The organism is Enterococcus alishanensis (genome assembly GCF_019218635.1).
Classification (GTDB): domain Bacteria; phylum Bacillota; class Bacilli; order Lactobacillales; family Enterococcaceae; genus Enterococcus_A; species Enterococcus_A alishanensis.
In genome coordinates this window covers 346,029-403,699 of the sequence record NZ_JAHUZB010000004.1, presented here as the reverse complement: position 1 = coordinate 403,699, position 57,671 = coordinate 346,029, and the positions used below count along the sequence as shown (strand labels likewise).

Genomic DNA, 57,671 nt, shown 5'->3' with positions numbered 1-57,671 from the left:
TATCGGTGAAGTCTTGAGTTATGATGAATCTAGTGGGATTGCCACCATCCGCCAAAGAAATCATTTTTCTGTGGGAGATGAAATTGAATTTTATGGTCCTAATTTCGAACATTTCCACCAAAATGTAATGGAAATGAAAAATGAAGACGATGAATCAATTGATCGCGCACCAAATCCAATGATGATTGTGACGATGCCGGTTGCTCAAGTAGTAAAACCAGGAGATATGATTCGCCGTAAAAAGCCTGAAGTGACGAAATAATCTTAAGTCGAGACAATTTGTCTCGGCTTTTGTTATGATGAGGGTGAAGCTTTGAATGAGGAGGAGAATAAATGCAAGAATATGATTATATCGTTGTTGGCGGTGGCAGTGGCGGCATTGCTTCAGCCAATCGCGCGGGTGAACATGGGGCAAAAGTTCTATTAATAGAAGGAAATAAAATCGGTGGTACCTGTGTCAATGTAGGCTGTGTACCAAAAAAAGTTATGTGGCAAGCCAGTACCATGATGGAAATGCTGCAACGGGATGTTTCCGGCTACGGTTTTGATGTAACGATTAACCAATTTGATTTTACCGCTTTAGTAGAAGCGCGGGAAAAATATATTGATTTCTTGCACGGCGCTTACAATCGAGGATTGGATCACAATAAAGTAGAACGAATTTCTGGTTATGCTACTTTCCAATCAGATCATGTGATTGAAGTGAACGGAGAAACTTACACCGCACCCAATATATTGATTGCAACTGGTGGTTATGCGGGACCAATGAATGTTCCTGGTGGAGAATATGCTCTAGATTCTGACGATTTCTTCGCTTTAAAAACCCAGCCAAAATCAGCAATCATGTTAGGTGCTGGTTATATTGCTGCAGAATTAAGTGGAGTGATGCAAGGCTTGGGAACAAAAGTTGACTGGGCTTTTCGTCATGAATTGCCATTAAGAACTTTTGATAAAATGTTAGCGGAAAACTTGCTAGAAATCTATCAAGATAATCACATGGGCATCCATCCTAATTGCGTTGTAGAAAAAATTGAGAAAAATGGTGAGGCCTTCACTGTTTATTTTGAAAATGGCCAAACTTTAACGGCAGAAAAAGTTTTCTTTGCTGGTGGACGTAAAGCCAATACTGAAAAAATCGGATTGGAAAATACCCAAGTGGAATTAGATGATAAAGGTTTTGTCAAAGTTGATAAATACCAAAATACAACCGCTGACGACGTATATGCTGTGGGAGATGTTATCGGAAAATTTGGCTTAACTCCTGTGGCAATCAAGGCGGGACGCCAGCTTTCTGAACGACTATTCAATGGTCAAACGGAAGCTCATTTAGACTATGAAAATATTCCAACCGTGGTGTTTACTCACCCAACAATGGCAACAGTTGGTTTATCAGAAGCCGAAGCAATTGAAAAATATGGCGAAGGTAAAATTAAAGTGTATCGTTCCCGTTTTACTCCGATGTATTTTGCTTTAGGGGAATACCGTCAAAAATGTGAAATGAAATTAGTTTGTCAAGGTGAGAACGAAAAAATTATTGGTTTACATGCTATTGGTGTCGGTGTTGATGAAATGCTACAAGGGTTTGCAGTAGCAATTAAAATGGGCGCAACCAAAGCTGACTTTGATAATACAGTGGCAATCCATCCAACTGGCAGTGAAGAATTTGTAACTATGCGCTAATCAAAATAACTGTGATAGAAAGAAATTTCTATTGCAGTTTTTTTGTGTAAATCAGTCGGAATACCTATTATTTACAATTGAATTCTTGCTATAATAAGCTATTACATCAAAAAAAGGGGAAGTGTCATGTTTTTAAATTTGTTAGGGATTACATTTATCTTTACAGCCTTAGGTTTATTACCAATTATTTATGATATTGTGCGGCGGAAAGGGCAAGGCGTAAAAAAAGGAATGATCATTTATCTTTTCTTCTTTATATGTTCCTTCATTTTTGTCTATTGGATGACGCCTCCGCAAAATTTAAGCTCAATTATTTCTAGTAATTTGACGGTCGCTTTTTTAATTAGTTTGGTGCTATTTTTTTCTTCACCGATAGAAAAAATAGCTGGACCAATCAGTGGTAAAGGAGTTAGAAATTTTCAATTTAAAGGCTTTGGCTTTCCTGCCAAAATTCCGGTACTTATTTTAGTCATCGGTATATTATTTGCGGCAGCCAGTGCTGTTTTACGAATCACTAGTATTAATAATGTTTACGATACCATCCAAGTAAAAAAAGTTAGCAAAACTGAAGAGCTTCGTTCGACTGAAGAAACGCCAATTGCTATCTCAACAGCCAGTGCACGCAATAAAATGCGTAAAATGATGAGTGTTGTGCCTAATAGCAATGTCTATGATCTAGGGACAATTACCGCGCAAAACGTTGATGGAGATTATGTTTATGTTGCCTCATTAGAATTTAAAGGATTAACAAAGTGGTTTAAATTCCGAGAATCACCCGGGTATTTGATTATCTCAGCAACCGATATTAATGCCCAACCGAAATTTGTTAAAAGTAAAATGAAATATATTCCAACGGCTTATTTAAATTATGATGCTGGTCGAAAGATATACTCTGAGGCGACACAATATGCCAATGTGGGTGCGGTGAACTTAGAAATCGCTAATGATGGCACACCTTATTATGTGCAAACTTTGACGAAAGAATACGGGATTAGCGGAATTACTTATTTTAATCGTTACAAAGTTGCTTTATTAAATGCCGTTACTGGTGATGTGAAAGTCTATGATTTAAAAGATGTGCCAAAATTCGTGGATGCGCCATTAACTAGTAAAGTTGCTCAAGAAATGAATCAATTTTATGGAAAATATGGCGATGGCTGGTGGAATTCTTTCTTTGGCCAGAAAAATGTCAAAGAACCAACTGATAATGGTATTTATTCCAATGGTGCGGTGACGCCTTTGTTAGATAAAAAAGATAATTTGTTGTATTTCACTGATTTCACTAGCCCAGATTCTTCTCAAGATTCGGCGTTAGGTTATAGTTTGATTAATGCTCGGACCGGTGTTTTACAATATTATCGTGATAAAAAAGGAATGATGGATAGTGATGGGGCGATTAGTGTCGCTTCGAAGATTTATCCAGAGAAAAAATGGAAGGCTCGTATGCCGATTTTATATAATGTTTCGGGAACGCCAACTTGGGTGATTTCTTTACTAGATTCCAATGGGATCTTCAAAAAATATGTTTATCTCAGTGCGATTGATAGTGATATTTTAGTAGATGGTGATACAGCCCAAGGAACATTGGACGCTTATCGAACACAGCTAGCGACAACTGATTCCAGTAATAACAATGTTGCAGCTAGTGATTTAACCGAATTTTCTGGTGTAGTTCGCAGAGTGAATCTCAATACGAATGGTACGACTACGACTGTTTCTTTCCTATTAGAAAATGACGAAACAATCTTTATTATGAATACCAGTAATAATTTATACTCGATCTTTTTAGAAGTTGGCGATACAGTAAGCTTTAAAGCCAATGTAATTAAAGGACAAACTACCGCAACAGTGGAGGATTTAACGATTCAAAATGTGACACCAGAATAAAAAAAGGGCAATGGTCAGCTGACCATTGCCTGTTTTTGTTATTGAACGCGAGGTTCTTTTGCTTCATTAATAGAATTTTTTGCTTTGTTACCAGTACGATTCATTGCTGATTTTGCTTTATCTGTTTGACGAGAAGCAAATTCACCAGTTGATTCAGCAGCGTCACCAACACGATCTTGGACTGTGACTGAATCTTCTTCATATTGTTCACGTGTTTTTACGTCAACCACATTTACATTGACTTCAATCACATCAAGACTAGTCATTTTGTTCATTTCTTCAGAAATAACTTTTTTGATTTGTTCATAGATATCAGTAATATCTTTACCGTATTCAGCCACAATATCTAAGTCAACAGCTACTTGTTTTTTTCCAACTTCTACATCAATTCCAGAAGTTACGTTATCAGTATTGACTAATTTTTCAGCTAAGTTAGAGAAAAATCCGCCATCAACAGTTAATAAACCATCAATTTTTTCTAAAGCAATCCCAACAATCTTTTGAATCACTTTGTCGTCAAAAGTTAGGTCACCTTTGATATTATGATTCTTTTCTGACATATCTGGTGTTGCCGGTGTTACTGGTTTGTTCATTTCTTTCGTATCCATAGTTCTCGTCCTCCTATTTTAATATCTTTTAAACTGATCAAAAAAACCAATTGACTGTAAATAATAGCCAAGATAACTTCCTATTAAGGTAAAGATGACCAGTAAAATTGTTTTTAAAAATCCAACTGTAATGAATAGAATCGCTAAAATTAAGCCAATCCCGCCAAAAATCAGTGGATACTTATAGCGCTTTAAAAAATTTTCCATAAGCTCCTCCTTATATCACTCGAGGTTGCTCTTGAGTTTGCGTTTTATTTGTCTTGAAGTTCTTAAAAGTGACCTCAGTAAAAACCTTCTCATTTGGACCAATTAAAGTAGTAATTTTATCTTTGATTTCGGCTGCCAACTGTTCCTGTTTAGTAGTGGCATGAAACATATTGCGCATTTTACCCTGTACTTTAATTTTAATTTTCTTCTTTTTAATCTTTACCTTTACATTTGGTTCAGATATATAAGGTTCTTGTTGAACGGTGGTCAATACAAAATTCTCCAGGGCTTTAGCTTGTACGATTAAAGCACCATCACTTTTTTCAAAGTGGAGCTCTTTACTCACATTGGGGAAGAAGATAATAACTAAAAGACCTATCAATAAAAGAATCATGAAGCCAAGACTAACCCAAAATAAAAATTCTGGGATATATTCACCAATTAAGGGATATTCTTTCATCGGTAAAAAGTTTAATTTTACCGGAGCAACATTTTGGTTTTCAATTATATTAAAAAAAAGTGGGAAGAAAAGTAAAATTAGCGCTAGAATTCCGATTATTTTCGTTAGTTTTCGCATCTAATTCATTCCTTCCTTTTATCTTTTACCTAGGAAGAATGAAACCACTGCAACTAGGATAATTGCACCAATGATTGAAGGAACAATTGCCATGCCGGCAAGTGATGGTCCCCAACTTCCTAAAATAGCTTGTCCAAGAGCTGAACCAACTAAACCAGCAATTATATTTGCAATGATTCCCATTGAAGAACCTTTCTTAGTGATTGCACCTGCAATAGCGCCAATCACACCACCAACGATTAATGACCATATAAGACCCATCGTAATCTCTCCTTTTTTATTTTAGATAGTAAATACCTAATTTTTTTGAGATGCTTATTCAATTCTTTTTCTGATTCTGATGTTTTTCGCATCATTCGGCGGGCCCTGCCTGTAAATGAAGCATACGACAATTACGGCTGGAAACGGTAATAATAAGACTTAAAAATACTATCAATTATTTATATATACAAAAATTTCTGATTGATTTTTGATTACTTCCTATTATATATACGGAAAAATATTTATTTTTTGTTCCAGAGTAATCATTTGATTTTTGACAAAAAATGTTTTTTTATTTATTTATTTAATTACATGGATAAAAAACAAGCAATAGTGGCCTTTAATTTGTGGAAGATTGAAAACTAAAAAACAGAAGATTCTTTAGTCTGAAAAATTATTTTACTAAAATCGAAAAAAATGCTTACGAAGAATTTTTTTCTGTGCTACCTTAATCAATGTGCTGAAAAATATTTCGTAACTTTTCAGAAAATATAATTCAGTCAAACAAAAAAGGAGTGGATGTAATGCCCAAAACAAAAACAGAAGGATTGCTTTTTACAACGATGATGTGTTTCATGATGGTCTTAGGAATGAGTACTTATAATTTAATTGTACATGGTGCTTTTTCAATAATGGCATTATTGACTGGCTTGATTCCCGGATTTGTTGTTGCATTTATTTTAGATGTATTTATCGTCGGAAAAGTGGCAAAATCGGTTGCTTTTAAATTACCAATCAACCAAGAAAAAATGTTGCATAAAATTTTAGCAATTTCCGGTTGTATGGTGACGGGGATGGTTTTATGTATGTCATTTTACGGTGTGATTTATGAACAAGGATTTAGTAGTCAATTTTTAGCTATGTATGGTCGGGCAATTTTAACCAACATCGTGATGGCTTTACCTTTACAACTATTAATAGTGGGTCCTATTTCAAGAAAAGCTTTAGCAACATTTCAAAAAATCTCAGAAAAAAATCGTTCAGTAGATGTAACACTAGATTAATTTTTCGGCACTTTCTAACACGGAGGTGTCTTTTTTTTGGACTATCATCAGAAAACCTTCTAGAATGTGTGAGAAGGGACTGATTCGAAAAATGAAGGGTGTCAAACAGACCTATTTGAAAAATATTAAAAGCGGTAGTTTTATTTTATTGTTGTTACTGCCTTTTTTATTAGTAGCTATTTTTTTCGCGGCAGAAAAAATTTATGAAGACAATTATGATATTGAAACGATTGGTGTTGTCAGCAATCTACCTGCTACCTTTAAACAATTAAAAGAAATCCCTCAAGAAGAATTTCATTTCGAAAAAATTACCACTAAAAAACAAGCCAAAAAACGTTTAATGAATAATAAAATCGACGCGTATATTGTTTTAAATACTTCTAGCACCAGTGTTGTGCGGGCCAAGCTGTACAGCAAAATTCCAGTAGGAATTAATGTGGAGGATGAGGTTTCGAGTATTGCTAGTGAGCTGCAGAGAAATTTGCGGGCTGAAGCGATTGATTTAGATGGTAGTTTGGTAGATCAAATTATTGTTCCTGCCCGATTTTCATTTCATCGAGTCGGTTTTCAAGGGCGTCGCATGGAAGTGATTCGTTCAGGCTCAGCAGGCTTTAAGTATTTGGTTTATTCTTTTACTACTTTGACGTTATTCATCTTTTTAATTCTATTTATCCCAATAACTACCGGAGAGTTTAGCCAAAAAGATCATCGTAGTTATCTAAGTAAGTTAATGGGAATTGCATTAGTAGGTTTGACCCAATTCATTGTTTGGAGTGGCGTGGGTATTGGCTTTTATCAACTGTTTAAGGAATCAGAATTATTAAGCTATTTTGTTTATTATGAACCAGTTAAAATTATTCTTGATGGTGATTTTCTAGCGCTGATCCTATTGATGTTGTTAGGCTTTTTACTATTTATTACTCTCGCGTCATTAAATGGTTTGATTGGTAAAAAAATAAATGAACAACCTAGCGGACAAACGGTAGTAATTTTAATTATTGCGGCTTTTGCAGTAAATCGTATTTTAGGCGAAGTTGATGCGGGAAATCAAATTACTGCGATTAGTTCCTATATTCCTTTTCTTTCGCAATTTAGTATGCCGTTAAGAATCGCTTCAGATGCGGTTACGACAAATGGCGCGCTTAGTGCCGTAGTGATTCTATTGGGTAGTTGGTTGTTGTTAACTGGCTTTGGTAGTTGGTGGGGAAAAAATAAACTTTGAGTTTTGTTAAGTAAAAAAGAAAATTTTTGCTAGAATTTCTTCACAATTGATTCATAATTTGTCGGTATTATCTATGTATACCAACAAACAACCCTAACACTTTTTCATTTTTAACTCCTAGCCCGCTAGTTCCCCGACTAGCGGGCATCCTTTTTTTAAAAATAAAATAAAATTCTTAAATTCCCGTGGTACACTTACTTTATAATAAAGGAGGCGCTATCATGGGGATTTTTTTATTACATTTTAGTCCTACAGGTTCTAGTAAAAGGGTCGGAAAGCTCTTAGCCAAAGTTTGGAAAGAGCCAGTGAAAAGAATTGATCTAACGAAACAAAATTTTGAATATGCTCATACTTTTAATCAGGAAGATGTGTGCTACTTCGCGGTTCCGGCATTTGGCGGTCGGGTACCGGCACTAGCCTTGGCACATTTGACAGAAATCCGTGGAAAGGAAACACCTGCTATTTTAATTGCTACGTATGGCAATCGAGCCTTTGACGATTTATTTTTAGAATTACAAGATTTCTTATCACCAAAAGGGTTTGTAGTAAATGCTGCTGTTGCCAGTGTGACGGAACATTCAATTGTCGGTGAGTTTGGAACAGGACGACCCAACGAAGCTGATATAGCTGAGTTGAATGATTTTGCCAAAAAAATCCAGATCAAAATCCAAGCCCAACCGAGTGAAATATCTGCTCTTGGAAACAAACCTTATCGTTCTTATCAAACAGCCGACTATCGTCCGTTGACCAGTGATGCCTGCACCGATTGTAAATTATGTGCTGAAAAATGTCCGACTTGTGCGATTCCTTATGAAAATCCGCGAGAAACTATTTTTGAAAAATGTATTTTATGTATGCGTTGTATTCATATCTGCCCAGAAAAAGCTCGTTATGTAGATCCCACAGCCATCGCATCACTAAAAAATCATTTACAAGAAGTGGCGACGGGACATAAAGCCAATCAACTTTTCTTGAAATAAAAGAATGACCACGAAAAAATAATTTTTCGTGGTCATTTTGAATTTCATGAGAGAGCTATATTTTTAATAAATAAATGAAGGCAAGAGCCGCTATAGTTTGAACAATTCCGACGGATAAGCCGTAGATTAAAAAGCGCGGTCCTTCTTTAATAAACTTGCGAAAATCGAGCCGTAAACCGATGGCAGCTAAAGCAGTTGTTTCAAACCAAGTACTGATGAAATGTGCACCATCAGAAAAAAGTGTTGGTAGATTAAAAAAGCTATTCAGGATGCAAACTCCTAAAAAAGCTAACACATACCAAGGCACCGGAAATTTTTTAGTCGTTTGTAATGTTGTTGGTGAAAGTTTTTTGGTTCTTTGTTGGAAGATAAAAACTACCACGACTAAAAATAAAATACGGGTAATTTTAAACAGCATGGCATAACTAACAGTTTCTTGATTGATTAGGCTAGCACCTGCTACTACTTGTCCGACTGATTGTAACGTACCACCTAATAAAGCACTACTGGTTAATAAATTCTTTCCTAATAGGGTGACGGCTAATAAAGGCAAGGCCAGCATCATGACAGTTCCTAATAAATTCACTAAAGTAATCACTTGGCCTTTTTCTTCATCATCGGCTCCGATGCTTGGCGCAATCGCACCAATCGCGGAAGATCCACAGACGGCATTTCCGCCGGCCATCATCATTGCCATCTTATCAGAAAAACCTAATTTTTTTCCTAGAAAAATTGCCGCAATAATTACAGTAGCCATCATGCAAATAATATAAAGCAAACCGTTAACACCTAAATGGCTAATGGTTTGAAAAGTTACAGTAAAACCTAATAGAACAACAGAATATTCTAGTAGACGACTTTCGGCAAATTTTGTTCCCATGGCCAAAGTGTCTTGTTTAAAAAATGTATTTCCTAAAATAATACCTGAAAATATCGCTATTGTTGCTCCGCCTAAGCTTGGAAAGAAAATCGCTAATAGTTTAGCAATGATTGCTACCCCAATCGATAAACTCAATCCTGGTAAAATCTTTTTCATAATGTCCCCTCTTTCTTTCCATATTATAAAGGATAACTACCATTATTATTATTAATTGATATAATAGCTTTAATTAAAATATTTGATGGAAGGGTTCACATGTTTAAATATCTAGAAACATTCAAAGTTGTATACGAAACCAAAAATTTCTCCAAAGCAGCAGAACTTTTATTTGTTGCCCAACCAACCGTCTCAGCTCAAATTAAACAATTGGAAAATGAGTTAGGCGTTACGCTATTTATCAGAAATGGTCGCAAAGAAATTTTGACTACGCCACAAGCAGAGCTTCTATATGAAAAAGGGTTGATGTTGTTAGAAGATTGGGAGATTTTGACGGAAACCTTGAAGCAACAAGAAAACCATCAGCTGCGAGCAATTATCGGCGCTTCGCATACCTTTGCCGTCTATCTGTTGCCTGATTTATTGATGCAATTAAAAAAATTGTTTCCTAAAATAAGCTTTACTATTAAAATGATGAACTCATTGGAAGTTATTCAAGCCTTGGAGCATCATGAAATTGATTTTGGCTTCATCGAAAAACCTTTGTCAGCAAAAAATCTGTTGCGCTTTCCTTTAATTGAAGATCAATTAGTTGTGGCTGGGGATCTAGAGCAGGGTCCTTGGTTAGTACGAGAAAAAACTTCAGGGGTGGCCTATTACACACACCGTTTTTTAGCAGAAAATGATATCCAACAGGAACAAATAGTTATCGAAAGCAATGAGGTTATCGTGTCTTTATTGAAAAAAGGCTTTGGTTGTTCGTTGATCTCTAAGCGAGCTGCAGCTGATCTGAATTATGAAAGCTTGTCTGAAAAATACATTCGCCATTTTTATTTAGTAAAAAGAGAACCACCATTACCGATAGACTTAAATAAAGTGTTTGACTGGATTAGGTTGAGAGGATTCGCTGAAAATAAATTGACAGAAAATTAAGGACTCTCTACAATGAACAAGAGTCATAGTAAGTAAAGAAAAGGAGAATAACATGAAACAAATTAAAATCGGCAGCACGAATTGGGAAGCTTCTAGCGTCATTTTAGGCATCATGCGGATGAGTAAAGTTTCTGCAAAAGAGGCGGCGACAGCTGTAGCAACTGCTTTTGAAAATGGGATTAATTATATTGATTCTGCAGACATGTATTCAGATGGTCAAGCAGAGATAGTTTTCGGTCAAGCGTTAAAAGATTCTGGTGTGAAGCGAGAAGATTTGTGGCTGCAATCTAAGGGCGGTATTATTCCAAGCAAAGAACAAGATAGTTTATATGGTGGACGCTATGATTTTTCTAAAGAACATCTATTGTCATCGGTGGATGGAATTTTAAAACGAATGGATGTTGATTACTTAGATGCTTACTTACTGCATCGCCCAGATCCTTTGATGGAAGTTGATGAAATCGCTGAGGCTTTTGATCTATTACAAGCAAGTGGAAAAGTTCGTCACTTTGGTGTTTCTAATTTTAACCCTGAGCAATTTAAATTGTTGCAAAGCGGTTTGAAACAACCATTATTAATTAACCAATTACAATTTAGTATTATGCACACAGGCATGGTTGATTTCGGTATGCATACCAACATGACAGACGCCCGCTCAATTAATCATGATGGTGGGTTGCTGGAATTTTCTCGCCGTAAAGGGGTAACAATTCAAGCTTGGTCACCATTCCAATACGGTTTCTTTGACGGCACTTTTATTAACAATGAAAAATTCCCTGAATTAAATCAATTGTTAGCTGATCTAGCTGAAAAATATGGGGTAGGCAAAAATGCCATTGCAACTGCTTGGATTTTAAGACATCCAGCCAATATGCAAGTTATTTTAGGAACGATGAATCCTGAAAGAATTGCTGACTCAGCCGCTGGAGGAAATGTAGTCCTAACAAAACAAGAATGGTATGACATTTATTACGCAGCTGGTAATGACATGCCCTAAAATTTTGAACGAGCTTTTTGCTCGTTCTTTTTTATGGACAAAAAGGATGCCCACTGGTCGGGGAACCAGTGGGCAAGGAGTTAAAAATGAAAAAGTAATAGGGTTGTTTGTTGGTATACTCATATAATAATCGCAAAAGATGAAAAAGTTAAGAATATTGCTTGAAAAAAAATTATTTTTATTCGAAAGATAAATTTATTCTGGTTTTTTTATGCTATTTGGATCAATGCCCAAAGCCTCTGCCATTTCTGGATTCACATAAAATTCTAGATTTTTAGCATGTTCGACTGGAATATCAGCTGGTTCAGCTTCGCCATTTAAAATTTTGGCTGCCATTTTTCCAGTTTGGACTCCCAGATCATGGTAGTTGACGCCGTAACTAGCTAAACCGCCTAATTTGGTTTCACTTACTGCACCGTAAACAAGTGGCACTTTTGCTTCCTTAACAACATCACCGGTAATTGTCGCTGCACTTGCCATTGTATTGTCTGTTGGAACGTAGATGCCATCACAAGAAGCAGCGACTTTTTCAGCGACCTGTTGCACATCGTTGGTGCTGGTGACGGTTTTTATTTCGTAATCGACACCCTTCTCATCTAATACTTCTTTAGCAATATCAATCTGAACTTGAGAATTAATTTCGCCGGAATTGTAGATCATACCAATTTTTTTAGCATCCGGTACAATTGATAAAAGTAACTCAATCTGTTTTTTCACAGGAGATAGATTACTGGTTCCAGTAACATTTCCCCCTGGTTTTTTATAATTATCAACTAATTTTGCTGTTTTCAAATCGGTCACAGAAGTTACTACAATCGGAATATCGCTAGTCATAGTTGCCAAACTTTGAGCTGCTGCTGTTGTAATTCCTAATAACAAATCTGGATCTTCTTTGATTAGATTTTCAGTCATGGAACGCAGATTGTCTTGATTGTTTTGGGCATTTTGATAATTGATTTTAATATTTTCGCCATCGACAAAGCCTTCTTCTGCTAAACCATCGACAAAACCTTCGTAAGATTGATCCAAAGAATCGTGTTCCACTAATTGTAAAACGCCGATTTCTTTGACATCATCCTTTTGACTGTCGGCACTACTATTTCCACAAGCCGCCAAAGTCAGTAAACCTAGTACGCTTAAACTACATAACAACATTTTTTTCATAAATATCTTCCCCTTCGTATAAAAAAAGTCATCCACCTATTTCTAAGTGGATGACGAAAATACAAAGACAAATTTATTTTGCCTAGCCACTTAGAAAAAATCCTACGTGGCCACGCCGAAACGCTACAGCCATCATAGATACATGTCGTCTGCATCCACAATGTCTGGTTGCAAACTTACCTAAAATAGCTATAGTAATATTGGTTATTCAGTTGTGAGTGTTTTTGTAATGTCATGAAAAATCCCTCCAACTTTTGTTAAAGATGAGTATACAGTAAGAAAAATGAGATGTAAATAATAAAATGAAAATAATTCACATGTTTTAGCCAATGAGTCTATGATCGATTTTTTGACTATTTAAAAACCATAAACGATGGTAATCTCCGACTAATACTGTAAATTCAGCTTTTTTTCCTATTTCTGCTAGCTTTTCAGTCAAATAATTTCGTAAAATCCAAGGCTCTTCGATTGATTCTATTTTAAGATTTAAAATATTTTCGATTCGCGCTGGTGTGGTCATTAAATCATTAGCGACTTGTTCTAGGGTTAATCCAGATAAAGTAAAATTTCTTTTTAAATCATCAATTGTCTGCTGTTGTTCTGTTTGATTGAGCGACATGTAATTCCCCTCCATAGTTGTATTTACAACTTAATCTGCGATGAGTTTACGCTGATAAGATTTGTTTGTCAATTAAATAGTTGTAAATAAAACTGTTTTTCGTTAAGTTTAATTGGAGGTGATTAGCGTGGAGAAAAATCTTGATTCATTAGCAGAGAAAGTTCATCATTTGGAAAGTTTACAGCAAAGATTTGTTCATAAAGAGTTAAAAAAAATAGGGTTAAATATGTTGCAAGCTCGAACCCTAGATTTTTTAGCGGTTTATCCCAATGTAATTCAAACTGATTTAGCCGATTATTTAGGAAAACAAAAAGCAACAGTCACGAATTTATTGAAAGTATTAGAAAATAAGAATTTAGTTGAACGTAAGCAGTCCACCGATAATGCTCGCCAAAAAAAACTTTCTTTAAGCACCTCCGGTAATCAAAAGGTTTTGTTGATTCAAGCAATTTTTGCTAAGCTAGACAAAAAACTAACGGGGAATTTAGCGACATCAGAAATAGACGAACTCAATCAACAATTTGCTCGTTTAATCGATGCCTTTTAATAGAAAGTAGGCTAGGTAATGGAAATCAAAAAATCAGGGTCAACAGCGGTATTTGCCGCACTAGGAGCCAATATTTTAGTAGCGATCAGCAAATTTATTGGATTTTTACTTAGTGGGAGCGCCGCTATGATGAATGAAAGTATCCACAGTGTAGTGGATTGTAGTAATCAAATTTTGTTATTATTTGGCAACCAAAGGGCCGGTCGAGGTCAAAGTGATTTGCATCAATTCGGCGAAGGTCGGGCGAAATATTTTTTCAGTACAATCGTCGCCACGATGCTGTTTTTTGGTGGTGGTGCATTGGGCGTAATGGAAGCTTTTCAAAAGCTAATTCACCCCAATCATGCAGTTGAAAACCCGGTGATCGTTTTAGTCATTTTAGTCTTTGGTATATTGGTGGAAGGGAGTTCTTTGCGAGTAGCTTTCAAAGAAATCGGTGAGTTGAATCGTGAAAAATTACCTTTATTTAAATTTTTAAAAGAAAGTCGCTATAGTGAAATTTTGATTATTTTTACAGAAGATTTTTGTGCTGTTTTAGGATTGATTTTAGCGATTGTTGGAACGATTTTAACAATGGTAACAGAAAATCCAATTTTTGATGCATTAAGTGGGTTGTTGATTGGTTTAATGCTAATGTTTGCTTCTATTTTTCTAGCGCGCGAATTTTACAGTTTGATGATTGGCGAGAGTGTCTCGAGTCAAGACTTAACCAAGATAAAAACCGCTTTTCAACGGCCAGAAGTTAAACGTTTAATCGACATCAAAACAGTCCATTTAGCACCGACGGAAATTATGATTGCTGCAAAAATTGATATAGCTGATGATTTTGAAGAAATCAGTTATGATGTTGTCAATAATATTGAAGCGGATATCCGTCAAAATCTGTCAGATAAAAAGGCTTATATCTACATTGAGACTGATGAGTATGATCCTAATTATCAACAATCAAAGGACTGAAAATAATGCCAGCAATTCGATTTTTTTTCACGTATTCAAAAGAATTTTTACGTCGTTGGGGTAGTTATACATTATTGATTATTGGAACAAATTTGGCATTGACCTATATAGCGATTCCAGTGTTTCAATTTTTGACAGCGGAAATTTTAAAACTAGGAAATATCCCTTATGTTTCAAACACCAATATTTTAAATATTCTTACCAAACATCCTGCCGTTTTGGCGGCTTTGTTATTATTGATGCTCCTTATTTTTGCTTTAATTTTCTGGCAATTTACTTTTCAACTGCTGGGGATTCGGGTATTACAAACGAATAGCCAAGAATCGTTTTGGCGGAATTTTAAAACAGCTATCTTGCAAATGCGGTATTTACGCCCGGGAACATTTTTCTTCTTCATTTTTTATTTTATTTTGATTTTGCCTTTCGCAAATGCTGTTTTCAGAACCCCTTTATTGAGCAAAGTGACAATACCGGTTTTTATTTTAGACTATCTAGCGAATAATTGGGCTGTGTCGCTACTATTACTGTTGTTATCTGGAATCGTATATTATATAGGGATCCGACTGTTGTTTGTTTTACCCTTGATGATTTTTAAACAATATCGAGCGTGGGCGGCGGTTAGAGAAAGCTGGCAGTTAACGGCGAAACATTTTTGGCGCTACGTTCTTCAAATTTTCTTTCTTTCATTCGTATTGTCGCTTATTTCAGGAATAGGCTTTGAAGTAAGCTATTTGTTGCAAGTTTTATTTGATCAACTACCAGGAAAGCTACCGCTAATCTTTGCCATGTTAAATTTAACTGGCGTCCAGATGTTTAGTCAATTTATGATTGGTTGGACAAGTGTCTTATATTTTAGTTTACTAGTGCAAAAATTTTATCCATTGGTAGTTAATGAAGAAAACGCATTGAAAATAAAATGGGTTTTGTGGACGCGTTTAATAGCCGGTGCAGTTATTCTAATTTTTGGTGGCTCTGCTTTGATTGCTAATGGATTGTATTTGGCCGGTCTTTATCCATTAGAACCTTTAGTTATTTCCCATCGTGGTGTGGACAATCAAAATGGTGTGCAAAATACCATTCCTGCTATGACAAAAACCATGAAAATCAAGCCAGATTATATAGAAATGGATATTCATGAAACAAAGGACCATCAATTTGTCGTGATGCACGATGAGAATTTAAAAAAATTAACAGGTGTAAATAAAGCACCTTATCAATTAACATTAGCAGAATTGACTGAATTAACCGCTCATGAAAATGGCTATAGTGCCAAAATTGCCAGTTTTGATGACTATCTAGCTTATGCGAATCAGCACAAGCAAAAATTATTAATTGAAATCAAAACAACCTCTCATGATTCAAAGGATATGTTGGAGCGATTTATTCAGAAGTATCAACAAAATATTTTAACCAATCAACATCAAATTCAATCACTAGATTACCAAGTTGTCAGCGGCTTAAAAGAAAAAGCACCAAAATTATTTGTCAGCTATATTTTGCCGTTCAATCTAACTTTTCCTCAGACAGTAGCCAACGCCTATACGATGGAAGAAACTACTTTAACCAGTGAATTCATTGAGCAAGCCACTAGCGCAAATAAGCAAGTTTATGCTTGGACAGTAAATGACAGTGACAGTATGGATCGTATGATGTTTATGGGTGCTGATGGGATTATTACTGATAATATTACATTGTTAAAAGAACAAATAAAAAATTTCCAAGACAATCCTAGTTATGCTAAAAGAATTGAGCTTTACATTAACCGATTACCAAGCTTTGATGGAAAACCGCAAGAAAATTAGTAGAATACTTAAATATCCAGCAATTTTTAGTTAACCTGACTAAATTAATCAATGGTTATGTTAAAATAGCAATAGCTTTCACAAGGAGTTAGGATACATTATTTTATTGTGTTTGCTCAGGTAATCAAAAAACGATTGAAGTGAAAACAGCAAGAAATGATAATATAAAACATTGATGTTTAGAGGGAGCGTTTAGATGAGAAAAAGAGGCTTTGAAGTAGTTTCAGCTTTCAAGGATCAAAATATTCAATTACCGCAGCGAGCAACTGAAAATGCCGCTGGTTATGATTTTGAAGCCGCCGAAGATATTGTTATTCCAGCAGTTTGGAAACAATTAATTCATCATTTTGTTAGTAATAAAACGGTCGATGAAAAGTTAGTAAAACCTGTATTAGTAGCAACTGGAATCAAGTCTTACATGGGCGAAGATGAGTATTTACAATTAGCTAATCGCTCCAGTAATCCATTAAAACGCTTTTTAGTGTTAAGCAATGGTGTCGGTGTGATCGATAGTGACTATTATAATAATCCAGACAATGAAGGACATATTATGTTCCAATTTTCTAATTTTGGATTAACTGATGTCAAAATAAAAAAAGGTGAACGGATTGGGCAAGGCATTTTCTTACCATTCTTAAAAGCCGATAACGATGTGGCAAATGAAAAACGCACCGGCGGTTTTGGTTCATCTGGTAAAGAGTAGGTGATTCAATGGCAAAAAAAGCAAAAGTTCAATTTGTTTGTCAAAACTGTGGTTACGTTTCACCTAAATATTTAGGACGATGCCCACAGTGTGGCAAATGGAATACTCTAGTTGAAGAAATTCAACAAGACACGGAAGATCGGCGTAATCGCGTAAGTTTAACCGGTGAAAAAGCGCAGCCTACAAAATTAAAAGATGTTGTCTTCACAAAAGAAACCAGAATTCAAACAGAATTAGCTGAATTAAATCGGGTTTTAGGAGGCGGTGTTGTTCCAGGATCATTGGTTTTAATTGGTGGAGATCCCGGGATTGGGAAATCAACATTACTTTTACAGGTGTCTCATCAATTAGCTGCGACTGGCGGGAAAGTATTGTATGTTTCCGGCGAAGAAAGTGCCCAACAAATAAAATTGCGGGCAGAACGATTGGGTTCTAGCGATACTGATTTTTATTTATATGCAGAAACAGATATGGCAGAAATTACTCATGCGATTGAACAACTTAAACCAGATTATGTGATTATCGATTCGATTCAAACCATGACGCAACCAGATATTACTAGTGTTGCTGGTTCAGTCAGCCAAGTCCGAGAAACCACTGCCGAATTAATGAAGATTGCAAAAACCAATGGAATTGCGATTTTTATTGTGGGGCATGTAACTAAAGAAGGAAATATTGCTGGACCGCGCATGTTGGAGCATATGGTGGATACAGTGCTTTATTTTGAAGGCGAAAAACACCACAGCTTCCGAATTTTGCGGGCAGTTAAAAACCGTTTTGGTTCTACTAATGAAATTGGCATTTTTGAAATGCGAGAACGGGGACTGGTAGAAGTTGCTAATCCTTCACAAGTATTTTTAGAAGAACGCTTGGCTGGTGCGACTGGTTCAGCAATTGTCGTAGCTTTAGAAGGCAGCCGACCAATTTTGGTTGAGATTCAAGCTTTAGTATCACCGACTGTTTTTGGTAATGCTAAACGGACCACTACAGGGTTGGATTTTAATCGCGTTTCATTAATTATGGCAGTTCTGGAAAAAAGAGCAGGATTATTATTGCAAAACCAAGATGCCTTTTTAAAAGCAGCAGGTGGCGTAAAATTAAATGAACCAGCGATTGATTTGGCTTTAGCAGTTGCAATTGCTTCAAGCTATGAAGAAAAAGGCACCGCATCCAATGAATGTTTTATCGGTGAAATTGGTCTAACTGGTGAAGTACGACGCGTTTCTAGTGTTGAATCACGGGTAAAAGAGGCGGCAAAATTAGGTTTTAAAAAGATTTATCTACCTAAGAATAATCTAGGTGATTGGACGCCGCCAAAAGGTATTGAATTAGTGGCAGTTACAACATTAGCTGAAACATTGAAAAAAGTATTTAAATAAAAGGAGGCGAGAAACACATGCAAAAAAGAATTTTAGTGGTCATTATTACGTTAGTGGGAATGAGCTTAGGCATTTCCTTCTTACCACTAGCGTGGATGGCCCTAAGACAAGGTGGCAACATGTGGTTGAATAATACCTTCACTAATGGCTTAATCGGTGCAATTATTTTCTTCTTATTATCTTTAGTCATTGCTGATCCTATCTCAACTGGATTAAAAACCATCGAAAAACGGTTAAACGAATTTAGTCTGACTTATTTACTATTTGGTGCAATTGGGACCATTCTAGGTTTGACACTAGGTTTGATTGTAGCAACACCATTAAATCGATTACCGATTCCTTTTGTCAATAGTGCGTTACCAGTATTGTTGATGATTTTATTAGGTTACTTTGGTTTTCGTGTGGGAACGACTCGAATTGATGAGTGGCGAAAAATTTTCTCTACTAAGAAAAAGACTGAAGAGAGCAATGAAAACAAGGTTTTAGAGCGAAAAGCGGGAGACAATTTCCGTAAATATAAAATCTTGGATACTAGCGTGATTATCGACGGACGGATTTATGATATTGCACGAACAGGATTTTTAGAAGGTGTCTTGCTGATTCCTAATTTCGTGTTATATGAGTTACAATATATCGCCGATTCTGGTGATAGTTTGAAACGTGTCAGAGGTCGTCGTGGCTTGGATATTTTAAATGCTTTGCAAAAAGAAGAAGATATTCAAGTGGAGATGTACGATGGTGACTTTGAAGACATTAGTGAAGTTGATAGTAAATTAATTAAATTGGCTAAATTGTTAGATGGGGTCATCGTTACTAACGATTACAATTTAAATAAAGTATCAGAATTTCAAAATGTGGCTGTTCTAAATATTAATGCCTTAGCGAATGCTGTTAAACCAGTGGTCATTCCTGGAGAAACGATGAATGTATTGGTGGTAAAAGCTGGAACAGAACGTCAACAAGGTGTTGCTTATCTTGATGATGGTACGATGGTAGTCGTGGAAGATGGCCAACACTATATGAACGAACATATTGAAGTTGTGGTCACCAGTGCGTTGCAAACAGCAGCTGGTCGAATGATTTTTGCAAAACCTGCTCATTCGAGTCGCAACATTAAAGATGATAGTCCTGAGAAAAAAATTGAGTTTCAAGGAAAATAGACCTACTGTCCTTTACTAAATTGGACTTTGATTGTAAAATTTGGGAATAAGGCAAAAAATCTTTGTTACCTGGGAAAGAGGAAAAGACATGTCAAAAATTCGTGTACGCTACGCACCAAGTCCAACAGGACACTTACACATTGGAAACGCTAGAACAGCTTTGTTTAATTATTTATTTGCTCGCCATAACGATGGTGAATTTATTATTCGGATTGAAGATACAGACCAAAAACGAAATATCGAAGATGGTGAAAAATCTCAATTAGAAAACTTAGCATGGCTAGGTATTGACTGGGATGAAAGTCCAGAAAAACCAGGAGAATACGGTCCTTACCGCCAATCTGAACGTAGTGACATTTACCAACCACTAATCGATCAATTATTATTATCTAATCTTGCTTACAAATGTTATTGTACGCCAGAAGAATTAGAAGAAGAACGTGAAGCGCAACGTGCACGCGGCGAAATGCCTCACTACTCTGGGAAATGCGCGCATTTAACGCCAGCAGAACAAGCAGAAAAAGAAGCCGCTGGTTTGAAACCAGTCATTCGTTTCCGTGTACCTCGCAATGAAACGTATACTTTTAACGATATTGTGAAAGGTGAAATTAATTTTGAATCAGATAATGTTGGTGGCGATTTTGTCATTCAAAAACGGGATGGCATGCCAACTTATAATTTTGCAGTAGCAGTAGATGACCACATGATGAAAATCACTCATGTTTTACGTGGCGATGATCATATTGCCAACACGCCAAAACAATTAATGATTTATGATGCTTTTGAATGGAAACGACCACAATTTGGTCACATGACCTTAATTATCAACACTGAAACAGGTAAAAAATTAAGTAAACGTGATGAAAGTATTTTACAATTTATCGAACAATACCGTGATTTAGGTTATTTGCCAGATGCGATGTTTAATTTTATTGCGTTGTTAGGTTGGTCACCAGTCGGCGAAGATGAAATCTTTTCGAAAGAAGAATTAATCAAGATTTTTGACACTGCTCGTTTGAGTAAATCACCAGCTTCATTTGATGCTAAAAAGCTAGAATGGGTCAACAACAGTTATATTAAAGCTATGGATTTAGATGATTTGACAGATTTGGCATTGCCATTTTTAATCAAAGCCGGTAAAGTAGAAGAAAATCCAGATGCTGACAAAAAAGCTTGGGTGAAACGTATTGTGGCATTGTATCAACCACAAATGAGTTATGCAGCCGAAATCGTCGAAGTATCCAATCTTTTCTTTGAAGAACATCCAGTTTTAGATGAAGCAGCACAAGCTGTGTTGGCAGATGAAACAGTACCAATGGTCTTAGCCGCTTTTAAAGAACAATTGTCTGCATTAGATACAGTTGACGCAGCAAGTGTTTTAGCAGCGATTAAAGCTGTTCAAAAAGAAACTGGTATAAAAGGAAAAGCTTTATGGATGCCGATTCGGGTAGCAGTAAGTGGCGTAACACACGGACCAGAACTACCAGAAACTGTTGAATTATTAGGTAAAGAAAAAGCTTTAGCACATTTAAATCAAGTCATTTAAACACGTTGATAAGAAGAAGTAAGCAAATTTTATTTTCCAGAGAGGTTGCGGTAGCTGAAAGTAACCAAATAATATTTGACGAAATGCATCTTGGAGTGGTTTTAGCGATAAGTAGCTAAAAACGGTCGCAGCCGTTATTTGCTTGAAGGCAGAAGAATCTGTAAAGAAAAGTGGAACCACGCAAAGCGCGTCTTTTGAGTTATACTCGAAGGACGTGCTTTTTTTACATATTAAAAAATGAGTTGAATCAAAAAGGGAGTTGAAGGGAATGAATTGGTGGCAACAAGCTTTAAAAGTAGCAAAGAAAAATGATCCAGCCGTAAAATCCAGCATTGAAGTTATTTTGACTTATCCAGGGTTTCACGCGTTATTTTTCCATCGACTATCGCATTTTCTATATCGTCATCGCTGGCATTTGTTGGCACGGATAAATTCACAATTTTGGCGTTTTTTAACCAATATTGAGATTCACCCGGGCGCAAAAATCGCGCCTGGAGTTTTTATTGACCATGGAGCGGCTGTTGTGATTGGTGAAACAGCGGAAATTGAGACAGATGTGGTAATGTTTCATGGTGTGACATTAGGTGGTACCGGAAAAGATTCTGGTAAACGCCACCCAACTGTTCGCAAAGGAGCATTCATTTCAGCCCATACACAAGTTTTAGGACCAATCGAAATTGGCGAATATGCAAAAACCGGTGCTGGCTCGGTCGTGTTACACAATGTTCCTGCTCACGCAACAGTAGTAGGCGTACCAGCTGAAATTGTTCGATTAAATGGAAAGAAGGTTCATCATGATTAAAATTTACAATACTTTAACGCGGGAGAAAGAAAATTTTGTTCCGATTAAAGAAAATGAAGTCCATATGTATGTCTGTGGACCAACAGTTTATAATTATATTCATATTGGGAATGCCCGCAGTACGATTGCTTTTGATACGATTCGTCGGTATTTTGAATACCGCGGATTCGATGTCAATTATGTCTCAAACTTTACTGATGTTGACGATAAAATTATTCGAGCAGCAAAAGAATTAAAAATTTCAGCTCCAGAAGTGGCGGATCGTTTCATTGCTGCTTTTGAAGAAGATACTACTGCTTTAAATGTCAAAAAAGCGACTTTACATCCTCGCGTGATGGATCATATTCCCGACATTATTGCATTTATTGAAGTATTGATTGCTAAAGAATACGCCTACGAGGTGAATGGGGATGTTTATTATCGAACCCGCAAATTTACTCATTATGGTGAATTAAGTGATCAAAGTATTGATGAATTAGAAATTGGTGCCAGTCAACGAACTGGTGCTGAACAAAATATTAAAGAAGATCCATTAGATTTTGCTTTATGGAAAAGTGCTAAACCAGATGAAATTTCATGGGAATCCCCTTGGGGTGCTGGTCGTCCTGGCTGGCATATTGAATGTTCTGTGATGGCGACCAAACATCTAGGTGACACGATTGATATTCATGGTGGTGGACAAGATTTGGAATTTCCCCATCATGAAAATGAAATTGCCCAAAGTGAAGCTAAAACGGACCAAAAATTTGCTAATTATTGGATGCATAATGGTTACGTTACAGTCGGTGAAGATGATGTGAAAATGAGTAAATCTTTAGGGAACTTTACGACCGTTCATGACATTATTAAAGAAATTGATCCACAAGTCTTGCGCTTTTTTATGGCAACAACTCAGTATCGTCGACCGATTCGTTACAGCGAAGGGACAATGAAAGATGCCCAGGTGAATCTGCAAAAAATAAAAACAGCTTTGGAGAATACGGAGTTTCGCTTCACTTCAGCTGTTGAAAAATTAAGCGATGATGCAGTAAAATTTGCAGAAATCGCTGAATTGAAATCTCGCTTTATGCAAGAAATGGACGATGATTTTAATGCTGCTAACGGAATCACTGTCGTTTATGAATTTGTTAAGTGGTTGAATACTTATAGTGAACAGACTGAAGTTTCGATAGCTGTTTTAGAAGTAGCTTTGTCTGAATATAAAGCAATGTTAGAAGTATTTGGCATTATTTTTGCAGCGGAAAATTTATTGGATCAGGAAATTGATGATTTGATTAATGAACGAAATCAAGCTCGCAAAGATAAGGATTTTGCTCGTAGTGATGAAATTCGTGATTTGTTGAAGGAACAAGGAATTGTCTTGGAAGATACCCCACAAGGCACGAGATGGAGACGGGAATAATGGCAGATTATAAACAATTAAACGGTTTGGCTTTAGCTTATGTGGGAGATGCGATTTACGAAACCTATATTCGTGATTATTTGGTGCGTCAAGGTCAAACACGACCGAACAAATTACATCATATGGCGACTCATTATGTCTCCGCTAAAGCACAAGCATTTTTAATTGAACAAATGGAAGCAGAAAATATGTTATCAGAAGAAGAAGCAGGTATTTATCGACGAGGGCGTAATGCCAAAAGCTATACTTCTGCGAAAAATACTGATATTATGACGTACCGCAGATCAACTGGCTTTGAAGCCTTGATGGGTTATTTACATCTGTTGGAAAGAAAAGAGCGCTTGGAAGAATTGATTTCTTGGTGCATCAAAAAAGTAGGTGAAACCAATGAAAGATAAACGGCGCAATTACAAAGAAAAATTTCCCAAAAATAAAAAAAGACCGGCTCAAACAACTGAATCAGAGCATTTGCAAGAAGCAGATGATAATTTTGTTTTTGGTCATCATGCTACAGTAGAGGCTTTGCAAGCAGGTCGCGGTAATAAATTATTTATTCAAGAAGATGCTCATAGTGACAAAATTGATCAATTAAAAAGCTTAGCGAAAGAACACGCGGTGCCTTTAAAATGGGTACCTAAACAAAAATTAGATACTTTAAGTGACGGCGGAGTTCATCAAGGAATTATCCTAGCAATTACTCCTTATGAATATTTGAGTTTAGATGAATTATTAGAAAAAAATCCTAAAGAATCTGAACCGTTCTTCTTAATTTTAGATAGTTTGGAAGATCCTCATAATTTTGGATCGATTTTACGAACAGCTGACGCTAGTAATGTCAGTGGTGTGATTATTCCCAAACATCGTTCCGTAGGGATCACACCGGTGGTTACCAAAGCATCAACTGGTGCCGTGGAATATGTACCAATTGCAAGAGTGACCAATCTTTCCCAGACAGTTCAGCAATTAAAAGATGCTGGTTTTTGGATTTTTGGTACCGATATGGAAGGCACTGATTACCGGAAATGGCAAGTCAATGGTCCAATTGCTTTAATTATTGGCAATGAAGGTCGTGGAATGAGTGCTGGTTTGAAAAAAGAAGTTGATGAAATGTTAACCATTCCAATGGAAGGACATGTACAAAGCTTGAATGCCGGCGTTGCGGCTAGCTTATTAATGTATGAAGTGTTGCGGAAAAGAAGTGATTTGACATGAAAAAGCAAATTTTGATTGTCGATGGCTATAATATGATTGGTGCCTGGCCTGAGCTTGTTAGCTTGAAAAACCAAGATCGACTAGAAGAAGCACGGGAAGATTTGCTAAATCAGTTATCTAATTATGCTAAATATGAAGGATTAGAAATTATAGTTGTTTTTGATGCCCAATTTGTCCCTGGGATTACCCAAAGTTTTTCAAAATACCAGTTGACAGTAGTTTTTACTAAAGAAGATGAGACGGCGGATAGTTATATTGAACGAACCGCTGGAGAATTGAATACGCGTCTGACGCAGGTTACGGTAGCGACTAGTGATATGGCAGAACAATGGACTATTTTTTCTCAAGGAGCCTTGCGAACATCGGCGCGAGAATTATATAAAGCGATTGAAACAACTGAAAAAGCAATTGCTGGAAAAACTGCAGATGTTTTTTTTCAAGATTATCGGCGAAATTCTCCGTGGGATGAGAGGCAGTTGCAAAAATTGTCTAAAAAAAGGGACGAATTGAGCCAAGATTAGTCAAATTCGTGTAAAGCGCTCCTCTTATTTCAAAAAGTTAGTATCCTCTAGTTAAAGGAGGAGAACAGATGAAATCAGAGAAGGACGCGATCAAGGAAAGTGATTGTTTTGAAGAATTATTTGATAAGTATTCACCGGTTATTTTTCGAATGCGGACACGCTATTATATTCGTGATTTTGAGTCTGACGATTGGCTACAAGAAGGACGTTTAGCTTTATTAAAAGCAATTAAAACTTATAAAAAAGACCAAGGAACGACTTTTGGATTATATTATAAGACAGTTTTAGAAAATCATATTTGCTCTTTATTAAGGAAACAAGAAGCTAAAAAAAGAAAAGCGTTACATCAGTCAATTTCAATTGAAAATAGCGGCTTAGAATTATTTACTGATTATCTTTTTTATAATGAGTATATCGAAGAGCAAGTGTCCATCTGTGATCAGTTTGATCATAATAGAATTCAACTGTCTGATCTGGAACGTCAAACACTCCATTACTATATTCAAGGTTATAATCTAGATGAAATCAGTTCGATGGTTGATCAAGAAGAAAGAAAGGTCAGTAATGCGCTGAATCGAGTAAAAAATAAAATTAAAACAGAAATCACCTTTTAAAATGATGAGTATTTGTACGCTTAATTATTAATAAATATTTCTTGCAATGAAATTTCTCTTATGATACTATTGTTGACTTGTATAATTTGTGTTATAGTATAACCTGAGGTGAACTGTACAATGCCAACAACTTTAGCAACGATTAAGAAAAATTTGGAAGACCGGATCGGTAGCCAAATTATGCTTGTAGCGCAAACAGGCAGAAAACGTCAAACACAACGCAAGGGAATCTTAACTGAGACTTATCCATCTGTGTTTGTAGTTGATTTGGATCCAGAGGAAAATTCTTTTGAACGTGTTTCATACAGCTACTCAGATGTATTAACACAAACCGTGGAAATCGAATTTTTAAGTGAAGCAATATAAAAATAAAAAAACTATGGAAATTTTATTCCATAGTTTTTTTATTTTGATCTTTTAACAAGTCGCGAATTTCTGCTAAATAGTCTTCAGCAGTAGGCGCAGCAGGAGCCGCTTCTTCGGCGGTTTGTTTTTTGTTTAAATCTTTGGCTTTATTAGCAAATTTTACGATTAAGAATAAAACAAATCCAGTAATGATAAAAGTAATAATGGCGCTAGCTAAATCACCAAAAGCAAAAGTTACTCCTTTGACAGGTGTCCAATCTAGGACAGAAGTTGCATCATCTAATTTTTGGCCATTTGTTACTAGAGAGACAAACCACCCAATTAATGGTGTAATCACACCATTGACTACATTGGTTACGATGGCGGTAAAAGCACTCCCAATAACGACCCCAACAGCCAAGTCTAAAACATTCCCACGCATTAAAAAGTCACGAAATTCTTTAAGCATATTTTTCATCCTCCTTCAACATCTTTTAGTATATCGAAAACTTAGAAATTTTTGAAATTTGCGAACTGTGAGAAGGTGCTAGATCACTGAATCTAGTTCTCTATGCTATACTTGAAATGTTAGACAAAGAAAAGGAGTGTTATGATGCTGGAATTAAAAAAAGGTGTAAGAGTACATATTTTACCAACAAAAAAATATAAAACAATCCAAATTTATGGTCGTTTTACAACAGCTTTGAATATTGAAACTGTGACGAAACGCGCATTATTATCTAATTTATTAGAAACCAACTCCTTAAATCATCCTGATCAAACCCAATTAAGTGCCCGCTTAGCGGAGCTTTATGGCGCTAGTTTTGGTTCAAATGTCGGCCGCAAAGGTAATTTACATTGGTTAAATGTAGGTATCTCGGTGGTAAATGGAAAATACGTAAATGATGATCAATTATTACCGCAAATAGTGGATTTTCTAAAGGAAATTTTATTCTTCCCAAATATTAAAGATGGCGCCTTTGATCTACAAACTTTTGCGATTGAAAAAGAAAACATGCAGAGTTATTTGGAAAGTTTAACTGAAGATAAGCAAACCTTGGCTTCTTTGGCTTTACAAGAAACGTATTTCAAAGAGGAAGCACAAAAGAAACCTAGCTTCGGTAATTTAGCTGATTTAAAACCATTAACCAGTGAAATAATTGCTGAATACTATCAGCAAATGATTGCTGAAGACCAAGTGGATTTATTTGTAGTGGGTGACGTTGAAGAAGAGGAAGTAATCAAACTTTTACAATTATTACCTTTTGCTGATCGAGCTGTAAACAGCCCAGACATTTACTATTCACAAACAATCAGCAATGTGATTGCTGAACGTCAAATGCAAGATTCTGTTCAACAAGGGAAACTAAATTTGGCTTATTCAACAGATACTTATTATGAAGATGTTGACCGTTTTGCGTTGATTGTCTTTAATGGTTTATTTGGTGGATTTCCTCATTCGAAATTATTTATGAATGTCCGGGAAAAGGAAAGCTTGGCTTATTATGCTTCTAGCTCTTTTGATACCTTTAGAGGATACATGCAAGTCCAAACAGGAATTGAAAGTAGTAATCGTGAAAAGGTTTTACGACTAATTTCTGAGCAGTTGATAGCTCTACAGCATGGTGATTTTACTGATTTGGCTTTTCAACAAACCAAAGCAATGCTGAAAAATCAGTATTTATTAGGACTTGATCATGTGCAAAATTTAATTGAAACTCATTACTTGGCGCAATGGTTACCAAAAAGTCAATTAACAGATGATGAGTGGCTAGCACGTTTAGCAGCCGTGACCAAAAAAGATGTTGAAAAAGTCGCTCAAAAAGTTACTTTACAAGCAATCTTCTTTTTAGAAGGAGGAGACAAATGATTAAACAAGAATATCAAACAATTAATGAAACCTTATATAAAGAAATTTTGCCCAACGGTTTGACAGTTTATTTATTACCAAAAGCTGATTATCATAAAACCTATGCTTTATTTAGCACCAATTATGGTTCGATTGATAATGAGTTCGTTCCGCGGGGGAAAACGGAATTTGTGAAAGTACCAGACGGAATTGCCCATTTTTTAGAGCATAAAATGTTTGAAAAAGAAGATGGTGATGTCTTTCAAAAATTTGGTGAACAAGGCGCTTCTGCCAATGCTTTTACTAGTTTTACCCGAACCAGTTATTTATTTTCCACCAGTGATCAGTTGGAGTTGAATTTGAAAACACTGTTGGATTTTGTGCAGACTCCTTATTTTACAGAAGAGTCAGTAAAAAAAGAACAAGGTATTATCGGCCAAGAAATCCAAATGTATCAAGATGATGCGAATTGGCAACAGTTTTTTGGAATTTTAAAAAATATGTATCCTAAACATCCGCTACATATCGATATTGCTGGAACGATTGATTCAATTGCTGAAATCACTGCAGAAGATTTATACACTTGCTACAATACCTTTTACCATCCTAGCAATATGACATTATTTGTTGTGGGAAACTTAGAACCAGAAAAATTGATGGACTTTATTCGAGACAATCAAGCCAGTAAGACATTTTCAGAACCAACTGAGATTTTACGCCGTTATCCTGCAGAAGATAGCCAAGATATTCAAAAATTGCGAGAAGAAAAAATGAACATTTCTATTCCTAAAGCTTTAGTAGGCATTAAAGGTGTAAAAGAATTGCCGCAAGATGATCGCGAACGATTGGTCTTTAAATTATCTGTTGATTTATTGTTCCAATTACTACTGGGGAATACATCACAAAACTTCTTGCGCTTATACAATGAAGGCTTGTTAGATGATAGCTTTGGTTATGAATTTTCTTTAGACCGAACTTTCTACTTCGCTGACTTTGGGGGCGATAGCGAAACACCAGAAAAATTAGCCGACCATATTACAGCTATTCTGATCGGTTACCGTAATGACCCTGAAATTAATGAAGCGAATCTGGAATTGTTGAAGAAAAAAATGTTAGGAAAATATTTCCAGTCACTGAATTCATTAGAATATGTAGCTAATCAATTTACGACTTCTTTATATGGCGAGTGGACTTTATTTGATATGCCAGAGATTATTCAAAACATTACTTTGACTGATATTTTGGCAGCAGGGGAACAATTTATTCAAGCGGATAATTTCAGTCGTTTTTATATGTTGAAGGAAGATTAAGATGACAACAGCTTTAATTATGGGGGCCAGCGGCGATATTGGGATGTCAATTTGTGAAGAATTGGCATCGGCCGGCTGGTCATTATATTTGCATTATTATCAACAAGCAGAAAAAGTTATAAATTTTGCTTCAGACTTACAGGAACGTTATCCTCAGCAGGATTTTTTTGTGGTATCCTTAAACATGCTAGCGGAGAATGATCTTGCCGCTTTTTTTAAAAATTTATTTCAAGTTGATGGCATTGTTTTTGCAGCAGGCTTTACTTATTATCAATTATTGCCAGAAATGCAAGGACAACAGATCGATAACTTATGGCAAATACATGTAAAAACACCTTTGTTAATATTACAGGCCTTACAAGAAAAACTCGCCCGCAGTAAAAGAGGACGTGTTATTTTTATCGGCTCAGTATATGGACATCGCGGTAGCAGTATGGAGACTGTTTACAGTGCTGTGAAAGGTGCACAAGAAGGCTTTGTTAAAGCTTATGCAAAAGAAGTTGCAACTTTAGGTATTACTGTCAATGTTGTTGCGCCAGGAGCGGTCAAAACAGCGATGAACCAGAATTGGCAAATGGAAGAATTAGCTACTTTAACAGAAGAAATTCCCTTGGGACGATTAGCTGAACCAAAGGAAATTGCCAATGCCTGCAGTTATTTATTTATGAAAGAAGCTAGCTATATTACCGGAATCATCTTGCCAATAGCCGGTGGTTGGATGGAATAAGGAGTAGAAGTCTGTGGCTATAAAAAATTTAGGAGAAACATTACGGGACGCCCGTTTAAGTGAGAATATAAGTCTTGATGAATTACAACAAATCACCAAGATTCAAAAAAGATATTTACAAGCGATTGAAGAAAATGATTATGGTCAAATACCAAGTGAATTTTATGTACGTAGATTTTTAAAACAATATGCGGATGCAGTAAAATTAGATGGTCGATATATATTAGCTGTGTATGATGGGAAGGATCAGATTTTACCAACCTATCCAAAAGTTGAAGAAATAGAAAGTCAACGAACCAATAAATATAAAGAAAAGAAAGTTCGGCGTCGCTTAATCGCGACAATGCCGATGATTATTTTAGGTTTAGTAGCGCTTGCGATTGTCGTAATTGTTGGCTATGTTAGTTATTTAGACAACAATGATCAGCCTATTTTAAATGCTAGTTCAGTAGAAGTTGAGCGTAATTCTAGTAGTAGTACGTCAGAAACCGAAAGCAGCAGCTCAACGGAAGAAACAACTGAAGCTTCAACCTCGGAATCGGTTGAAGCACCGACAATGAGCCAAAATGTAACCAGCAATTCCAGCAGTACTGCCGCGGTCACACTAGATCAAGTAGCTGCGCCTTTAAAAATTAAATTTAATGCGCAAAATCGTGTTTGGGTAGGTCTGTCAGTCAACGGCAGCTTGAGTTTCCAACAAACAATCGAAGCAGGCCAATCGGCTGAGTTTGATTTGCCAGAGGGCACAACTTCCGCCAGTATTTCAGTTGGAGTCGCTAGTTATTTAACAATCCAAGCAAACGATACCGATCTAGATTTTCAAGCGAACAATTCAGAACGTTCGAAAACAATTGATTTAACAATTAACTATACGTAATAAGAAAGAGGGATTGACCCGTGAATTTACCAAATAAGCTGACAGTGGTCCGAATATTTATGATTCCACTGTTTATGATTGTTGTCTTAGCACCTATTGATTTAGGAACGTTAACTGCCGGCAACGCCCAACTCCCAGTGACACAATTAATTGGCGCAATTATCTTTGCAGTGGCTAGTTATACTGACCATCTCGATGGAAAGATTGCCCGCGCCAGAGGTTTAGTTACTAATTTTGGGAAATTTGCTGATCCTTTGGCAGATAAAATGCTTGTGATGACTGCTTTTATTATTTTGGTAAGCCAAGGAAAAGCACCTGCATGGGTCATTGCGATTATTGTTTGTCGAGAGCTAGCAGTCACTGGTTTGCGAACTTTAATAGTTGAACAAGGCGGTGGCGTGATGGCTGCTGCAATGCCTGGAAAAATCAAAACTGTGACACAAATGGTTGGAATTATTTTATTGTATCTTAATAACATACCTTTTAATTTTATTGGTATTCCAATGGATCAAATCATGCTTTATGTATGTCTGTTCTTTACGATTTATTCTGGCTATGATTATTTTGCAAAGAATGCGCATTTGTTCAAGGGGTCAATGTAAATTTTATTAAGAGGACGTTTGTATCAAATAACGTGCTCTTTTTTTGTGCTCAAAATAGTTACAAAAAAAGCCTTTTTTCAAAAAAAGAGATTTATTGTAATGGCGCTATTTGATGACTTGAAGTTAATTAAACGTGAAAGATAATTTGCAAAAAAAGCTACAAAAAAAGGATTTGGCAAACTAAGAACGCTACTAGTTATCTTGCTTTTTTTTATTTCCTTTTCTAAAATGAGACGAGAAACATGGAGAATTAGGAGGGATGAGGATGACAATTAGATTTGGGATAATTGGTCTTGGTAATCGAGGTTATAAATATGCTTTACGGACAATTATGACTAGTAAAGATTGTGAAATAGTCATGGTCTGTGATGCTCTGGGAAAAAATTTCGATCTGTTTCCAGGTATTGCCAATACAATAGATTACCATGATGTTCTGGATAACCATCAAGTGGATGCTGTTTTTATCGCTACACCAGATGATACCCATGCGGAAATTATTTTGGCTGCCGTAGCTCAGGAGAAACATATATTATGTGAAAAGCCATTAGAAGTCAGCCGCGAAAAAATTGCTGAGCTTCAAGAAGTGCTAAAGGATTATTCAAAAGTATTTGAAGTAGGCTATGTTTTACGTTATGCTAGATCTTTTCAAAAAGTCAAAGAACTATTAGTTAGCGGCGCTATTGGTGAAGTAAAAATGATTAATGCTATCGATCATATTCAATATGGCGGTTATGCATATTTTCATGACTGGCATCGAACGCGAGCAAAATCGACGAGTTTATTATTGCAAAAAGCTACACATTCATTAGATATTGCGAACTGGTATATTGATAGTGTTCCGCAAGATGTAGTTGCTTTCGGTCGACTTTCAACTATGGGGAAACCAGGTGCATTAAAAAAATTTGGTCATGAAGTTTCACCAGATTTACATTGTCGGATTTGTACCATCAGTGACACTTGCGAGGAGAGTATTCAAAATCTAGCAAAAGAAAAGAGAATCCAGTGGTCGGATCAGTGGCCAGATAGTTGTGTTTTCAATAGTGAAATTGATGTCGATGATCAAAATAGTGTAATGGTTCAGTATGAGAATGGTGTGCAACTTTCTTATCAATTATGTTTGTTTGGCGCTTACTATAAAAGAGCATTTCAGATCTTCGGATCTATGGGTGAGTTAACTTTTGATGATGTAACTAATGAAATTAAAGTTTATCATCGTTTGAAGGATGAAGTGATGATTTATCAAAACAATCATGAAGAAATTCAAATGGAGCCAGGAGATGAAGAACAGTTAGCTGATTTTATTTTAGCAATTCAGACTGGAAAAGAGCCGATCTCGAATTTAAGGTCCAGTACATTAGCGTCTTTATTAGCATTAGATGCACAGGATTCAATTGACCAGCATAAAATGATCAAACAATCAAAATAAAAAAAGACCTACAACTGAAGTGAAACCTAGCTAGTTTTTACAAGAACTACCAGGTTTCACTTTCAGTGGTCTTTTTTTAATTATAAGAAATATTTTGGCGCAGTAGCTCATCAAATTCATGACGGTGAATGACTCGATTTTGTTTAAGAGAAAGATAGGCAAGTGTGGCAATTTGAATCGTGTAAAGACCGTCCGCGCCACTGACTGGCTCTGGTAAGTCTTGATCGATTGTTGCAATAAAGGTTTGAATCATCCGCTCATCCATGTCTTTTTCATAATTTAAAAAGTTATGAATTTGATTATCTGCATAATAATTAATTTTTCGACCAATTGCATCAATAAAGGTGAAGCCACTTTCGCTAATAATTTCTAAATAAACATCTCCCCAAACAGGATAATTTAATGGACGGTTCCAAGAAGTATCGAGACTTAACATGGCACCATTAGTAAAAGTAATATTAATTAATCCGGAATCTTCAATGTCACTACCCTCTTGTTTTTGAGCACGGGCTAAAATTGAAGCAATTTCAAAATCAAATAACCAGCGAGACAAATCCACTAAATGGACCATATGATCTAATATGGCTCCACCACCTGCTAATTCCTTATCTAAAAACCAGCCTCCAGGATTTTTTCCTCGATTGGTACAATTCAATGCATATATTTCTCCAAATTTCCCAGTTTGAAAATGTTCTTTCAAATCAATAATAGTTTGAGAAAAGCGAATAGGATGGGCGACTAATAATTTTACCCGTGCTTCTTGGCAAGCCACCATCATGTGTAGCGCTGCTTTTACAGTTAGGGCTAAAGGTTTCTCCACAATAATATTTTTTTTATGAATAGAAGCTGCTAGGGCATAGTCATAGTGAAGTGAATTTTCTGAACAAATCAATACTGTATCAATTGAAGTTGCCAAAATTTTATCTAGACTTTTAAAAAAAGTTAGTCCCATTTCTTTGGCAAATTGATTACCCCGCAATAAGTTTTGGTCAAAAATCCCCACGATTTCCACATTCTCTTGTTTGAAAATATTGGCATAAATTTTTGCTTGCATATGAGCACAACCGATTATTCCAAGTTTCATTCTTTTCCTCCTAAGTTTTATTGAATTAATTGATTATTGCGGATGCTTAATTCTATTTCTCGCAATAATTCATTTAACCAAATATTGTCGACGGGAGAAAATTCCGTCTGAGCTTGATAGGATCCTTGATTTAAAAAATTTGATGAGAAAGAATGCTTTTGTTGAGAATCATATTGGTAAATTCCGCGAGTACCTGCAATTTCAAAATTTTTTAAATAATTATCAGAATCTTGGTAAGAAAAATCCAATAATATATTTGCCAACGAATGATTGAAAAATTGCAAAGAGATCAGATAAACTGCGGCTGACTTATGACAAGTGGCATACAGAGTATCGATCCGATCACGATGTATAGCGCGAATAAAATCTAGCACTTCTTTCATAATAGCTTCTTTATCACTAATAGTTTTGCACTGAGTAGCCAAAGTTAAACGAGTAAAATTAACTTGACCAATTTTTCCTGCAGAAACTAACGAAAGAGCATGCTGGTTTTCCAGATGCATGAGAAACAACTCCTAACTAAAATAATTAATTTTCTGTTTTACAACATCAATAGACTGTTTATAACGTGAAGGACTGAGACCTGTGTACTTTTTAAAGGTGTTGGAAAAATGATGAATGCTGTCATAACCCAAAGACAAACCAATGTCTGTAAAGCTTAAGTCTTCGTTTTGAATTAGTTCTTTAGCTCGCTCCATTTTTAAAGTTTTGTAGTAATTGATCATACTGTAGCCAGTGTGTTCTTTAAAAATTTTCTTAATGTAAGAAGGACTGATGAAAAAATGATTGGCTAGTTCTTCCACGGAATAATTTTTATCTAAATGTTCTTCCATAAAATGTAAAATATCTGACACCATTTCTTGTTTATTATTTTTTCGATGCTTATTGTTATCACAGGCTTGATTTCGTTGAAAGTTTTGCGCCATGGTATAAAGCAATTCAGCGAAATGTAAATACAGAATGCGTTCATCAAAAGGGTCTGACTGAGTATTTCGGCTCTGTAAATCATAGCTTTGATTTGACGATTGGACGTATAACAATTGAGTTTTAGCCAGCACATCTTTGATTAAATTTTTTTGCGTTTCGGCTAGGCGTATTTTCTGTTTAATCACAGGTTGAATGGTCGTATCCTCAGAAAAAACATTAAAGGTGATAGCAGCTAGACTAGCGGATTCGCACTTTTCATTGATAAAATGGAAATTATTTTTACCAGTTAAAATAATACTCTCACCAGCTTGTAAAAAAAGCTCTTCTTCTTTTGTAATAAGTTTCACATTCCCTGTTTCAATATAGTAGAGAACTAATTGAGGATAACCACTAAATTGATAGGTCTCTTTTTTTTGCAGAATAAATAAGTGCAATCGATAAATTCTTTTAATAGGTAAAACACTGATATAATGGGAATTTAGTTCCAAAAATGGCACCTCACAGACTTTAAAAAATGTGATGATAGAAAATAGATGAGCGGGAATAGTGTCTTAATTTGCAAATAAATAGGTTTTTTTTCTAAATAAACTAGGCTTGTCATCAAGTATTCTTATTGTAATAAATGAAAGCGGATTCTTCAAGGGGTGGAAAAGATGTTATTTGCAAAAAAAGTCATAAAAGTTTGCGATAATAATAAATTAACGCAGGCGACATTCTTGAGATTAAGCTATTATCAAGCGGAAAATCAGGATACTTCAGAACTTATACTGGAGAAAGGGTTGCAATTTATTTTTGAAATAAAAAAAGCTTTATCAGCAAATTCGTTTGAGGTAAAAGATTTAGTTTTACAAAGAAATCAAAGTACACAAATTATCAATGGTCAGTTTAGTGATGATTCGTTGTTTAATATTGCGTTGGCAACTTATTCATCTGTGCAAGAACCTTATTTTAAGGTTGAAGTGGTAGCTAAAGATAATATGGTGCAATACGATAGTTCAGCTGACAGTGCTTTTAGTGGATTTGACTATCAAGCAGATTATTTTACCAGTGATCATGATGATATAGCCGTTAGCGAGCTTTTAAAAAAGTTTCAGTTAATAGGAGGCGAATAGGTAGCATGAAAGTCGGTATTTTAGGTGTTGCTCATATGCATGTTCAAAGTTATTTCCGAGAATTAAAAAGAGCAAATATTGAAATCACTGGTGTTTATGATCACTGTGAAGTTGCAGCGAAAGAGTTTTGTAATGATAAAAAAATTCCTTGGTTTTTAACGGTAGCAGAAGTTTTAGCAACTGACTGCGATACGATTTTAGTTTGTTCGGAAAATGTTTTCCACAAAGAGTTAGCTTTGCAAGCATTTAAAGCTAAAAAACATGTAATTGTTGAAAAGCCAATGGCGTTAAGCGTGGCTGATGGTGAAATGATGATTCAGGCAGCTAAAAAGAATCAAGTGAAATTAATGGTGGCTCATCCAGTTCGTTTTAGTCAACCTGTTCAAGATTTAAAAAGAATAATTGCTGAGCGCGATTACGGTCCAGTATTGGCAATTAACTCATCTAATCACGGGAAAAACCCTGGTGACTGGTTTGTCGATCCGGCATTATCTGGCGGGGGCGCTTTAATTGATCATACTGTTCATATCAGCGATTTAGTTAACTATTTATTTAAAATTACTCCAGAAAAGATATCCGCTTTTATCGGTAAAAGTGACGCGAAGTTAGCAGTTGAAGATATTGGATTAGTTAATATCCAATTTAAAGAAAAAACTATCATGTCATTAGATACATCTTGGAATCGTCCGATGATTTATCCAATCTGGGGAGATGCCATTTTAGAAGTTGTTTTTGAAAAAGGCTACATCATTATTGATGGATTTGGTCGAAAGATGCAGGTTTATTCTGACAATCAGCAAAAAATTAAAGATGTTTATTATGAAGATGATATGGATCATTTAATGATGCAGGCATTTATCGAGGCAATTGAAAATGATTTACCAGCACCGGTTAGTGGAGAAGATGGGTTATACACAGTGTTGATTACGCAAATGGCCTTTGAGGCAGCTCAAAAGAAACAGCCCATTACCGTATAGAAAAAAGTAGTAGGAGGAGGAATCATTGTGAAAAAAGGAATGAACGTCTGGTCGTTACCAAGTGATCTTTCCCTGGAAGAACAATTCAAAGTTACCAAAGAAGCTGGTTTTGACACAATTGAATTAAATGTCACTGAAAATATCGTCAATGATTCAATTGTTACTAATGACTTGGCATTGGCAGAAAAGTTGGATTTGACTTTAGAGGCTGATGAAGAAGTTTTAAATCAAATTCTTCATTTAATGGAAAAATATCAATTACCTATTTCTAGTCTATCAACGGCGCTTCATTGGACTTATCCGTTAAACAGTAATGATGAGAAAATTCGGGAAAAGGGAAAAGCAATTGTTTGCAAGATGATTGATTTTTGTCAAGTTTTAGGAGGGGATACTGTTTTAGTAGTTCCGGCTTTAGTAACTACGGAGCAACCATATGATCAAGCGTATGAGTTGGCTAAAGCAGCTTTGTCAGAGTTGGCACCTTACGCTCAAGATAAAAAAATTGTCATTGGGATAGAGAATGTTTGGAATAAATTCTTATTGTCACCGCTGGAATTTCGTCAACTATTAGATCAAGTGAACAGTGATTATGTTGGAGCATATTTTGATATTGGTAATATTTTACAATATGGTTTTCCAGAACAATGGATCAGAATACTAGGGAATAAAATTGCAAAAATTCACGTGAAGGATTTCAAGCAAAGCATTGGCAGTATTCAAGGCTTTACTAATTTACTACAAGGGGATGTCAACTGGCAGTCTTGTGTGAAGGAATTAAACAGAATTGGTTATGATGGGCCGTTAACTTGCGAGTTATCGCCGTATAAAGTCAATGGACAACAACTAGCACTAGATACAGCCGGTGCTTTAAGTTATATTACAAAATTATAAATTGGAGGAATCGGAGATGTTAAAAGTTGGTTTGGTCGGCTTAGGATTTATGGGAAGTTCACATTTGGGAATTTATAAAAGATTGATGGATGAAGGCTTTCCAATTAAATTGGTGGCCATTTGCGATGTCAATGAAGAAAAAAGAACAGGTAAGTTAACTCAAGGAAATATTGATGTCAGTGATAAGAATATTGATTTTACACAGTTTAATTTCTATACCGATATGGAAGAAATGATTGCTAACGAAGAATTAGATTATGTTGATTTATGTTTGCCAACATTTATTCATGCTCCTTATGCAGTTAAGGCTATGTCGTTAGGTTTACATGTTTTTTGTGAAAAACCGATGGCTATTTCAACTGAAGCCTGTCAAGAAATGATCGATGCTAGCAAAAAATTCCAACGCTATTTAATGATTGGACAAACATTACGATTTTTCCCTTCTTATCGTTATATCAAAGAAACTATCGATAGTGGACGATATGGCGCTCTAAATGAAGTTGCCTTGTTTAGAGGTGGCACAACGCCACTTTGGTCTTGGGATAATTGGTTGTTGGATCGCGAGCGTTCTGGCGGATGTCTATTAGATCAGCATATTCATGATGTAGATACAATTAACTGGCTGTTGGGGACTCCAGAAGAAGTTAATACTACTGGAAAGGTCTACTACGAAGGTAGTGGCTATGACATGGTTTCTACTAATTATGGTTTTGATAATGTTGTGGTTAATGCGCAAGACAACTGGACAATCAATAATGATGATTTTGGTTTTGAAATGCGTTTTAGATTCTCATTTGAAAAAGGAACGATTATTTTAGAAAATAAAAAATTTACTGATTACCCTAACAACCAATCAAGTTTTACTCCTGATATTGATGAAGAAAGTGGCTATTATATTGAAATTAAACACTTTGCTCAATCAATCATTGATGATGTCGATCCACAATTAGCTTGTCCGTTAGAAAGTACGATGGAGACAATTCGTATCGCAGAAGCTGAAGTTCAATCAGCGGATCAGAAGAAGACAATTAAATTATAAAAGGAGAGAAAATAAATGAAAAAAATTCTTTTAGGTATGGCGAGTGTGTTGGCGCTTGGTTTGTTGGCAGCATGTGGTGGCTCAGATAATAGTAGTAGCGGTTCAGGTGATGAAGTAACGATTAATTATGGGCTGTGGGATAAACAACAAGCACCTGTTTATGAAGAAATTGCCAAAGATTTTGAAAAAGAAAATCCTAACATAAAAATAAAATTTCAAGTGACTCCATGGGCGCAATATTGGACTAAATTAGAAACTGCAGTGACTGGTAAAAGTGCACCGGATGTATTTTGGATGAATATTCCCAGAGCAATTGATTATATCGATAATGGTGTTTTAGAGCCAATGGATGATGTGAAATTTGATAAGGATAAAATTCCAGAAATTTATCAAGAGTCTTATACGCAAGACGGTAAGTTATATGGCGTACCAAAAGATTTTGATACCAATGCATTATGGTATAACAAAAAAATGTTTGATGACGCAGGTATTGCTTATCCAGATGAAACTTGGGATTGGGCAAAACTACAAGAAGTGGCTAAGCAATTAACAAATGAAGAAACCGGGGTTTACGGACTAGGTACACCTCCAGTTTGGGAAACAGGTTATTATCAAGCAATATATCAAAATGGCGGAAGACCATTTAGCGATGATGGCAAAAAATCTGGCTTTGGTGAAGATGCAACAATTGACGGTGTAAAATATTGGCACAGCTTTATCGAAGATGGTTCAGGTACGCCAATTGATTTAACCAATAGTGCGCAACAACCCGAACTACTGATTGCTGGAAAAGTAGCGATGATTGTTGATGGTTCTTATCAAGCACCAGTAATATTTGAAGATGAATATGGAAGAGAAAATATTGATATTGCACCGTTACCACAAGGTAAAGAAAGAGCAACGACGTCTAACTCATTATCAAATGTAGTCTATGCAGGTTCTGAACATAAAGAAGAAGCGAAAAAATGGGTTGAATTTTTATCTGAGAAAAAACAAATGGAGACAGTTGCTGAATCAGGTGTAGTTATTCCTTCTTATGAAGGTTCAGCTGAAGCTTGGGTGGATGCCTATCCTGAGAAAAATCTTCAAGTTTTTCTTGATGCAGTAGATTACGCAGTGCCATTTTCTAATTATAAAAATTCTTCTGCTGCAACGGCTATCGAACAAGATATTATGAATGAAGTTTGGTCAGGTGATAAGACAGTCGAAGAAGGTTGTAAAGAAATTGAAACGAAGGCAAACGAGATTCTAGCTAAAAACTAACTGACTTGAGGAGGTCGCTAGTATGGATGAGAAACAAACTAGAAAAAAAATCGACCCTCAGAATAAGTCGCGAAAAAAATCACCAAACGTGATCTTCAAAAAATATAAAAAAGATCAAGTGTATACAGCGGGGCTTTTTATAGCCCCTCTGTTTATAGGGATTTTAGCGTTTTATCTGATACCCATGTGTCAAAGTATTTTTTATTCATTTACTAAATGGGGAATGTTCGGCGGCTACGAAATGGTTGGTTTAGAAAACTATAAACGATTGCTGACTGATGCGGATTTGGTACAAGCACTAAAAAATACATTAATTTATGCAGTTTTTACGGTTCCGGTAGCAATTGTTATTTCTGTTTTTATAGCCGTTTTACTTAATTCTAAAATACGCGGTAAAAGTTTTTATCGTGTCATCTATTTCTTACCAGCGGTTACCATGACTTCAGCGGTAGCGATGATTTGGAAATGGATGTTTAATTCGGAATATGGGATTATTAACCAAATATTAGCTGTTTTCGGGATTGATGGGCCAGGCTGGATTACAAATCCTGATTGGGCAATGGTAGCTCTAATAATTGTTGGCGTTTGGAGTTCATTAGGGACCTCCATCGTAATCTTTTTATCCGGGCTACAGGGTATTCCCAGCACATATTATGAAGCGGCAGATATTGATGGCGCAGGACCTATTCGTAAATTTTTTAGTATTACAGTTCCGTTATTAAGTCCGACTGTCTTTTTCCAATCAATCACGTCACTAATTACTGCACTGCAAGTTTATGATTTGGTTTACATGATGTATTCAGAAACCAATCCGGCTTTACGGAGCGTCCAATCAGTAGCCTATCTGTTCTATCGTAATTCTTTTGTCTTTAATGAAAAGGGTTATGGCGCAGCAATTGTCGTTGTTTTGTTAATCCTTACGTTAATTATTACCGTAATCGAATTTGCTTTACAGAAAAAATGGGTACATTACTCATACTAAAAAAGGAGTCAGTCAGATGAAAAAAACTCGTAATACGAATCGTATCTTTGTCCATCTACTGTTAATCCTTGGATCAGTAATGATGGTCTTTCCATTTGTTTGGATGATTATTACCTCATTGAAAACTAAAACTGAAGCAATCAGAGTACCACCAAATATTTTGCCAGATGTGCCTCAGTGGGAAAACTATAAAAGAATTTTTGAAATTTTCCCATTTGGAAATTTCTATTTTAATACGATTGTCAGTACTTTAATGATTGTAGTCGTACAAACATTGTTGTGTGCACTGGCTGCTTACGCTTTTGCACGACTTAGCTTTCCTTTTAAAAATGCATTGTTCATTTTACTTTTATCAATCTTGATGGTACCAAGTCAAATATTCTTGATTCCACAATATTTGTTGGTTCAAAAAATGGGCTTAATTAACACGATTCCAGCGCTATTTTTACCAGGTTTATTTTCAGCTTTTGGAACGTTCTTGTTGCGCCAATTTTTTATGACGATACCAAAAGAGGTAGAGGAAGCCGCGATTATCGATGGTTGTTCGCGGGTTCGCATCTTTTTTACCATCATTTTACCGTTATCTAAATCAGCTTTGATTTCTCAAGGGATTTTTGCCTTATTATATGGCTGGAATTCGCTATTATGGCCGCTAATTATTAATACATCAACAGATAAGATGACTCTCACTTCAGGATTGGCAACTTTAAACGGCCAATACAGTGCGGACTATCCTTTGATGATGGCGGGGTCCTTTTTAGCTTGTATTCCGTTAATCATTGTTTTCTTGATTTTCCAAAAACAATTTATCGAGGGAATTGCCCTATCTGGTGGGAAATAAATTTGTCGAAAAGAATTTAAAAAAAGGATGAGATGCAATGACGCAACTTACACTCAATCACATTTATAAGAAATATGACAATGCCGATAGTTATTCGGTAACTGATTTTAATTTAGAAATTGATGACAAAGAATTTATAGTTTTTGTCGGGCCATCAGGTTGTGGGAAATCAACAACTTTACGAATGATTGCTGGCCTAGAAGATATTACTGATGGTGAATTAAAGATTGGTGAAAAAATTGTCAATGACGCGCCACCCAAAGACCGCGATATCGCAATGGTTTTTCAGAATTATGCCTTATATCCTCATATGTCTGTTTATGATAATATGGCTTTTGGTTTAAAACTAAGAAAATACGAAAAAGAGGAAATTAAAAAACGAGTTGAGAATGCGGCAGAGATTCTAGGTTTATCAGAATACTTGCAAAGAAAACCCGCAGCTTTATCAGGGGGACAAAGACAGCGGGTTGCATTAGGTCGTGCGATTGTACGAGATGCGCAAGTTTTCTTAATGGATGAACCATTATCAAATTTAGATGCCAAATTACGAGTATCGATGCGGGCTGAAATTGCTCGCCTACATCAACGCTTAGGGACTACCACCATTTATGTGACCCATGATCAAACTGAAGCGATGACGATGGCTGACCGCATTGTAATTATGAAAGATGGCTTGATCCAACAAGTCGGTACGCCACAAGAAGTTTATGATACGCCAACGAATGTTTTTGTGGCCGGATTTATCGGTTCGCCTGCTATGAATTTTTTCAATGTTCGCTTGCAAGATGGTGTTATTAGTGATGGCAAGGGTCTGCATTTAACAATTGATCCCCAACAAAAAAAGGTTTTAGAAGAAAAAGGTTACAATGGTCAAAATTTAACTTTTGGTATTCGACCAGAAAATATTCATGCCGATGAAAGTGCTGAAGGATCATTAGTAAAAGCTGAAGTTATGGTTTCAGAATTATTAGGATCAGAATCATTACTTTATTCAAAATTGGGGGATACTGAATTTGTCTCAAAAGTAAATGCCTTTGATTTTCATAAACCAGGCTCTGAAATTACCTTGAATTTCAATGTAGCAAAAGGACATTTTTTTGATAAAGAAAATGAAAAGGTAATTCCAATTTTATCAATGGGATAAATCAAATGCGTGTTATTAATTTTAAATTATAGAAGAGGCTGCGGGTTTTAACTTGCAGTTTTTTTTGTATTCTAGACGAAATGACAAGTTTTTTAGACTTTTTTTGGTATGATAGACTCAAATGGCGTATTTTAAGAAAGAAGTGAAGAGAATGAAAGCAGAGATTATTGCAGTAGGAACAGAACTTTTGTTAGGACAGGTTGTTAATACAAATGCGACTTTTATTTCTGAAGGATTAGCTGATTTAGGAATTGAAGTTTATTATCATACTGTTGTGGGAGATAATCCAAAACGTTTAGAAGAGTTATTGGTTTTAGCGGATTCAAGAAGTGATTTAATTGTTTTATGTGGTGGTTTAGGACCAACTGATGATGATTTGACAAAAAATGTTTTGGCTGACCATTTAGGAATTCAGCTCGTTCGAAATCAAGCTGCATTGGACCATATGAATGAATTTTTTGGTAGTCGTGATCGACCGATGACACCGAATAACATACGACAAATTGAAACGCTTGAAGGCGGGATTCCTCTGCCAAATCGAACCGGTTTAGCAATTGGTAGTTTGTATCTAGGAGAAAAAAATAACTATATTATTTTACCTGGACCGCCAAGTGAATTAAAACCTATGTTCAGTGAACAAGCGGCGCCATTATTGGTAGAAAAATTTGGTGTTCATGAAAAACTAACTTCTCGAGTTTTGCGTTTTTATGGAATTGGTGAGTCACAAATTGTGACAGATTTAGCAGAAATGATTGAAAATCAAACCAATCCAACGATTGCACCTTATGCTAAACCAAATGAAGTGACCTTGCGCATTACTGCAAAAACCGAAGATGATGCTTCTGCAAAAACCTTGCTAGATCAGGTGGAAGCTGAGATATTAGCAGTTGAAGGAGAATACTTCTACGGGTATGGTGACGACAATAGTTTAGAAGAAACGGTCGTAAATTTATTAAAGGAACATCAAAAAAGTGTCACAGCCGCTGAAAGTTTGACGGCAGGAGCATTCCAAGCTCGTCTAGCGGACGTTCCAGGGGTTTCTGAAGTCTTTCCGGGAGGATTTGTGACTTATTCCAATGAGACCAAAGAAAACTTCTTAGGAATCGATTCAACGTTAATTGAAGAATATGGAGTAGTTAGTAAAGAAATTGCAGGTGTCATGGCTGAAAAAGCTCGAGAATTAGCAAATACAGATTATGCAGTAGCCTTTACTGGCGTAGCTGGTCCAGATCCATTAGAAGGTCAGCCTAAAGGAACTGTTTTTATTGCAGTAGCACAAAAAGATGGCGAAACAGTTATTGAACAGAAAGCTTTTAGTCGAGATCGCGCCTACATTAGACAAAGTTCTGTCATGAAAGGTTTAGACATGTTGCGCCGCGCAATTTTAAATAAATAATTAAATACGAATGTTTGTTCGCTTTTTGCTTGCATTTCTCACTTTAAACCGCTAAACTAATCATGTTGACTGACGGAAATTATAATATCAAGGAGGATTTTTCTTGGCTGAAGATCGTAAAGTAGCATTAGACAATGCTTTAAAGAAAATAGAAAAGAATTTTGGTAAAGGCTCCATTATGAAATTAGGGGAAAAGGTTGATACACAAATCTCAACTATTCCTAGTGGTTCACTAGCGTTGGATGTCGCATTAGGTGTCGGCGGATATCCTCGTGGTCGGATTGTAGAAGTTTATGGACCTGAAAGTTCTGGTAAGACGACAGTCGCATTACATGCGATTGCTGAAGTCCAAAAACAAGGCGGAACCGCTGCATTTATTGATGCGGAACATGCCTTAGATCCACAATATGCTGAAAAATTAGGCGTAAAAATTGATGATTTATTATTATCACAACCAGATACTGGTGAACAAGGTTTAGAAATTGCAGATGCGTTAGTTTCATCTGGTGCAGTTGATATTATCGTTATTGACTCGGTGGCTGCTTTAGTACCTAGAGCAGAAATTGATGGTGAAATGGGAGCTTCTCACGTTGGTTTGCAGGCTCGTTTGATGTCGCAAGCGCTACGTAAATTATCAGGTTCAATCAATAAAACGAAAACAATCGCAATCTTTATCAACCAAATTCGGGAAAAAGTTGGCGTAATGTTTGGGAATCCAGAAACAACACCGGGTGGACGTGCCTTGAAGTTTTACGCAACTGTTCGTTTAGAGGTACGCCGAGCAGAACAGTTAAAGAGCGGTACGGATATTATTGGTAACCGGACGAAAATTAAAGTAGTTAAAAATAAAGTAGCACCACCTTTCAAAGTTGCTGAAGTAGACTTGATGTATGGTCAAGGAATTTCACAAGAAGGCGAATTACTAGATATGGCTGTCGAAAAAGATATCGTAGATAAAAGCGGTGCTTGGTATGGCTACAAAGACGAACGTATCGGTCAAGGTCGAGAAAACGCAAAGAATTATATGCGGGAACATCCTGATATGATGGCGGAAGTTTCTCAAAGAGTTCGGGCAGCTTTTGGGATAGGCGAACCGGGTAGTGAAGGCGAAGAAGTTGAAGTAGCTGGTCAAGAAGAACTACCTTTAGAAGATGAATAAAAAGCAGAGAGTTGCGATCAATTTATTTTGGCCGCAACTTTTTTTGTTTTTTAGTCATTTCTCTGTAAAGGCTTGTTAACAAGCCAAATTAAGTTGACACACTATCAGACAAAAAGTAAAATATACTTGTGCGTATTTCGCACGTATGCAAGTTAGGCATATTGATAATTTTAATGACGTTTATCAAGAAAAACTACAGATAACTATAATACGATAGTACGGAGGTGGATTTCATGTTAGTTCCTATTCTCCTCGCTATCATCTTTTTAATTGTCGGTCTTGGTTTAGGGTTTATGGTGGCAAAATCGCGCCATGATAAAGAGATTGAAGGTGCTCATACTTCAGCAAGAGGCATCATTAATCAAGCCAATAAAGAAGCAGAAACACTAAGAAAAGAAGCTTTGTTAGAGGCTAAAGAAGAAAACCAGCAGTATCGCGCACAAATTGAAAGTGAGTTGAAAGAAAGCAAACAAGAATTAAAACTACAAGAAAATCGCTTGCTTCAAAGAGAACAGTCGATTGATCGTAAAGACGACTCTCTAGAGAAGCGTGAGCACTCACTGGAAGACAAAGAGACAAGAATTAGTGCTAGACAGCAATTAATTGACGAGCGAGAACAAGAAGTAGAACAACTGATTGAGAAACAACAAGTAAAACTTGAACAAGTTGCTTCGTTGACTAAAGATGAAGCCAAAGAGATCATCATGCAGACGACGGAAGAAGAATTAAATCAAGAGTTGACCATTATGGTGAAAGAATCAGAACAAAGAGCCAAAGAAGAAGCGGATCGTAAAGCGAAAAACTTATTGGCGATGGCGATTCAACGTTCTGGTGCTGATGCTGTTTCAGAAACAACTGTTTCAGTAGTTAACTTACCAAATGATGAAATGAAAGGTCGGATTATCGGTCGTGAAGGTCGAAATATTCGTACCCTTGAAACATTAACTGGGATTGATTTAATTATCGATGATACACCAGAAGCAGTTGTATTGTCAGGCTTTGATCCAATTCGTCGGGAAATTGCCCGTATGACGTTGGAAAAACTGATTCAAGATGGTCGGATTCATCCGGCTCGTATTGAAGAGATGGTTGAAAAATCTCGAAAAGAAATGGATGAACGGATTCGTGAGTATGGTGAACAGGCAGCCTTTGAAGTTGGCGCCCATACATTACATCCTGACTTAATTAAGATTTTAGGTCGTTTGCACTTTAGAACAAGTTACGGCCAAAACGTCTTAGATCACAGTGTCGAAGTTGCTCGCTTGACCGGTATTCTAGCAGCTGAACTGGGCGAAAATGTCCAATTAGCCCAAAGAGCCGGCTTGCTACATGATATTGGGAAAGCGTTGGATCACGAGATTGAAGGCTCTCACGTTGAAATTGGGGCCGAGTTAGCAGCGAAATACAAAGAAAATTCAACGGTTATCAATGCTATTGCTTCTCACCATGGAGATACTGAAGCGACTTCAGTTATTTCTGTTTTGGTAGCAGCTGCCGATGCAGTTTCAGCAGCGCGACCGGGTGCCCGTAGCGAATCATTGGAAAACTATATTCGTCGCTTAGAAAACTTGGAAAATATTTCCAACGGTTTTGAAGGGGTCGAATCAAGCTTCGCCGTTCAAGCTGGACGCGAAGTTCGAGTAATGGTTAAACCAGAAGCAATCTCTGACTTAGATGCCGTTCGTTTAGTTCGTGATATTCGTCGTAAGATTGAAGATGAGTTGGATTATCCAGGACACATCAAAGTAACTGTTATTCGAGAAACCCGAGCAACAGATTACGCGAAATAAGTAATGTTACTAAGACATCAATCGAAATTGGTTGATGTCTTTTTCTTTGAAAAAAAATTAAAAAAACATCATATCAAGTTGGCAAATACTTCAGCTTAAGCTACCATAAAAGAAAATACAGTTGTTACTTCAAAATTTTTTAGAGATATTGAACTAATCAAAAAGAGGAGCAAGAAAAATGAGAAAGCTCAGTCAGTGGCTAAAGAAGCATGCTACCTTAATTAAAATTATCTTTTTTGGCATCGTCTTGTTCTTCGTTGCCAATCAAGTCCGCAATATTGCTCATGGAATGAGCTTTCAGGATATTTTACTGCGCATCAAAGGGCAAAACCGCTGGGCGTTATTAGGAATGCTTATCGCTGGACTAGCGGGACTTTTGCCAATGGTCTTATATGATCGGGTGGCTGAAAAAAGTTTGGTAAATATGGGCAGTCAAAAATTAACTAAGCGAGATTTTTTAGTTGCCGCTTGGACGACAAATACAATTAATAATTTAGCTGGTTTTGGTGGAGTGATTGGGGCGAGTTTGCGAGCTAATTTTTATGGTAAAGGCTTGGAACGAAAAAAAGTGATTGCTACGGTGTCCAAAATTGCTTTGTTTATGCTCAGTGGGCTTTCACTGTTAGCTTTAGTAACTTCCTTAGATTTAATTGCATTCCGGCATAATAATCCTTTTTATCATTATCGTTGGTGGCTGTTATTAGGTGGTTTTTTCGCTCCTGTTTTATTGACGTTTATTTATAATCGTCGAAAAACTTTGTTTAAAGAATTTCGCGCGCGTTGGTTGGCCGAGTTAGTTGCCGCTTCGACTGGTCAATGGCTAGGAGCCTTGTCGGTCTTTTTAGTTGTCGGCTATTTGATGCAACTAGATTTTTCAATAGTTGATGTTTATCCCATGTTTGTGATTGCGACTGGATTAGGCATGCTGACGATGGTTCCTGGTGGTGCGGGAACTTTTGATGTCATGATGATTTTAGGGTTAGGACATTTAGGGTTAAGTCAAAGTAGTGCCGTGGTTTGGATTTTGTTTTATCGGATTTTTTATTATTTCATTCCTTTTGTAACGGGTATTATTATTTATTTAACCAATACTAGTGTGAAATTAAATCGTTATTTTGACAATTTGCCGCGGCTTCTATCACAAAAATTTGCCCACACTTGTTTAGTCGTTGCGGTATATTTTGCTGGAACTATGATGATTTTGTTATCTACCTTTACGAATCTATCTAATCTGAGCCGTTTATTTGAAATTGTCTTGCCTTTTTCTTTTAATTTCTTAGATCAGACGTTGAATTTATTAATTGGTTTTTTATTATTAGGATTGGCGCGAGGTATTTCACAAAAGGTTGAGAAAGCCTTTTGGCCCACCATCGCTTTGCTGATTTTTGGGATTGTAAATACGGTCTCTCGAACAGCTTCGGTTCGATTGATTACTGTATATGTAATTATTTTATTGATTGTCTGGGCTTCGCGCAAAGAATTTTATCGGCAAAGCTTTGCTTATTCTTGGGGAGCAATTGTGACGGATGGTTTGCTATTTGGTATTCTGTTAGTTATTTACGCTGTGGCGGGCTATCATAGTGGCCAAATTTGGAGCAGTCAGGCTTTTGCTAGTAAATATTTTGCTTTTCCTTCTGAAGATATTTGGATTTCTGGCATGTTAGGTGTCGTTTTATCCATTATTTGTTTAGCCACTTTATATCAATTTTTGACGACTAAAAAAGAAATAGTTGGTGAGAAATGGGACGAAGAACGGTTCAATCATTTGCAAAAACTGTATGGTGGAACGGCAGCCAGTCATTATTTACGTCTGTCAGGCTATAGCTATTTTTATTATCAAGAAAATGGTGCGGATCAAATGATGTTTGGTTTTCAACCGCGAGCAAATAAGTGCTTCGTTTTAGGTGATCCGTTAGGCAATCCTGAAAAGTGGCAAGCTGCCACGATTGCCTTTATGGAATATGTCGATAAATTAGGCTATCAATTAGCTTTTTATAAGATTTCAGAAGAATATGTTTTGCTGTTACATGATTTAGGTTTTCACTTTGACAAAATTGGCGAAACTGGCGTAACTGATTTTTCTCGTCATCATCAAGAAGTATTTTCAGACCGCTTTGGTTTTGAGCGTTTGGCTAAATTAGGCTATCAATTCCAATATTATCAACAACCAACAGATGCCTTATTGTCGGATTTGGTGAAAATTTCTGATGAGTGGTTAAATGGTGAAAAGGAAAAACACTTTTCAGTAGGTCGTTTCGATAAACAGTATTTAAAAACTAGCGGTATTGGAGTGGCTTTAAATCCTGAAGGTGAGCTAGTCGGTTTTATTAGCCAACAACCAATTACAAAAGAAATTGTTTCTTATGACTTGCTGCGCTACAAAAAAGATTTGCCTAATGAGCTGTCTACCTTTTTGAAGTTGCATTTAATGGATCAATTACATCAAATGGGTTTTAAGGAAGTTTATCAAGGTATGGCTCCGTTAGCAAAAGTAGGAGAAACTTCTTTTGCTTTCTTAGGTGAAAGAGTAATGAACTTGATTTATAAATACGGCCATTCATTTTATGATTTCCAACAAGTTACAGAAGAAAAAAATCCTTACGTTGATTATTGGCGACCTCGTTATTTTGCTTACATGAAATCCAGTAGTTTTGTTTTTTCTGCCAGTCAGCTATTAATTTTAATTGGTCGTGGGAAAGATAAAGCAACACCATTATCAGAAGAAATGATTGAATTATAAGGAGGTTCTGATAGATGAGCATTGCTCATCTTTATCAGACCTTTTTTTATGGAGGCCGAACTATACTTTTTTAGGAGGCTATGCTAAAATTTTCTAATGATAAAATTAGACAGGTGAGAAGATGGAAATCATTGAAAAAGCACCAGCAAAAATAAATCTGGGTTTAGATATTTTAGGTAAACGTCCAGATGGTTTACATGAATTGTCGATGGTGATGGCTTCGATTGATTTAGCAGATCGGTTATATTTAGAAGAAATTGCCGAAGATAAAATCGTGATTGAAACCAATAAGGCATTTTTGCCAACCGATAAAAAAAACCATGTTTATGAAGCCTTGGAGTTAGTTAAAAACCGATTCCAAATTCAGACTGGTCTACATGTGAAAATTCAAAAAAAGATTCCCGTTGCAGCTGGTTTAGGTGGCGGATCAACAGACTCGGCAGCAGCTTTGCGCGCAATTAATCGTCTATGGTCGTTGAACTTGACGACAGCAGAATTGGCGCAGTTAGGAGCTGAAGTAGGTTCAGATGTGCCATATTGTGTCTACGGAAAAACTTCTTTAGTAGAAGGTTTTGGTGAAAAAGTGACCGTTTTGCCGCCGATGCCGCAATGTTGGGTAGTGGTAGTGAAACCGCGGATGAGTGTATCGACGCGAACGGTTTTTTCACAAATCGTGATGGATCAATTACATCATCCCGATATTTCAGCTTTAGTGGCGGCGATTGAAGCCAATGACTATCAAGCAATGACGGAAAACTTAGGTAACTCGATGGAAGCTGTCACTATCAAAAAGCATCCGATTATTCAGCAAATCAAAGACCGTATGGTGAAATATGGTGCTGATGCCGCTATGATGAGTGGATCAGGTCCGACCGTTTACGGCTTATGCCATAAATATTCTCGGGCGCAGCATGTCATGAATGCTTTAAAAGGCTTTTGTGATGAAGTTTATTTAGTTCGAACCTTAAAGTAAGCTTGGGGATTTCCTCAAGCTTTTTTATTATTGAGAATTGATAGCTATGGATAGGCCATGGAGATAAAATTTTTAGGAGGCATTTTATGTTCATTGATGAAATCAGACTTCAAACTAATTTTTCTAATGAATATCCTTACACTTTACCAGTTGTCCAAGCACTTAGTAAAAATTCGTTGAAGCTCAATCAACCAATTAGTTTTTTTGCTGGTGAAAATGGCTCTGGAAAATCAACGTTATTGGAAGCTATTGCGATTTCTTTCGGGATGAATCCTGAAGGTGGGACAAAGAATTTCAACTTTTCCACTTATGACAGCCACTCTGAACTCCATGAATTTCTGACTTTAGTCCGAAAAGGGCTAATTCCCAAAGTTAGCTTCTTTTTACGAGCAGAAAATTACTATAATCTTGCTTCAGAAGTAGAAGAATTAGGATTATCTACTTATTATGGAAAAACAGCCTTACACAAAATGTCTCATGGTGAAGGAATGCTGTCTATCATTTCTAATCGCTTTGGTCCCAACGGTCTGTATATTTTAGACGAGCCGGAGTCTGGGCTTTCGGTATCTAGACAGATGACGTTACTAAGAGAAATTCTTTTATTGAGTAAACAGAACTGTCAATTTTTGATTGCCACTCATTCACCTGTTTTATTGGCAGCACCGGGAGTAACCATTTTTGATAGCAATAATGAAATGAAGAAAATTGATTACCAAACTACTGATGCTTATAAAGATATGAAGCTTTTTTTGGATAATCCTGAGCGCATGACTTTTTATTTGGAGCAAGAATAAAATTTTTTATTTATCTCCGATAAAAGTCCATAACAATTTCAAATTTTATTAAAATATGCTGAGTAGTAATTTTCTTTAAATTTTAAAAAAATAATTAAGGATCTGCTGAGATAGCTTAATTATCTTTATTAAAATAACGTAAATTCGATTACATGTTTATCTGTTTATATGAATAATAAAACATATAAATTACGATTTATCAGTGTTTATGAGTCTCAAAACGTAAATTTTACGATTTGAGTTGACTAATAAGAAAACGTCTGTTAAATTATTCTTTGTCTAAAAGATAAGGATGGGTGAATAATGAAAAAACATAAAGGATTTCTTTTTTTATTACTTGTGATAGTATCATTAGTGCTGACTGCCTGTGGCGCGCAAGAAAATAGTCAAAATAGTGATGGAAGTAAATTAAAAATCATCGCGACTTTTTATCCAATGTATGAATTTACCAAGGAAGTAGCTGGTGACAAAGCAGATGTGGAATTATTAATTCCGGCGGGAACAGAACCTCATGATTTTGAACCCTCCGCTAAAGATTTGGCTAAAATTTCGGAAGCCGATGCTTTTGTTTATAACAGTCCTGAGTTAGAAACATGGACGGATCATTTAACTGACAGTGTTGACACGAAGAAAACAACCGTGATTGAAGCTTCTAAAGGAATCGATTTGATGGAGGGCTCGGAAGAAGAGCATGATCATGAAGGTGAAGCAGCCGATCATGAAGAAGAGCATCAACATGATTTAGACCCACACGTTTGGTTGGATCCTGTTTTAGCCATTAAAGAAGTCGAAAATATTCAAGCTGAATTAAGTAAAAAAGATCCTGACAACAAGTCAGCATACGAAAAGAATGCTGCTGCTTATATTGAGAAATTAAATCAATTAAATACTAAATATCAAGATGCTTTTCAAAATGCTAGTAACAAAACTTTTGTTACCCAACATGCGGCCTTTGGTTATTTAGCAAAACAATATGGCTTAACCCAAGAAGCTATTGCCGGAATTTCCCCTGATCAAGAACCTTCACCAAGTCGTTTAGGCGAGTTGAAAGATTATGTAGAAGAACACAATGTTAGCGTGATTTATTTTGAAGAAAATGCTTCCTCAAAAGTGGCGGAAACCCTCTCCAATGAGACTGGTGTAAAACTAGCTGTCTTAAATCCGCTGGAAAGTTTAACTAACAAACAAATCAAAGCTGGCGAAAATTACATTTCAGTCATGGAAGAAAATTTAGTTGCCTTACAAGAAACAATTAAATAAGTAGTTTTACCGGTGTTTCCATCAGGGAATACCGGTCTTATTTACAGAAAGGATAAAAAAATGTCATACATAGAAGTTGAAAATTTGTCGTTTTATTATGATGACGAACCCGTTTTGGAAAATGTCTCTTATCATGTAGACCCAGGAGAATTTGTCATTCTAACAGGAGAAAACGGGGCAGCGAAGTCTACGTTAGTGAAAGCGACCTTAGGAATTTTGAAACCCCATAGCGGAAAAGTCACAATTGCTAAAACTAATAAAGATGGAGGCAAACTTAGTGTTGGCTATATTCCCCAACAAGTAGCTTCCTTTAATGCAGGTTTTCCTAGTACTGTCTACGAATTAGTCAGCTCTGGTCGTTATCCTCAAGGCAAATGGTTTAAAAAATTAAGTGCCAGAGATCATGAACATACTAAAAAGGCCTTGGAATCTGTTGGCTTGTGGAATATGCGTCACAAACGAATCGGCGAATTATCTGGCGGACAAAAACAACGGATTAATATTGCCCGCATTTTTGCGAAAGATCCTGATTTATTTGTCTTAGATGAACCAACTACTGGAATGGATGAAAGTTCACGCAATGATTTTTATGCGTTGCTAAAACATGCAGCTCATCGTCATGATAAAAGTATTTTGATGATTACCCACGACCATGAAGATACTAAAAAATATATTGATCGCCAAATTCGTTTGGTGCGAAAGGAGGATTCTCAATGGCGTTGCTTTCATATGAGTTCATGAGAAGAGCCTTTTTGGCGGCGATTTTTATTGCTGGGATTGCGCCAATGTTGGGGGTTTTTCTAGTCATTCGCCGCCAATCTTTAATGGCGGATACTTTGTCTCATGTATCTTTAGCTGGTGTGGCATTAGGCTTTTTCTTTAATTTAAATCCTACAGTAACAACGCTATTAGTTGTTATTATTGCAGCCATTTTGATGGAATACTTACAAAGCATGTACCGAGGTTATTCCGAAATTTCGATTGCTATTTTGATGGCCTCAGGTTTAGCTTTGGCATTAGTTTTAATGAGTTTGGCACCAGGTAGTTCGGCTGTGAGTATTCAATCATATTTATTTGGCTCAATTGTCACATTGACTTGGATGCAAGTAGTTTTCTTAGGAGTTTTATTAGTAGTCATTGGTGTATTATTTATTTTGTTTAAACGTCCAATGTATGTGCTAACCTTTGACCAAGATATTGCGGCTGTCGATGGTTTACCAGTTGTAAAAATGTCGATGATTTTCAATATTGTAACGGGGATTGCGATTGCAGTAATGATTCCGATTGCCGGTGCTTTGTTAGTTTCAGCGATTATGGTCTTACCGGCAGCGACCGGAATGCGGATGGGAAAAAGTTTTAATGCGGTTATTTTCATTAGTATTATTATAGGCTTTATCGGAATGGTAGGTGGATTAACTTCTTCTTATTATTTAGATACACCGCCGGGAGCAACGATTACTTTGAGTTTTGTCTTCTTATTTTTACTGATGTTAGTGGTACGTCGCGTAAAAATTTTATACCAACGTAAACAAAAGCAATATTAAATAGTCGATGAAAAGTTTCCAACAAAATAGGTTGGAAGCTTTTTTTATAGGTGAAAATGAGAAGAAAACGAAAGATTTCCTGATATTTTTCGTTCATTATTAATAAATTACGAACTTTGTATAAATTTATCTCGCTATTTCTCGCTTTTTCTCATCAAAACCCTTATAATGAGAAACGATAAAAAATTGAACAGGAGTGACAATGTGTGAAAGTTCGTCGTAGTGAACGATTGATCGATATGACTCAATATTTATTAGAACACCCCCATGACTTGATTCCCTTAACTTTTTTTGCGGAGCGTTATGGTTCAGCCAAATCTTCAATCAGTGAAGATTTAGCGATCGTCAAAAAAACATTTAAAGAGCGGGGCAATGGCTATTTAGCCACCATTCCTGGTGCAGCCGGTGGAGTCGTTTATACGCCTAGCATTAGCGAAGAGGAAGCTAGCCAATACATTGCTTCTTTAGCGGAAACTTTGTCAGAGGAAGATCGTTTATTACCTGGTGGTTATGTATATTTATCTGATATGTTAGGGCAACCAGATTTATTACGGATGGTTGGTAGAATTATTGCCGCGCAATACATCAACGAAGATGTGGATGCAGTAATGACTGTAGCAACTAAAGGTGTACCGATTGCTCAAGCAGTTTCTTATTATTTGAACGCACCTTTTGTGATTGTCCGTCGTGACTCAAAAATTACTGAAGGCGCAACTGTTAGCGTCAATTATGTATCAGGCTCTTCTGAACGGATTGAAAAGATGGAATTATCAAAACGCAGCTTGCGGCGTGGTTCAAAAGTATTAATCGTAGATGACTTCATGAAAGGCGGCGGGACCGTCAATGGTATGAAGAGCTTAATTGAAGAATTTGAAGCAGAATTAGTGGGTATCACTGTTTTTGCCGAATCTAAATTCAAAGGGGAACGAGCTATTTCTGATTACCGCTCGTTACTTTATGTAAAAGATGTTGATACTGCAACAAAAACTATTACAGTTGTCCCTGGCAATTGTTTTTCAAAAGAATAAAGCAATAGAGCAGGGACAAAAGTTCACTGCTCTTCTTTTAGTTAATTGAAAAAACGGATTATCTAAGCTAAACTGAAAGAAATAGAAAATATTTAGGAGCGATTATTTTGGAAAAGCGATACACGATTATTTTAGCGGCCGGTAAAGGAACCCGCATGAAATCGAAATTATATAAAGTTTTACATCCAGTAGCTGGTAAGCCGATGGTAGAACACATTATTGAACGAGTAATCGAAACAAAACCGTCAGAAATTGTGACTGTCGTTGGTCATGGCGCGGAAAAAGTCAAAGAACAATTAGGCGATCGAACTGAGTACGTGGTTCAAGAAGAACAATTGGGTACTGGTCACGCAGTGATGCAAGCGGCTGAATTTTTAAAAGGGAAAAAAGGGACGACTTTAGTCATTAGTGGAGATACACCGCTATTGACCAGTCAAACTATTGATCACTTATTTGATTATCACCAAGGAAAAAAAGCTAGCGCAACAATTTTGACGGCCCATGCTGATGATCCAACTAGCTATGGTCGTATTATTCGCGATCACGTGGGAATTGTTGAAAAAATCGTGGAGCAAAAAGATGCTACGCCAGAAGAAATTCGCATCCAAGAAATTAATACTGGGACTTATTGTTTTGACAATGAAGCTTTATTTGATGCTTTAGAAAAAATCGGAACAAATAATGCCCAAGGAGAATACTACTTAACTGACATTATTGAAATTTTAAAAGCCGATGGCAAAACCGTTGCGGCTTATCAAACGGAAGATTTTGAAGAATCAATTGGGGTGAATGATCGATTGGCATTAGCTGAAGCCAATCGGATTATGCGCCGCCGTATTAATCAGATGCATATGGTAAATGGGGTTAGCTTTATTGACCCAGCGACGACTTATATTGATGCGGGGGTTGAGATTGGTTCTGATACAATTATTGAAGCTGGCGTACAAATTCAAGGAAAAACAGTGATTGGTTCTGATGTAGTTATAGGTGCCCATTCGAAAATTGTCGATAGTATTGTTGAAGACAACGTTGAAATCAAACAGTCTGTAATTGAAGAAGCGATTGTCCGGAAAAATGCTGATGTTGGTCCTTATGCACATTTACGTCCACAGGCTGAAATCGGTGAAAAAGCCCATATTGGTAATTTTGTTGAAATTAAAAAAGCCAAAATTGGTGAAAATACCAAAGTCGGTCATTTAACTTATGTGGGAGACGCTGTTTTAGGAGAAGATATTAATGTCGGTTGTGGCGTTGTTTTTGTCAACTACGATGGGAAAAACAAACATCAAACGGTTATTGGAGATCACGTCTTTATCGGCTCAAGTACTAATTTAGTAGCACCATTAATGATTGAAAAAAATAGTGTGGTTGCGGCTGGCTCGACGATTACCGAAGATGTCAAGGAAGGCGATTTAGCAATTGGTCGGGCTCGACAAGTCAATAAGAGTGGTTATGCTAGTCATTTGCCTTTTTAGGTAGAAAAAACATTTTTGATTTTTAAAAATAGGCTAGTTTTTTAGCCGCAATAGTTTATAATCGTATTCGTATGCATAATAGAAAGTGGAGGTTCCCATGTCAAAACATTATTTTGATCCAAGATTGAAAATTTTCGCTTTAAGTTCTAACCGTCCGTTAGCCGAAAAAATTGCGGAAGAAGTCGGTGTTGAACTAGGTAACAGCTCTGTTACGAAATTTAGTGATGGTGAAATTCAAGTTAACATTGAAGAAAGTATTCGTGGCTCACATGTCTATGTGATTCAATCAACGAGTG

General features: G+C 36.3%; 59 protein-coding genes and 1 other annotated feature (2 of these 60 cut by a window edge). Of the genes, 48 read left to right on the top strand and 11 right to left on the bottom strand.

The window, feature by feature from the left end; all coding sequences use genetic code 11:
• From KUA55_RS12305 to KUA55_RS12295, 3 genes are all read left to right on the top strand, one after another.
• Window positions 1–262: the end of a peptidase U32 family protein gene (locus KUA55_RS12305; protein WP_218326662.1), read on the top strand. The gene continues 992 nt to the left of window position 1, outside the view; only the last 262 of its 1,254 coding nucleotides appear in the window; its start codon lies off the left edge, out of view; the stop codon is at window positions 260–262.
• A gap of 71 nt (window positions 263–333) precedes the next feature.
• Window positions 334–1,680: a glutathione-disulfide reductase gene (gene gor, locus KUA55_RS12300; RefSeq protein ID WP_218326660.1), complete on the top strand. Its 1,347-nt coding sequence runs from the start codon at window positions 334–336 to the stop codon at window positions 1,678–1,680.
• A gap of 126 nt (window positions 1,681–1,806) precedes the next feature.
• Window positions 1,807–3,567, top strand: coding sequence for a DNA-binding protein (locus KUA55_RS12295; protein WP_218326658.1), 1,761 nt, complete (start codon window positions 1,807–1,809; stop codon window positions 3,565–3,567).
• Between the two features lie 38 nt (window positions 3,568–3,605).
• Here the strand turns inward: KUA55_RS12295 and KUA55_RS12290 are convergent, their stop codons facing one another.
• From KUA55_RS12290 to KUA55_RS12275, 4 genes are read right to left on the bottom strand one after another with little or no spacing between them, the layout of a single operon-like run.
• Window positions 3,606–4,175: an Asp23/Gls24 family envelope stress response protein gene (locus tag KUA55_RS12290; protein ID WP_218326656.1), complete on the bottom strand. Its 570-nt coding sequence runs from the start codon at window positions 4,173–4,175 to the stop codon at window positions 3,606–3,608.
• Between the two features lie 18 nt (window positions 4,176–4,193).
• Window positions 4,194–4,382: a DUF2273 domain-containing protein gene (locus KUA55_RS12285; RefSeq protein WP_218326654.1), complete on the bottom strand. Its 189-nt coding sequence runs from the start codon at window positions 4,380–4,382 to the stop codon at window positions 4,194–4,196.
• Window positions 4,383–4,392: 10 nt separating this feature from the next.
• Window positions 4,393–4,959 carry an alkaline shock response membrane anchor protein AmaP gene (gene amaP, locus KUA55_RS12280; RefSeq protein ID WP_218326653.1) on the bottom strand — a complete coding sequence of 189 codons (567 nt, stop codon included), beginning with the start codon at window positions 4,957–4,959 and terminating at the stop codon, window positions 4,393–4,395.
• An 18-nt stretch (window positions 4,960–4,977) separates the two neighbouring features.
• On the bottom strand, window positions 4,978–5,220 hold the full coding sequence (locus tag KUA55_RS12275) for a GlsB/YeaQ/YmgE family stress response membrane protein (protein WP_218326651.1): 243 nt from the start codon (window positions 5,218–5,220) through the stop codon (window positions 4,978–4,980).
• Between the two features lie 524 nt (window positions 5,221–5,744).
• Between KUA55_RS12275 and KUA55_RS12270 the strand changes: the two genes are divergently transcribed.
• From KUA55_RS12270 to KUA55_RS12260, 3 genes are all read left to right on the top strand, one after another.
• Window positions 5,745–6,224, top strand: a complete 480-nt coding sequence (locus KUA55_RS12270; RefSeq protein ID WP_218326650.1) for a DUF2798 domain-containing protein — start codon at window positions 5,745–5,747, stop codon at window positions 6,222–6,224.
• A gap of 91 nt (window positions 6,225–6,315) precedes the next feature.
• Window positions 6,316–7,446, top strand: coding sequence for an ABC transporter permease (locus KUA55_RS12265; RefSeq protein WP_218326649.1), 1,131 nt, complete (start codon window positions 6,316–6,318; stop codon window positions 7,444–7,446).
• Between the two features lie 221 nt (window positions 7,447–7,667).
• On the top strand, window positions 7,668–8,426 hold the full coding sequence (locus KUA55_RS12260) for an EFR1 family ferrodoxin (protein ID WP_218326648.1): 759 nt from the start codon (window positions 7,668–7,670) through the stop codon (window positions 8,424–8,426).
• 55 nt (window positions 8,427–8,481) lie between these two features.
• Here the strand turns inward: KUA55_RS12260 and KUA55_RS12255 are convergent, their stop codons facing one another.
• On the bottom strand, window positions 8,482–9,462 hold the full coding sequence (locus tag KUA55_RS12255) for a YeiH family protein (protein WP_218326647.1): 981 nt from the start codon (window positions 9,460–9,462) through the stop codon (window positions 8,482–8,484).
• A 99-nt stretch (window positions 9,463–9,561) separates the two neighbouring features.
• On the opposite strand from KUA55_RS12255, the gene KUA55_RS12250 reads away from it, so the two are divergent.
• Together KUA55_RS12250 and KUA55_RS12245 are read left to right on the top strand one after the other, a co-directional pair.
• Window positions 9,562–10,395, top strand: coding sequence for a LysR family transcriptional regulator (locus tag KUA55_RS12250; RefSeq protein WP_218326646.1), 834 nt, complete (start codon window positions 9,562–9,564; stop codon window positions 10,393–10,395).
• Window positions 10,396–10,447: 52 nt separating this feature from the next.
• Window positions 10,448–11,392: an aldo/keto reductase gene (locus KUA55_RS12245; protein WP_218326645.1), complete on the top strand. Its 945-nt coding sequence runs from the start codon at window positions 10,448–10,450 to the stop codon at window positions 11,390–11,392.
• A 195-nt stretch (window positions 11,393–11,587) separates the two neighbouring features.
• On the opposite strand, the gene KUA55_RS12240 is transcribed toward KUA55_RS12245, so the two are convergent.
• Both KUA55_RS12240 and KUA55_RS12235 read right to left on the bottom strand, forming a co-directional pair.
• Window positions 11,588–12,556: an ABC transporter substrate-binding protein gene (locus KUA55_RS12240; protein ID WP_218326643.1), complete on the bottom strand. Its 969-nt coding sequence runs from the start codon at window positions 12,554–12,556 to the stop codon at window positions 11,588–11,590.
• A gap of 322 nt (window positions 12,557–12,878) precedes the next feature.
• Window positions 12,879–13,175 carry a DUF2316 family protein gene (locus tag KUA55_RS12235; protein ID WP_218326641.1) on the bottom strand — a complete coding sequence of 99 codons (297 nt, stop codon included), beginning with the start codon at window positions 13,173–13,175 and terminating at the stop codon, window positions 12,879–12,881.
• A 127-nt stretch (window positions 13,176–13,302) separates the two neighbouring features.
• Between KUA55_RS12235 and KUA55_RS12230 the strand changes: the two genes are divergently transcribed.
• The 14 genes from KUA55_RS12230 to KUA55_RS12165 all read left to right on the top strand — a co-directional run bounded on the left by KUA55_RS12230 (window position 13,303) and on the right by KUA55_RS12165 (window position 26,186).
• Complete coding sequence (locus KUA55_RS12230; RefSeq protein WP_218326639.1) at window positions 13,303–13,722, top strand: MarR family winged helix-turn-helix transcriptional regulator; 420 nt, start codon at window positions 13,303–13,305, stop codon at window positions 13,720–13,722.
• 18 nt (window positions 13,723–13,740) lie between these two features.
• On the top strand, window positions 13,741–14,679 hold the full coding sequence (locus KUA55_RS12225) for a cation diffusion facilitator family transporter (protein WP_218326637.1): 939 nt from the start codon (window positions 13,741–13,743) through the stop codon (window positions 14,677–14,679).
• A gap of 5 nt (window positions 14,680–14,684) precedes the next feature.
• On the top strand, window positions 14,685–16,481 hold the full coding sequence (locus KUA55_RS12220; protein WP_218326635.1) for a glycerophosphoryl diester phosphodiesterase membrane domain-containing protein: 1,797 nt from the start codon (window positions 14,685–14,687) through the stop codon (window positions 16,479–16,481).
• Between the two features lie 196 nt (window positions 16,482–16,677).
• Window positions 16,678–17,184, top strand: coding sequence for a dCTP deaminase/dUTPase family protein (locus KUA55_RS12215; RefSeq protein WP_218326633.1), 507 nt, complete (start codon window positions 16,678–16,680; stop codon window positions 17,182–17,184).
• An 8-nt stretch (window positions 17,185–17,192) separates the two neighbouring features.
• The gene (gene radA, locus KUA55_RS12210; protein WP_218326631.1) at window positions 17,193–18,563 is read left to right on the top strand and encodes a DNA repair protein RadA; all 1,371 of its coding nucleotides are present in this window, start codon (window positions 17,193–17,195) and stop codon (window positions 18,561–18,563) included.
• 17 nt (window positions 18,564–18,580) lie between these two features.
• Entirely contained in the window at window positions 18,581–19,723 is a 1,143-nt protein-coding gene (locus tag KUA55_RS12205; RefSeq protein WP_218326630.1) for a PIN/TRAM domain-containing protein, read from the top strand.
• 88 nt (window positions 19,724–19,811) lie between these two features.
• On the top strand, window positions 19,812–21,269 hold the full coding sequence (gene gltX, locus KUA55_RS12200; RefSeq protein ID WP_218326629.1) for a glutamate--tRNA ligase: 1,458 nt from the start codon (window positions 19,812–19,814) through the stop codon (window positions 21,267–21,269).
• Window positions 21,266–21,467 (top strand) — a binding site (T-box leader). Its footprint overlaps the gene before it by 4 nt.
• Before the next feature lie 70 nt (window positions 21,468–21,537).
• Window positions 21,538–22,071: a serine O-acetyltransferase gene (gene epsC, locus KUA55_RS12195; RefSeq protein ID WP_218326628.1), complete on the top strand. Its 534-nt coding sequence runs from the start codon at window positions 21,538–21,540 to the stop codon at window positions 22,069–22,071.
• Entirely contained in the window at window positions 22,064–23,473 is a 1,410-nt protein-coding gene (cysS, locus tag KUA55_RS12190) for a cysteine--tRNA ligase (RefSeq protein WP_218326627.1), read from the top strand. The genes epsC and cysS overlap by 8 nt, the downstream gene beginning before the upstream one ends.
• On the top strand, window positions 23,473–23,871 hold the full coding sequence (locus KUA55_RS12185; RefSeq protein WP_218326626.1) for a Mini-ribonuclease 3: 399 nt from the start codon (window positions 23,473–23,475) through the stop codon (window positions 23,869–23,871). The genes cysS and KUA55_RS12185 overlap by 1 nt, the downstream gene beginning before the upstream one ends.
• Entirely contained in the window at window positions 23,861–24,685 is an 825-nt protein-coding gene (gene rlmB / locus KUA55_RS12180) for a 23S rRNA (guanosine(2251)-2'-O)-methyltransferase RlmB (RefSeq protein WP_218326625.1), read from the top strand. Before KUA55_RS12185 ends, rlmB begins: the two co-directional genes overlap by 11 nt.
• Entirely contained in the window at window positions 24,682–25,206 is a 525-nt protein-coding gene (locus KUA55_RS12175; RefSeq protein ID WP_218326624.1) for an NYN domain-containing protein, read from the top strand. The genes rlmB and KUA55_RS12175 overlap by 4 nt, the downstream gene beginning before the upstream one ends.
• A gap of 68 nt (window positions 25,207–25,274) precedes the next feature.
• Window positions 25,275–25,820, top strand: a complete 546-nt coding sequence (locus KUA55_RS12170; protein WP_218326623.1) for a sigma-70 family RNA polymerase sigma factor — start codon at window positions 25,275–25,277, stop codon at window positions 25,818–25,820.
• Window positions 25,821–25,940: 120 nt separating this feature from the next.
• The gene (locus KUA55_RS12165; protein WP_218326622.1) at window positions 25,941–26,186 is read left to right on the top strand and encodes a Veg family protein; all 246 of its coding nucleotides are present in this window, start codon (window positions 25,941–25,943) and stop codon (window positions 26,184–26,186) included.
• A 22-nt stretch (window positions 26,187–26,208) separates the two neighbouring features.
• On the opposite strand, the gene mscL is transcribed toward KUA55_RS12165, so the two are convergent.
• The gene (gene mscL / locus KUA55_RS12160) at window positions 26,209–26,634 is read right to left on the bottom strand and encodes a large conductance mechanosensitive channel protein MscL (protein WP_218326621.1); all 426 of its coding nucleotides are present in this window, start codon (window positions 26,632–26,634) and stop codon (window positions 26,209–26,211) included.
• Window positions 26,635–26,775: 141 nt separating this feature from the next.
• On the opposite strand from mscL, the gene yfmF reads away from it, so the two are divergent.
• The 6 genes from yfmF to KUA55_RS12130 all read left to right on the top strand — a co-directional run bounded on the left by yfmF (window position 26,776) and on the right by KUA55_RS12130 (window position 32,956).
• Window positions 26,776–28,035: an EF-P 5-aminopentanol modification-associated protein YfmF gene (gene yfmF / locus KUA55_RS12155; protein ID WP_218326619.1), complete on the top strand. Its 1,260-nt coding sequence runs from the start codon at window positions 26,776–26,778 to the stop codon at window positions 28,033–28,035.
• A complete protein-coding gene (yfmH, locus tag KUA55_RS12150) occupies window positions 28,032–29,324 on the top strand; it encodes an EF-P 5-aminopentanol modification-associated protein YfmH (protein ID WP_218326618.1) in 1,293 nt (430 codons plus the stop codon). Before yfmF ends, yfmH begins: the two co-directional genes overlap by 4 nt.
• 1 nt (window position 29,325) lies before the next feature.
• Window positions 29,326–30,051, top strand: coding sequence for an elongation factor P 5-aminopentanone reductase (ymfI, locus tag KUA55_RS12145; RefSeq protein WP_218326617.1), 726 nt, complete (start codon window positions 29,326–29,328; stop codon window positions 30,049–30,051).
• Window positions 30,052–30,064: 13 nt separating this feature from the next.
• Complete coding sequence (locus tag KUA55_RS12140; RefSeq protein WP_218326616.1) at window positions 30,065–30,928, top strand: helix-turn-helix domain-containing protein; 864 nt, start codon at window positions 30,065–30,067, stop codon at window positions 30,926–30,928.
• Between the two features lie 20 nt (window positions 30,929–30,948).
• Window positions 30,949–31,530, top strand: coding sequence for a CDP-diacylglycerol--glycerol-3-phosphate 3-phosphatidyltransferase (gene pgsA, locus KUA55_RS12135; protein ID WP_218326615.1), 582 nt, complete (start codon window positions 30,949–30,951; stop codon window positions 31,528–31,530).
• A 265-nt stretch (window positions 31,531–31,795) separates the two neighbouring features.
• Window positions 31,796–32,956 carry a Gfo/Idh/MocA family protein gene (locus tag KUA55_RS12130; protein ID WP_218326614.1) on the top strand — a complete coding sequence of 387 codons (1,161 nt, stop codon included), beginning with the start codon at window positions 31,796–31,798 and terminating at the stop codon, window positions 32,954–32,956.
• Between the two features lie 76 nt (window positions 32,957–33,032).
• On the opposite strand, the gene KUA55_RS12125 is transcribed toward KUA55_RS12130, so the two are convergent.
• Genes KUA55_RS12125 through KUA55_RS12115 form a run of 3 tightly spaced genes read right to left on the bottom strand, consistent with a single transcriptional unit; the run spans window position 33,033 to window position 35,455 of the window.
• On the bottom strand, window positions 33,033–34,040 hold the full coding sequence (locus KUA55_RS12125) for a Gfo/Idh/MocA family protein (protein WP_218326613.1): 1,008 nt from the start codon (window positions 34,038–34,040) through the stop codon (window positions 33,033–33,035).
• A 17-nt stretch (window positions 34,041–34,057) separates the two neighbouring features.
• The gene (locus KUA55_RS12120; protein WP_218326612.1) at window positions 34,058–34,543 is read right to left on the bottom strand and encodes a hypothetical protein; all 486 of its coding nucleotides are present in this window, start codon (window positions 34,541–34,543) and stop codon (window positions 34,058–34,060) included.
• A gap of 12 nt (window positions 34,544–34,555) precedes the next feature.
• The gene (locus KUA55_RS12115; protein ID WP_218326610.1) at window positions 34,556–35,455 is read right to left on the bottom strand and encodes a helix-turn-helix transcriptional regulator; all 900 of its coding nucleotides are present in this window, start codon (window positions 35,453–35,455) and stop codon (window positions 34,556–34,558) included.
• 165 nt (window positions 35,456–35,620) lie between these two features.
• On the opposite strand from KUA55_RS12115, the gene KUA55_RS12110 reads away from it, so the two are divergent.
• The 20 genes from KUA55_RS12110 to KUA55_RS12015 all read left to right on the top strand — a co-directional run.
• Window positions 35,621–36,079 (top strand): hypothetical protein, encoded by a 459-nt coding sequence (locus KUA55_RS12110; protein WP_218326608.1) that lies wholly within the window; start codon window positions 35,621–35,623, stop codon window positions 36,077–36,079.
• A gap of 5 nt (window positions 36,080–36,084) precedes the next feature.
• Window positions 36,085–37,056 carry a Gfo/Idh/MocA family protein gene (locus KUA55_RS12105; RefSeq protein ID WP_218326606.1) on the top strand — a complete coding sequence of 324 codons (972 nt, stop codon included), beginning with the start codon at window positions 36,085–36,087 and terminating at the stop codon, window positions 37,054–37,056.
• 27 nt (window positions 37,057–37,083) lie between these two features.
• Window positions 37,084–37,947, top strand: a complete 864-nt coding sequence (locus tag KUA55_RS12100) for a sugar phosphate isomerase/epimerase family protein (RefSeq protein WP_218326605.1) — start codon at window positions 37,084–37,086, stop codon at window positions 37,945–37,947.
• A 16-nt stretch (window positions 37,948–37,963) separates the two neighbouring features.
• Entirely contained in the window at window positions 37,964–38,986 is a 1,023-nt protein-coding gene (locus KUA55_RS12095) for a Gfo/Idh/MocA family protein (RefSeq protein ID WP_218326603.1), read from the top strand.
• Window positions 38,987–39,001: 15 nt separating this feature from the next.
• Entirely contained in the window at window positions 39,002–40,249 is a 1,248-nt protein-coding gene (locus KUA55_RS12090) for an ABC transporter substrate-binding protein (RefSeq protein ID WP_218326601.1), read from the top strand.
• Between the two features lie 22 nt (window positions 40,250–40,271).
• Window positions 40,272–41,231 carry a carbohydrate ABC transporter permease gene (locus KUA55_RS12085; RefSeq protein ID WP_218326599.1) on the top strand — a complete coding sequence of 320 codons (960 nt, stop codon included), beginning with the start codon at window positions 40,272–40,274 and terminating at the stop codon, window positions 41,229–41,231.
• Between the two features lie 16 nt (window positions 41,232–41,247).
• On the top strand, window positions 41,248–42,072 hold the full coding sequence (locus KUA55_RS12080; protein WP_218326598.1) for a carbohydrate ABC transporter permease: 825 nt from the start codon (window positions 41,248–41,250) through the stop codon (window positions 42,070–42,072).
• Window positions 42,073–42,109: 37 nt separating this feature from the next.
• Complete coding sequence (locus KUA55_RS12075; protein WP_218326597.1) at window positions 42,110–43,216, top strand: ABC transporter ATP-binding protein; 1,107 nt, start codon at window positions 42,110–42,112, stop codon at window positions 43,214–43,216.
• Window positions 43,217–43,367: 151 nt separating this feature from the next.
• A complete protein-coding gene (locus tag KUA55_RS12070) occupies window positions 43,368–44,612 on the top strand; it encodes a competence/damage-inducible protein A (RefSeq protein WP_218326596.1) in 1,245 nt (414 codons plus the stop codon).
• Window positions 44,613–44,715: 103 nt separating this feature from the next.
• Window positions 44,716–45,771: a recombinase RecA gene (gene recA, locus KUA55_RS12065; protein ID WP_218326595.1), complete on the top strand. Its 1,056-nt coding sequence runs from the start codon at window positions 44,716–44,718 to the stop codon at window positions 45,769–45,771.
• A 233-nt stretch (window positions 45,772–46,004) separates the two neighbouring features.
• Entirely contained in the window at window positions 46,005–47,561 is a 1,557-nt protein-coding gene (rny, locus tag KUA55_RS12060) for a ribonuclease Y (protein WP_218326594.1), read from the top strand.
• A gap of 178 nt (window positions 47,562–47,739) precedes the next feature.
• Window positions 47,740–50,301: a bifunctional lysylphosphatidylglycerol flippase/synthetase MprF gene (gene mprF / locus KUA55_RS12055; RefSeq protein WP_218326593.1), complete on the top strand. Its 2,562-nt coding sequence runs from the start codon at window positions 47,740–47,742 to the stop codon at window positions 50,299–50,301.
• A 121-nt stretch (window positions 50,302–50,422) separates the two neighbouring features.
• Window positions 50,423–51,274, top strand: a complete 852-nt coding sequence (gene ispE, locus KUA55_RS12050; protein ID WP_218326591.1) for a 4-(cytidine 5'-diphospho)-2-C-methyl-D-erythritol kinase — start codon at window positions 50,423–50,425, stop codon at window positions 51,272–51,274.
• An 86-nt stretch (window positions 51,275–51,360) separates the two neighbouring features.
• Complete coding sequence (locus KUA55_RS12045) at window positions 51,361–52,068, top strand: AAA family ATPase (RefSeq protein WP_218326589.1); 708 nt, start codon at window positions 51,361–51,363, stop codon at window positions 52,066–52,068.
• 303 nt (window positions 52,069–52,371) lie between these two features.
• A complete protein-coding gene (locus KUA55_RS12040; protein ID WP_218326587.1) occupies window positions 52,372–53,328 on the top strand; it encodes a metal ABC transporter substrate-binding protein in 957 nt (318 codons plus the stop codon).
• 60 nt (window positions 53,329–53,388) lie between these two features.
• Window positions 53,389–54,069 carry a metal ABC transporter ATP-binding protein gene (locus KUA55_RS12035; RefSeq protein ID WP_218326586.1) on the top strand — a complete coding sequence of 227 codons (681 nt, stop codon included), beginning with the start codon at window positions 53,389–53,391 and terminating at the stop codon, window positions 54,067–54,069.
• Window positions 54,042–54,872 (top strand): metal ABC transporter permease, encoded by an 831-nt coding sequence (locus KUA55_RS12030; RefSeq protein ID WP_218326584.1) that lies wholly within the window; start codon window positions 54,042–54,044, stop codon window positions 54,870–54,872. The genes KUA55_RS12035 and KUA55_RS12030 overlap by 28 nt, the downstream gene beginning before the upstream one ends.
• Before the next feature lie 206 nt (window positions 54,873–55,078).
• A complete protein-coding gene (purR, locus tag KUA55_RS12025) occupies window positions 55,079–55,900 on the top strand; it encodes a pur operon repressor (RefSeq protein ID WP_218326582.1) in 822 nt (273 codons plus the stop codon).
• A gap of 107 nt (window positions 55,901–56,007) precedes the next feature.
• Window positions 56,008–57,375, top strand: coding sequence for a bifunctional UDP-N-acetylglucosamine diphosphorylase/glucosamine-1-phosphate N-acetyltransferase GlmU (glmU, locus tag KUA55_RS12020; protein WP_218326581.1), 1,368 nt, complete (start codon window positions 56,008–56,010; stop codon window positions 57,373–57,375).
• Between the two features lie 97 nt (window positions 57,376–57,472).
• Window positions 57,473–57,671 carry the start of a ribose-phosphate diphosphokinase gene (locus tag KUA55_RS12015; RefSeq protein WP_218326580.1) on the top strand. It continues 770 nt past the right edge of the window, so only the first 199 of its 969 coding nucleotides appear in the window; its start codon is at window positions 57,473–57,475; its stop codon lies beyond the right edge, outside the window.

What these genes read in the sequence shown, in the direction of transcription:
- gor (WP_218326660.1), top strand. Translation starts at nt 334, where the DNA reads ATGCAAGAATATGATTATATCGTTGTTGGCGGTGGCAGTGGCGGCATT.
- KUA55_RS12295 (WP_218326658.1), top strand. Translation starts at nt 1,807, where the DNA reads ATGTTTTTAAATTTGTTAGGGATTACATTTATCTTTACAGCCTTAGGT.
- KUA55_RS12290 (WP_218326656.1), bottom strand. Translation starts at nt 4,175, where the DNA reads ATGGATACGAAAGAAATGAACAAACCAGTAACACCGGCAACACCAGAT.
- KUA55_RS12285 (WP_218326654.1), bottom strand. Translation starts at nt 4,382, where the DNA reads ATGGAAAATTTTTTAAAGCGCTATAAGTATCCACTGATTTTTGGCGGG.
- amaP (WP_218326653.1), bottom strand. Translation starts at nt 4,959, where the DNA reads ATGCGAAAACTAACGAAAATAATCGGAATTCTAGCGCTAATTTTACTT.
- KUA55_RS12275 (WP_218326651.1), bottom strand. Translation starts at nt 5,220, where the DNA reads ATGGGTCTTATATGGTCATTAATCGTTGGTGGTGTGATTGGCGCTATT.
- KUA55_RS12270 (WP_218326650.1), top strand. Translation starts at nt 5,745, where the DNA reads ATGCCCAAAACAAAAACAGAAGGATTGCTTTTTACAACGATGATGTGT.
- KUA55_RS12265 (WP_218326649.1), top strand. Translation starts at nt 6,316, where the DNA reads ATGAAGGGTGTCAAACAGACCTATTTGAAAAATATTAAAAGCGGTAGT.
- KUA55_RS12260 (WP_218326648.1), top strand. Translation starts at nt 7,668, where the DNA reads ATGGGGATTTTTTTATTACATTTTAGTCCTACAGGTTCTAGTAAAAGG.
- KUA55_RS12255 (WP_218326647.1), bottom strand. Translation starts at nt 9,462, where the DNA reads ATGAAAAAGATTTTACCAGGATTGAGTTTATCGATTGGGGTAGCAATC.
- KUA55_RS12250 (WP_218326646.1), top strand. Translation starts at nt 9,562, where the DNA reads ATGTTTAAATATCTAGAAACATTCAAAGTTGTATACGAAACCAAAAAT.
- KUA55_RS12245 (WP_218326645.1), top strand. Translation starts at nt 10,448, where the DNA reads ATGAAACAAATTAAAATCGGCAGCACGAATTGGGAAGCTTCTAGCGTC.
- KUA55_RS12240 (WP_218326643.1), bottom strand. Translation starts at nt 12,556, where the DNA reads ATGAAAAAAATGTTGTTATGTAGTTTAAGCGTACTAGGTTTACTGACT.
- KUA55_RS12235 (WP_218326641.1), bottom strand. Translation starts at nt 13,175, where the DNA reads ATGTCGCTCAATCAAACAGAACAACAGCAGACAATTGATGATTTAAAA.
- KUA55_RS12225 (WP_218326637.1), top strand. Translation starts at nt 13,741, where the DNA reads ATGGAAATCAAAAAATCAGGGTCAACAGCGGTATTTGCCGCACTAGGA.
- KUA55_RS12220 (WP_218326635.1), top strand. Translation starts at nt 14,685, where the DNA reads ATGCCAGCAATTCGATTTTTTTTCACGTATTCAAAAGAATTTTTACGT.
- KUA55_RS12215 (WP_218326633.1), top strand. Translation starts at nt 16,678, where the DNA reads ATGAGAAAAAGAGGCTTTGAAGTAGTTTCAGCTTTCAAGGATCAAAAT.
- radA (WP_218326631.1), top strand. Translation starts at nt 17,193, where the DNA reads ATGGCAAAAAAAGCAAAAGTTCAATTTGTTTGTCAAAACTGTGGTTAC.
- KUA55_RS12205 (WP_218326630.1), top strand. Translation starts at nt 18,581, where the DNA reads ATGCAAAAAAGAATTTTAGTGGTCATTATTACGTTAGTGGGAATGAGC.
- gltX (WP_218326629.1), top strand. Translation starts at nt 19,812, where the DNA reads ATGTCAAAAATTCGTGTACGCTACGCACCAAGTCCAACAGGACACTTA.
- epsC (WP_218326628.1), top strand. Translation starts at nt 21,538, where the DNA reads ATGAATTGGTGGCAACAAGCTTTAAAAGTAGCAAAGAAAAATGATCCA.
- cysS (WP_218326627.1), top strand. Translation starts at nt 22,064, where the DNA reads ATGATTAAAATTTACAATACTTTAACGCGGGAGAAAGAAAATTTTGTT.
- KUA55_RS12185 (WP_218326626.1), top strand. Translation starts at nt 23,473, where the DNA reads ATGGCAGATTATAAACAATTAAACGGTTTGGCTTTAGCTTATGTGGGA.
- rlmB (WP_218326625.1), top strand. Translation starts at nt 23,861, where the DNA reads ATGAAAGATAAACGGCGCAATTACAAAGAAAAATTTCCCAAAAATAAA.
- KUA55_RS12175 (WP_218326624.1), top strand. Translation starts at nt 24,682, where the DNA reads ATGAAAAAGCAAATTTTGATTGTCGATGGCTATAATATGATTGGTGCC.
- KUA55_RS12170 (WP_218326623.1), top strand. Translation starts at nt 25,275, where the DNA reads ATGAAATCAGAGAAGGACGCGATCAAGGAAAGTGATTGTTTTGAAGAA.
- KUA55_RS12165 (WP_218326622.1), top strand. Translation starts at nt 25,941, where the DNA reads ATGCCAACAACTTTAGCAACGATTAAGAAAAATTTGGAAGACCGGATC.
- mscL (WP_218326621.1), bottom strand. Translation starts at nt 26,634, where the DNA reads ATGCTTAAAGAATTTCGTGACTTTTTAATGCGTGGGAATGTTTTAGAC.
- yfmF (WP_218326619.1), top strand. Translation starts at nt 26,776, where the DNA reads ATGATGCTGGAATTAAAAAAAGGTGTAAGAGTACATATTTTACCAACA.
- yfmH (WP_218326618.1), top strand. Translation starts at nt 28,032, where the DNA reads ATGATTAAACAAGAATATCAAACAATTAATGAAACCTTATATAAAGAA.
- ymfI (WP_218326617.1), top strand. Translation starts at nt 29,326, where the DNA reads ATGACAACAGCTTTAATTATGGGGGCCAGCGGCGATATTGGGATGTCA.
- KUA55_RS12130 (WP_218326614.1), top strand. Translation starts at nt 31,796, where the DNA reads ATGACAATTAGATTTGGGATAATTGGTCTTGGTAATCGAGGTTATAAA.
- KUA55_RS12125 (WP_218326613.1), bottom strand. Translation starts at nt 34,040, where the DNA reads ATGAAACTTGGAATAATCGGTTGTGCTCATATGCAAGCAAAAATTTAT.
- KUA55_RS12120 (WP_218326612.1), bottom strand. Translation starts at nt 34,543, where the DNA reads ATGCATCTGGAAAACCAGCATGCTCTTTCGTTAGTTTCTGCAGGAAAA.
- KUA55_RS12110 (WP_218326608.1), top strand. Translation starts at nt 35,621, where the DNA reads ATGTTATTTGCAAAAAAAGTCATAAAAGTTTGCGATAATAATAAATTA.
- KUA55_RS12105 (WP_218326606.1), top strand. Translation starts at nt 36,085, where the DNA reads ATGAAAGTCGGTATTTTAGGTGTTGCTCATATGCATGTTCAAAGTTAT.
- KUA55_RS12095 (WP_218326603.1), top strand. Translation starts at nt 37,964, where the DNA reads ATGTTAAAAGTTGGTTTGGTCGGCTTAGGATTTATGGGAAGTTCACAT.
- KUA55_RS12090 (WP_218326601.1), top strand. Translation starts at nt 39,002, where the DNA reads ATGAAAAAAATTCTTTTAGGTATGGCGAGTGTGTTGGCGCTTGGTTTG.
- KUA55_RS12085 (WP_218326599.1), top strand. Translation starts at nt 40,272, where the DNA reads ATGGATGAGAAACAAACTAGAAAAAAAATCGACCCTCAGAATAAGTCG.
- KUA55_RS12080 (WP_218326598.1), top strand. Translation starts at nt 41,248, where the DNA reads ATGAAAAAAACTCGTAATACGAATCGTATCTTTGTCCATCTACTGTTA.
- KUA55_RS12075 (WP_218326597.1), top strand. Translation starts at nt 42,110, where the DNA reads ATGACGCAACTTACACTCAATCACATTTATAAGAAATATGACAATGCC.
- KUA55_RS12070 (WP_218326596.1), top strand. Translation starts at nt 43,368, where the DNA reads ATGAAAGCAGAGATTATTGCAGTAGGAACAGAACTTTTGTTAGGACAG.
- rny (WP_218326594.1), top strand. Translation starts at nt 46,005, where the DNA reads ATGTTAGTTCCTATTCTCCTCGCTATCATCTTTTTAATTGTCGGTCTT.
- mprF (WP_218326593.1), top strand. Translation starts at nt 47,740, where the DNA reads ATGAGAAAGCTCAGTCAGTGGCTAAAGAAGCATGCTACCTTAATTAAA.
- ispE (WP_218326591.1), top strand. Translation starts at nt 50,423, where the DNA reads ATGGAAATCATTGAAAAAGCACCAGCAAAAATAAATCTGGGTTTAGAT.
- KUA55_RS12045 (WP_218326589.1), top strand. Translation starts at nt 51,361, where the DNA reads ATGTTCATTGATGAAATCAGACTTCAAACTAATTTTTCTAATGAATAT.
- KUA55_RS12040 (WP_218326587.1), top strand. Translation starts at nt 52,372, where the DNA reads ATGAAAAAACATAAAGGATTTCTTTTTTTATTACTTGTGATAGTATCA.
- KUA55_RS12035 (WP_218326586.1), top strand. Translation starts at nt 53,389, where the DNA reads ATGTCATACATAGAAGTTGAAAATTTGTCGTTTTATTATGATGACGAA.
- KUA55_RS12030 (WP_218326584.1), top strand. Translation starts at nt 54,042, where the DNA reads ATGGCGTTGCTTTCATATGAGTTCATGAGAAGAGCCTTTTTGGCGGCG.